Origin of the sequence: Hymenobacter cavernae, from assembly GCF_014641455.1 — a bacterium.
GTDB classification, from domain to species: domain Bacteria; phylum Bacteroidota; class Bacteroidia; order Cytophagales; family Hymenobacteraceae; genus Hymenobacter; species Hymenobacter cavernae.
Genome location: NZ_BMHT01000003.1, coordinates 697,768 through 753,011, shown reverse-complemented (window position 1 = coordinate 753,011; position 55,244 = coordinate 697,768). Strand labels below are relative to the sequence as shown.

Genomic DNA, 55,244 nt, shown 5'->3' with positions numbered 1-55,244 from the left:
TCCTTTTTGTCTTTTCCAATCACTCAAAGAACGTCTGCTCATCCCAATCAGATGAACGTGGGGGCTAGTACACTAGCCCATTTACTTGCGGGTAACCAACTACTCCACCCTGGCGCAAGTCGGTGAATAAACCACCGAGTGGCGTATTTTCGTTCCCGCTACTCCCTCCTTTTTTGCTTCCGTTTGAAGCCTTGGTTCGTTTTGGGAGTGCAAAGGTACAAAACTTAGTTAGAAAAACAACCAAGCAGTAAAACTTTTTTTTCTCCTTCGTTTTCTCCCCCCCCCCTTCCACTCGAAGCGGGCTGCAAAGATACTACCGGCTTTTGCCTCGTGTCAAGTACACAGAAAACTTTTTTTGAGAGTCTGTCTTCCTTTTTAAATAACAAACCATCTGTTTGCTTTGGGGGTGCAAAGGTAGATATTGAGAGTAGAAAGCAAAGCAAAAGAGGGTAATTATTTTAAATTAGGTAAGCTTTTAGGATTAGCATTCACTTGTTAGCAGGTGAAATGACTTGGCCGTTACGGAAGGTTTTCTTCTCGGTAACTGTTTTTCCGTCAGGCTCAAAGTATGTCCAAATGCCAGTTTCCTTATTGTTACGGTAAGCGCCAGTTACTTCAGTAGTACCATCTTCACGAAGTTGTCGATAAGGACCGAGCTTACTGCCTTTCACGTAAGTAGTCTCTGCCTTGAGCTTTCCAGAAGCAAAGAAAACCTGACCTAGACCAGCAAGCCGACCATTTTCATAGGTGTTACGGGTCTGTATTGTACCGTTAGGGTAATAGGTAAGCTTCTCCCCGGTAAGCTTGCCAGCCGTGTATGTCTCCTGACTTTGTACCTGCTTGCTGTTTGGGAAGAAGGTGCGCCAAATACCGGAAGGGAGATTGTTCTTGAATTGCTGCTCCTCACGTATACCTCCTTCGGCAAAGTAGGAGATGACTTTTCGGTCACGAGCTTGATTGGTGTAATCAGTTTCGCGTTCAATTTTACCTGATTCATAGAAATCCTGCGCTTGTCCGGTAAGTACGCCATTGCGGTAGGTCATTTTACTACGGAGCGCGCCACTTTCATAATATGCTTTAGCCGGGCCATCTAGGTTGCTAGTGCCGCCAGCCAGAGATGTAGCACGCTTAGTAAGATCATCAGCCAAAGGATTAGTAATGGTTCGGGCCATTAAGGGAGCAGCTACATAGGTGCCTTCGGTACGGAGCTTGCCAGATGGATAGTAGCTACGGTAGCTGCCTCGACCTATCTTATCAGCCAAGATTTCGGTTTCGATCTGTCCGCTGTCATAATAGGTTTTGTAGGTACCAGTTAGCAAGCCATTCCGGTAAGTTGCTTCGCTTTGTAACTGACCATTGGGATAAAACGTCTTAACAGGCCCATTAGCTTGGCCATTTTGATATGTTATTTCCACTTTAGGTTTCCCTGACGGATATAGCTCACGCACGGCACCTGCTGGTTGGCCCTTAGTAAGGGTGGTTTCCAGCTTTATCTCACCGCTGGGATGGTAGGTACGTAAGGTGCCAGTAGGTTGGTCATCATTGTAGGTGCCTTCCTGGGCTACTTTTCCATTGTCATAGTACGTTTTGAAAGGGCCTTGCCGTATGCCTTGCCGATATGTGACTTCCAGACGCCTTTGGCCGTTGGGGTGAAATTCAGCGTAAACACTGTCGCGCTTACCTGCTGAGTAGCGGGTTTGCGCCTCTAATTTGCCGGAACGATAGAAACGCTTGTACGGTCCTTCCATGACGGTATCGGCGCCTATTACAGCCGAGTAGACTTCGCGGATGCTGGTGTTGGTAGAATCGCGATAGGTGACTAAGCGCCGCAACTTCTGCGCCTGTGTGGTGTAGGTGCAGGAAATGAGCGCAAACAGCAGGAAAAGTCGTTTCATGGAAGTCAGAACGCAGAAAAGAGCGGCAAAGTACAGCGGAGATTTAGCAGGCTATGTGGCAGATAGTAGATCGGTTTACTCAGAGCTGTGTGGTGCTCCGTTCGACTTGCAATGTCCAATGCACTAATGTAACAGAAGTCAAAGCTAGCAAGCTGATGAGCATAAATGCGTAATGGGTGCCACTAACTAATGCTTTTGAAACGGCATGATTGACATCCGTATAGCCAGCACGACGTACTAATAATGCAAAAACTGCTCCTACTAATGCCAATCCTGTATTAGACCTAGGGTACGCACCTAGCTAAGTAGGCCGCTTGCCAGGCCCCGCTCGTGGGGAGGAGCCAGGGTAATAACAATGGTGTTATTAGGAGTGCGGAAAAACGTAAGACCTAGGTTAAGCACCATCAGTCGTGCCACAATGCCTCAGCTACTCTCGTTGGGGCTGAGGGTAATAAGTGAGGCGGAACCTAGCACGAGCAGCACAGCCCCGGCCAGCATTACGGGACGGGCGCCGTAACGGTCGGAAAGGCGGCCGGCAGTGGTACTTAGTAGAGCCGTCGTGAGTGGCCCTACGGATAAAATCAGGCCTACCTGAGCCGGTGAGTAGTGCATGGCCCCTGTCAGGTAAAATGTGAGTACAATACTGGTGGCAATCAGGACCGCATACACGAGCAAGCCCGCCAGTAGGTTAACACTGAGTGGCTTGTGGCGTAGTACCGAAGGGTTGAGAAAAGGATGAGCAATGCGCTTCTCGTAAACCATAAAGCAAGCTACCCCGATGACCGTGGCTGCTAACAGGCTTAATACCTACATATTAACTAAACAATCCGTTTCAATCCAGCTTAAACCTAGGGCATAGCACGTTATCCAACCAGCCATTAGGCCCATACCTAGGATATCGAGTGGTACGCGTTGGGGCGGCTCCTCTAAGCGGATGAAGCGTTGCATGAGCCAGTAAGCCAACACCCCTAACGCTACATTCACTAGAAACAAAGCTGCTTTGTTCTCCACTTGTACCTAGGTACGATACACAAAAAAGCCCCGCTGCTTGTACAACGAGGCTTTTTTCAGGAGCAAGTCGCTCTTGTTTTATGCAAACATGCTCACGGCGTCTTTACTAGGTAGCGCCGTTTTGCCGGTCAGGAACTGATCGACTTTGCGGGCGGCTTCTCGGCCTTCGGAAATAGCCCACACGACTAACGATTGACCACGGCGCATGTCACCGGCGGTGAATACCTTTTGCACATTGGTCTGGAAAGAACCTTCGCGGGCCTTCACGTTGCCGCGCTCATCCAATTCTACCCCTAGCTGTTCCAGCAGGCCTTGGCGTTGCGGATGCAGGAAGCCCATGGCGAGGAACACGCGCTGACAAGGGATTTCCCGCTCCGAGCCTTCCACTTCGGTGAACTTGCTGGGCCGGCCCATGAGGTCAGTTTCCCACGATACATCAGCCACGCGGAGCGCTTTCAGATTGCCATTTTCGTCGCCGACAAACTCCTTGGTATTAACACCCCAGAAACGCTCACAGCCTTCTTCGTGCGAGCTGGTCGTTTTGAGGACCATCGGGAACGTGGGCCACGGCATGTGCTGCGTGCGCTCTTTCGGCGGCTGGAACATCACTTCAAACTGGCGGACGCTAGCGGCTTTCTGCCGGTTGGAAGTGCCTACACAGTCGGAGCCCGTGTCGCCGCCGCCGATAACTACCACATCCTGGCCCGTAGCTAGGATCGGTTCCTGCGAAAACTCCCGCTCACCGACGCGCTTGTTCTGCTGCTTCAGGAAATCCATGGCGAAGTGGATGCCTTTGAGCTCGCGGCCCGGAATTTTGAGGTCGCGCGGGATGGTGGAGCCGCCGGCCAGCACTACCGCGTCGAAGTCACGGAGCAACGTGGCGGCGGGCACGTCTTTGCCAATTTCCACACCGCAGCGGAAGACGATGCCATCTTCCTCCATAATCTGAATCCGGCGCTCGACCACCCATTTCTCTAGTTTGAAATCAGGAATACCGTAGCGCAGCAAGCCGCCGGGCACGTCATCACGCTCGAAAACGGTGACACTGTGGCCGGCTTTGTTCAGCTGCGCCGCCGCAGCCAGGCCAGCCGGACCGGAACCAATAACAGCCACCGTTTTGCCGGAGCGCAGCAGGGGAGGAGCCGCCTTCACGTAGCCTTTCGTGAAGGCAATTTCGATGATGTGCTTCTCGATTTCCTCGATGGCTACGGGTGGGCGGTTGATACCTAGCACGCACGATGCTTCGCAGGGCGCCGGGCAGATGCGGCCCGTGAACTCGGGGAAGTTGTTGGTGGAAGAGAGAATGTTGTACGCTTCTTCCCACTGCTCCTTATAAACGGCGTCGTTGAACTCCGGAATGATGTTGCCCAGTGGGCAGCCCGAATGGCAGAACGGAATGCCGCAGTTCATGCAGCGCGCGGCCTGATGGTTTAGCTCCGGCGCAGAGTAGGTGCCGACGAACTCATGATAATTGTTCACGCGCTCGACAACTGGCAACTTGATCGGTAGCTCCCGGTCAAACTCTTTGAATCCTGTTACTTTCCCCATGACTTAGCGAGCGGCTTGATACTGTGCTTGTTGAACAACCTTTTTATACTCTGATGGAAATACTTTCACAAACTTGCCGGCCACGGCCGCCCAGTTGTTGAGCAGCTCGTCGGCCAAGCGGCTCTGGGTGAGGCGGCGGTGCTTGTGCAGTAGTTTCTGAATCTGCGTTTCGTCCTCCGAATCCAAGCCTTCCAGCTCCACCATTTCCGGGTTGCAGTTGTCGGGGAACGTGCCGTCGGGGTCGTACACCCAGGCAATGCCGCCGCTCATGCCAGCGGCGAAGTTGCGGCCGGTCTTACCTAGGATGAGGGCGCGACCACCGGTCATGTACTCGCAGCCGTGGTCGCCTACGCCTTCCACTACCGCTACTGCGCCCGAGTTGCGCACGGCGAATCGCTCACCAGCTTGGCCGCGCACGTACAACTCGCCGGAGGTAGCGCCGTACAGGGCCACGTTGCCAATGATAATGTTCTCTTCGGGTGCAAACTGGCTTTCGGAGGCCGGGTAAATAGCTAGCTCCGCGCCCGATAAGCCTTTGCCAACGTAGTCATTGGCTTCGCCTTCCAACTCAAAAGACAAGCCTTTCGCCGCGAAGGCCCCGAAGCTCTGACCCGCCGAGCCTTTGAACTTGAAGTTGATCGTATTGTCGGGCAAACCGGCGCCGTGGTAGAGCTTCGATACTTCGTTGGAGAGCAGCGTGCCGATGGTGCGGTCCGTGTTCTTCACCTGGAAGGAGGCAAACACCGGCGTTTTTTCCTCCAGGGCCGGGCCGGCTTTCGCCAGCAACTCCCAGTCGAGTACGGTGTCGATGCCATGATCCTGCTTTTCGCTGTTGTACAGCGTTGCGCCCGACGGATTGGAAACCGGCGCTAAAAGGCCAGACAGATCAAGCTGGCTGGCTTTCCAATGGTCGATGCCGTCCCGCACTTTGAGGAACTGCGTACGGCCTACCATTTCATTTACGGTGCGGAAACCTAGGTCAGCCATGATTTCGCGCAACTCTTCGGCCAGGAAGCGGAACAGATTCACGATGTGCTCGGGCTGACCGCTGAACAGCTTGCGCAGCTCCGGGTCTTGTGTTGCCACGCCCACCGGGCAGGTGTTCAGGTGGCACTTGCGCATCATGATGCAGCCGCCGGCAACCAGGGCTGCGGTGGCCACGCCCCATTCTTCAGCGCCGAGCAGCGCCGCAATAGCTAGGTCGCGGCCAGTTTTGAGTTGGCCGTCGGTTTGCAGCACCACGCGGCTGCGGAGCTTGTTGCGTACCAACGTCTGGTGTGCTTCGGCCAAACCTAGCTCCCATGGCAAGCCTGCGTGCTTGATCGAGCTGATGGGCGAAGCACCGGTGCCGCCGTCGTAGCCGGCAATCAGAATCACGTCGGCGTGGGCTTTGGCAACGCCAGCCGCAATCGTGCCTACGCCTGCCTTCGACACCAGCTTCACGTTGATGCGGGCGGCCCGGTTGGCATTCTTTAGGTCGAAGATAAGTTGCGCCAAGTCTTCGATGGAATAGATATCGTGGTGCGGCGGCGGCGAAATCAAACCGACGCCCGGCGTCGAGTGGCGCACTTTCGCAATCCACTCATCGACCTTGTGACCAGGGAGCTGACCACCTTCACCCGGCTTAGCGCCCTGTGCCATTTTGATTTGCAGCTCGTCGGCGTTCGTCAGGTAGTGCGCCGTAACCCCAAAGCGGGCCGATGCAATCTGTTTAATAGCCGAGCGCATTGAGTCGCCATTCGCCATCTTCTCGTAGCGTAGCGGGTCCTCACCACCTTCACCGGTGTTACTCTTGCCGCCAATGCGGTTCATGGCAATAGCTAGGGTGCTATGTGCCTCGTGCGAAATCGAGCCGAACGACATGGCACCCGTCGCAAAGCGCTTCATGATGCTTTCTGCGGGCTCTACTTCGTCCAGGGAAATACGCTCGCGGTGATGGGCAAAATCCAGCAGGCCACGAATGGTGAACATCTTGCTGCCCTGCTCATTAACCAAGGCCGCGTAGTTCTTGTACACTTCGTAGTTGCCAGTGCGGGTTGCATTCTGCAGCAGGTGCACCGTCTGCGGGTTGAACAAGTGAGCCTCGCCGCGCCGTTTCCACTGGTAGATGCCACCCTCGGGGAGCAGATGCTGCTCCGAGTCGCCATCACCGAAGCCGTTGTTGTGCTTGTAGAGCGTTTCGCGGGCAATGCTATCCAGGTCTAGGCCGCCGATGCGGGTAACTGCGCCGGTGAAGTAGCGGTCAACGACATCCTGCTGAATACCTAGGATCTCAAAGATTTGCGAGCCATGATACGACTGAAGCGTGGAGATTCCCATTTTTGAGAAAATCTTCAGCAAGCCGTCGCACACCGCTTTGATGTAGTTCTTATACAGCTGCTTAACTTCCAGAGAAGTCTCCAGCTTGCCGTCGGTCTTCATCGTGTACAAGCTAGCCAAAGCTAGGTACGGGTTGATGGCCGTCGCGCCAAACGCCAGCAAGCAGGCAAAGTGATGCACTTCCCACACGTCGCCGGCTTCTACCACCAAGCCCACCGAACCCCGGTAGCCTTTCTTGATGAGGTGGTGGTGCACCGCCGAAACCGCCAGCAGCGACGGAATAGGGGCGTGGCCCGAGTCGAGGGCCCGGTCGGAGAGGATAAGTACCTCAAAACCATCTTCCACGGCATCTTCCGCGTAGCGGCACAGACGGTCCAAACCGCTCTTCAAGGAACCCGGCTTGCCATCGGCCTTGAAGTAGGTTTGCAGCGTCTTGGCGTTGAACATGCCCGTGTCGATACTGCGAAGCTTTTCCAGCTCGTGGTTCGTCAGGATGGGCTGGCGCAGCGCTACGCAGTGGCAGTGCATCTTGTCCTCATCCAGGATGTTGCCGTTGTTGCCGATAAACGTAGCCAAGCTCATTACCAGTCGCTCCCGAATTGGGTCGATGGGCGGGTTGGTTACCTGCGCAAAGAATTGCTTGAAATAACTGGATAAGTGCTGCGGCCGATCGGAAAGCACCGCCAGCGGCACGTCGGTGCCCATCGACCCAATGGGCTCCTTGCCATCTAAAGCCATTGGCTTGATGATGGTTTCGAGGTCCTCGCGGGTGTACCCGAATACTTTATGGTAACGGAATACCGAGTCGCTAGCTAGGTCGGTGAAAGCCAGGCGCGGCTCCGGCAGCTCTTCCAGGCGAATCTTGTAGTTTTCCAGCCACTGCCCATAAGGCTGACGCGTAGCTAGCTCCGTTTTAATCTCTTTATCGGTGATGATCTTCCCGGCGGCGGTGTCAACCAGGAACATCTTGCCCGGCTGCAAACGACCTTTCTCCACCACGGTACTTTCGTCAATCGTGAGCACGCCGGCTTCAGAAGCCACCAGCACGCGGCCGTCATTGGTCACTACGTAACGCAAAGGGCGCAAGCCGTTGCGGTCCAGCATCGAGCCGATGATTTTGCCATCCGTGAAAGTAAGCGCGGCCGGACCGTCCCACGGCTCCATGAAGGTGGCGTGGAACTCGTAGAAAGCCTTTTTCAGCGGGTCCATCTGCTCGTTGCCGTCCCAGGCTTCGGGCACCAGCATCATCATTACGTGGGGCAGCGAACGGCCCGAGTGCAGCAGCACCTCAATGATGTTGTCCAGGCAAGCCGAATCCGACTGGTTGTTGTCGATAACTGGCAGCAGCATGTCCAGCTCCTCCTTCGAGAAGTAGGGGGAAGCGTACGAGCGCAAACCAGCGTAGAACCAGTTCAGGTTGCCCGTCAGCGTGTTAATCTCGCCATTGTGGGCTAGCATCCGGAAAGGCTGGGCCAGCTTCCACGACGGGAATGTATTGGTGGAGAAGCGCGAGTGAATCATGCCGAAGGCCGACGTCACGCGCTCATCCGACAGATCGGGGAAGTAGTTGCGAACCTGAAAAGTCGTTAGCTGGCCTTTATAGACGATAACGCGGCAGGAAAGCGACGTAAAGTAGAAGCTATCAGCTACTTGCTTATCAGAAGTTGCATTCAGTGTTTTCGTGATGAAGCGCCGCAAAACGTACAGCTTGCGCTCGAAATCCTCGGGCGTGCGGATGTGGCTGGGGCGGGAGATGAACACCTGCTCCATATCGGGCTCAGCGGCCAGCGCCGTTTCGCCGATACCAGTTGGGTTCACGGGCACTTTGCGGTAGCCTAGCACCGGCAAACCTAGCTTTTCGGCCGCCTGGCTGATAATAGCCCGGCACTCCGCTTTGGCAGCTATCTTCTTCGGCATGAACACCATCCCGACGCCGTAGCAACCAGGTTCGGGCAGACGGATGTTCAGGGCAAGGCATTCTTCCAGGAAGAATTCGTGCGGCACCTGCAACAGAATGCCCGCTCCATCACCGGAATCAGAGTCGCAGCCACAGGCACCACGGTGCTCCATATTTTCCAAAATCGTGAGGGCATCACTGATAATCTGGTGGGAGCGGTGCCCATTGATTGTGGTGATAAATCCGGTTCCGCAGGAGTCATGTTCAAATTCTGAACGATACAAACCTGGGGCTTCAGCGCTGGATGGCTTCATCGGTATTGGTTATGTCGTGGCGAGTAGAAAGACGCAATCAGCTGAATCCGTAAAGTGTAATAGTGCTTACAAGGCTACGAATCAAATTTTGTAAAAATAAGCTGATTTACTTAAAAGTATAGCAAAAAAGCCCACGATTTTAAAAAAATCGTGGGCTTTTCGGGAAGAATACTGAATTATTAGAGTTTTTCGAGCACAATACTGCTTGCGCCGCCGCCGCCGTTGCAAATGCCGGTCACGCCGATGCGGCCGCCTTCCTGGCGCAACACGTTCACCAATGTCGTGACAATGCGAGCCCCGGACGCCCCCAGTGGGTGCCCTAGCGACACCGCGCCGCCGTACACGTTAACCTTGGTGCCTTCCAGATTCAGCAGCTTGTTATTAGCCAATGATACCACCGAAAAGGCTTCGTTGATTTCGTAGAAATCCACGTCTTTGGCTTCCACGCCAGCGTGCTTCAACGCCTTCGGAATAGCGAGCGAAGGCGAAGTGGTGAACCACTCCGGTGCCTGCTCGGCGTCGGCGAAACCTAGGATCTTCGCCAGCGGAGTCACACCTAGCTCTTCCGCCTTTTCCTTGCTCATGAGCAGCACGGCGGCCGCGCCGTCGTTGAGGGTAGACGCGTTAGCCGCCGTCACAGTGCCGTTTTCTTTCAGGAATGCGGGCTTCAGGCCCGGTACTTTGGCAAAATCTACCTTGAGGTATTCTTCGTCGTCTTCGACCACGATGGTTTTGCCGCGGCTCTCAATCGTGACGGGCACAATTTCGTCTTTCTTCTTGCCAGCCTGTGCAGCCTGGGCGCTGCGGCGGTACGATTCGATGGCAAATTCGTCCTGCTGCTCACGGGTGATGCCCAGTTCCTTGGCGGTGTTCTCCGCCGCGTTGCCCATCGCGTAGTCGTGGTAAGGGTCCCACAGGCCGTCGCGCACCAACCCGTCAATCATTTGACCATGACCGTACTTAGCGCCAAAACGTGCTTTATCGAGGTAGTACGGCACGTTGGACATGCTTTCCATGCCGCCAGCTAAAATCACGTCGGCTTGGCCGAGCATAATGGCTTGCGCGGCAAACATGATGGCTTTGGTGCCAGAAGCGCATACCTTATTAACAGTAGTGCACTCTACAGTATCGGGCAGGCCGGCCTTGCGCGCCGCCTGCCGGGCCGGAGCCTGACCTAGGTTGGCGGAAATCACATTCCCCATAATCACCTGCTGCACTTCGCTGGGCGCTACGCCGGCTTTTTCCAGAGCGCCTTTCAGGGCAATGCCACCTAGCTCGGTAGCCGACAGGGATGCCAAAGCACCGCCAAAACTGCCAATCGGCGTTCGGACGGCCGCCACGATGTAAACTTCTTTGACTTGCATAAAAAGGGTGGTTTGTACTGAACTAATGGGTGGAAAACAGGGCGCTAATTTAGCGATGTAGCAGGCAAGAATGTGAGGTGTGGAATCAGCCCAAACTGCCTTTCAGCTTAGTCTGTTGGCTTAAGCTGGTAATTGATTAAGCAGTAACTCCTTATTGTTTGTTCCAACCTAGGTTCAACCAACTAGCGAGTAGCAGCTTAACAACCTAGATTTGGTGCTACCAAGCAGGCTGACCAGGAGCAGGCTTGCTGGCTGCTTTGTGTGGAATCTGTTGCAGATACTGCTGCTCGGCGGCGCTAAGCGCTTCCAGCAGCTGCCGCGCCTGTCCGGAGCTAAGGTTCATCTGCTGGAGCCGGGCACGTTGGGTTTGGAGCTGCGCTTCGTCCAGCGTAGCCGCGTCGGTGCCCGCCCGGTGGCGCCCGGTGGTAGCGCCTTCTGCGTTGGCGTCTAGGCCGCGGGTGCTGCCTGGTTCGCTGCCGCTGGCCACGTTGCGCCGGGTGCCGGCACCCGGCTGAAAACCGCCCTGCGTAGCGGAACCAGCATCGGGGCTGCGCTGGTTAGGGTCTCGCTGCCCGTTCTGATCCGACCTAGCTTCGGGTGCATTGCGCGGGTCGTCGGGCTGCGTGAGGTCGTTTAGCTGTCCTTGCCGCTGATTTCCTGCTTGGGCTCCAGCCTGCGGCGTATGATCCGAAGCATTGTCAGGCGACTGTCGCTCCGATTTGGCCTGGCTTGCTGGCGGCGGAATACGTGGGGTTTTACCGCCGCTAGCTAGGTAGTTGCTGAGTACTTCGTAGTTGTAGCGAGCCGTACGATTTCCCGGATCAGTAAGTAGCGCCTGACGCAGTAAGCCAATCGCCTGCGCGTATTCGCCTTGCCGGGCTCGTAGCACGGCTAGCTGTTGCTGAGCCGCGCCACGCACCGCCGGAGTCCGGCTCTTGAGCAAGCGACCATAATACGTACGGGCCTGCGCCGTACGCCCAGCGCGCGCACTAGCATGAGCTAGGTTCAGCAGCAAGGGCTCCTGCTGGCCACCAAACTCTTCTACTGCTTGTTTATAAAGCGTAGCGGCCGTCGCAAAATCGCCACGCGCATAGTGAGCCGCCGCTTGTTGAGTCGCCGCGTTCCGGTCTCGGATCTGGGTCAGGCCACCCCAGCTACCCAGTAGCACCAGCAGAATAGCAAGTCCCGTTCTCAAGGCCGGATTACTTTAACGGTCAATAAGATATCCAGCACCAGCAACGCCAACGCCAGTGCCAGCGGGTAGCGGTAGCGGTTATCAGCCACCGACACGGTGCGCACTTGCTCTGCCTGACCCTCAACGCGGTTCAGAGCATTTACCAACAGCGGAAACTCGTTGCGCCGGTCAGTGAGTTCAAAGTACTGCCCACCCGTTTGCGCAGCCAGGCGGCGCAGGGAAGTAGGTACCAGCCGACTTACGACTTCGCGCCCGCGGCTGTCGTGCAGATAACGACCGTTGGCGCGCGGGAGCCGTGTGCCTTCCAGCGTACCTACGCCCATCGCAAAAAGCCGCGTGCCCGAGCGCGTGAGCACCCGAACAGTCGGCTCTAAATTCTCGCCAAAATCTTCCCCATCGCTCACCACCACGAATACGGCGGCTCGCGGCGGCATGCCAGCAGCTTGCGGCATTGCGTGCAAGCGCGTGAGAGCTAGCTCCAGCGGCGCCACCAGATTGGTGCTGCCCGTCGGAAGGAGGCTGGTTTGCAGTGTGCTGATGAACAGCTGCAAAGCGTTTTGGTCGTAGGTAAGCGGGCACTGCACGTAAGCTTCGGAGCTAAATACGATAAGCCCAATACGGTCGGCTTGAAAACGGTTGATAAGCAGACTCAGCTCGGCCTGCGCCTTCTGTAGCCGGGTGGGCGCTACATCCGGCGCATCCATAGAGCGGGATAAATCGACGAGCAGCCACACATCTTTGCCGGCTGTGCGAATGGGTTGCTGCGTTACGCCGTAGGCCGGACCTAGCAGGGCTATTGTTAGTAGCCCAAAAGCTAGGCCCCGCAACACCAGCTTCCAGCCAAGTCGCCAGCCGCGCTGACCGAGGGGCGCAGCTAGCCTCCAGGTTCGCACTACATAGCCCGCATACAACAGCCCAAAAATGATAATACCTGTTAGCTCAGGCCAAGAAAACGGATATGCCCAATTCAAAAGAGTAAGTTGGTTCGTTGAGTAGCCAGAGAGTTGAGCCGCCGAGTTAAGAAGATTTTTTTGCTTACGTAACTACTCAGTTAATCAGCCACTCCGCTGCCGGAACACAAAGATGTTGAAAGATAATTTTTATGACAGGGTTTGTTTTTCCATTCTAGTTGTATATTTGCGCACTCTTCGGCCGGAAGAGGCCGTCTTAGGAGAGATGGGTGAGTGGCTGAAACCAGTAGTTTGCTAAACTGCCGTAGCTCTAAAGGCTACCGGGGGTTCGAATCCCCCTCTCTCCGCTTTTTATTTTGATGTTGAGGTTTAAGTATCAAATGCTAGGCTAACTTTGCACAGCTTTCGATAATCTAAACTCTGCATTTCTTTTTCGGGGTGTAGCGTAGCCCGGTATCGCGTCTGCTTTGGGAGCAGAAGGTCGTAGGTTCGAATCCTGCCACCCCGACTTAAGTACATCTCTAATCGCCGGGTTAGAGTTCAAAAAGGCCCGTAAGGGCCTTTTTTGTTTAGTATCGGTAGTATTCGTTAAGTTTGCATATGCATCCTACTCGCCTCGTTAGCTCAGTTGGATAGAGCATCCGCCTTCTAAGCGGACGGTCAGGAGTTCGAATCTCTTACGGGGTACCAAACACAAAGAAGCCCGCCACGCCTTGCGCTTGGTGGGCTTCTTTGTGTTTGGTACCTAGGGCGCATAGCACATAGAAACTGGGAAGCTCCTAGCTAGCTATCGTTTTCGAGTACGAAAAAAGCGGCCACGCCCCTAAAGTGCTCAGAGGATTAAGGGAAAACAATCCTAGCAATTCATTCAGGAACAGCGTGTGAATAATATACTCAGAAGCTCAACTGCAATTTATTAGGTTAATGCAAACGTTTGTGGAAGCTAGGTGAAGTGTAACCAATAAGATAATGTATCCCGCAAATTATTATAAGATAGAAGGTTAGAATGCTTTTATATGATTTGTAGTACTGTCGATACAAACGATTTCGCAAACCTTTGCATATATTGTCCACGACTCTTTGAGGATATCCCGGGTTTCTAGTATAGGTTCTTACAGCTCTTATAGCTGATCAGTAAAGTTTTACCTAGCTAATAGTTTGACAATAGAGAATGGAGAAGTCTACGTACGATGCTATTGTTATCGGGTCGGGTATCTCAGGCGGATTAGCTGCCAAAGAACTCACCGAGAAGGGGTTGAAAACGCTCATGCTGGAGCGGGGCAGGAACGTAGAGCATATTAAAGGCTACGTAAATGCCAACAAACATCCGTGGGAAATACCGCATCGGGGCAGCAAGACCCAGCAGATGATCGAGGATCATCCGGTGCTCAAGCGCGACTACACGCTGAACGAGAGCAACCTCGACTTTTGGGTGAATGAGAAAGAAAGTCCTTACGTCGAAATAAAGCCCTTCGACTGGTTTAGAGGCTATCAAGTGGGCGGACGGTCGTTGATTTGGGGGCGGCAATCATACCGGTGGAGCGACTACGACTTTGAAGCTAATGCCAAGGACGGCGTTGCGGTCGATTGGCCGATTCGCTATCAGGACCTAGCTCCCTGGTACAGCTACGTGGAGAAATTTGCCGGTATTAGTGGCTCGCGTGATGGGTTGCCGCAGCTGCCCGACGGCGAGTACATGCCGCCGATGGAGATGAACTGCGTGGAAAAGGAGGTCGCTGCCCGCATCAAAGCCAATTATAAGAACCGGCATATGATTATTGGCCGCACGGCCAATATTACGGTGCCGCACCACAATAGGGTGAACTGCCAGTACCGGAATAAATGCTGGTTAGGCTGTCCATTTGGTTCATATTTTAGCACGCAATCGGCTTCGTTGCCAGCTGCGGTAGCTACTGGGAATTTAACGCTACGGCCGTTTTCCATTGTTACTAAAATACTCTACGACAAGGATACAAAGCGCGCCAAGGGCGTGGAAGTGCTCGACGCGGAAACCAACAAAACCTACGAATACTACGCCAAAGTTATCTTCCTGAATGCCTCTACCTTAAACTCAGCCTGGGTGCTGATGAACTCGGCGACGGACGTGTGGCCCGAGGGGCTAGGAAGCAGCAGCGGCGAGCTGGGGCATAACCTGATGGACCATCACTTTCGGGCTGGTGCACATGGTGACGTAGAAGGTTATGAAGACAAATACGTGTACGGGCGCCGCGCCAATGGTATTTACGTGCCCCGCTTCCGCAACCTGTTTGGCGACAAGCGAGACTACATCCGTGGCTTTGGCTATCAGGGCAGTGCGGGCCGTTCGGGGTGGAGCCGTGATATACCGGAGATGAGTATCGGTGCAGATTTCAAAGATGCGCTAACGGAGCCGGGTGCCTGGACGATGGGCCTAGGCGCCTTTGGCGAAACGCTGCCCTACCACGACAACCGCGCTTATCTTGATAAAACTAAAAAGGATAAGTGGGGACTGCCAGTGCTAGCTATTGATGCTAGCATTCGCGACAATGAGCAGAAGATGCGCATCGATATGATGCAGGACGCGCAGGATATGTTGGAGAAAGCCGGTCTGAAGAACGTGAAGACCTACAACAACGGCTACAACATGGGCGGCGGCATCCACGAGATGGGTACGGCGCGCATGGGCAAAGACCCCAAAACGTCGGTGCTTAACAAGCACAATCAGGTGTGGGACGCGCCCAACGTGTACGTGACCGACGGCGCCTGCATGACCTCCGCCGCGTGTCAGAACCCGTCGCTGACCTATATGGCTCTGACCGCCAGGGCTGTAGACCACGCCGTGGGTGAAATGAAAAAGCAGAACATCTAAGCGCTACGTTATGAACCGCAGAGACGCTATTGCCCGGGTTGCCCTTCTGATGGGGGGCACTGTTGTCGGCGCCGAGTACTTTTTGAGCGGCTGTTCTTCGCCGACTCAGGAGAAAGAAGGCAAGCAAGCCAGTGCCCCAACCGCACCCAAGGAACTGGTGAACCAGGACCAGATTCGCTTGCTGGATGAAGTTGGCGAAACCATTCTGCCGGCTACCCAAACGCCAGGAGCCAAAGAAGCGAAGGTGGGCAGCTTTATGGCCATGATGGTGCGCGATTGTTACACGCCGGAAGAGCAAGAAGTATTCACGGCCGGTATCAAGCAGCTCGATAAGGATTGTAAAAAGCAGCACGGCAAAGATTTCCTGGCCTGTACGCCGCAGCAGCGCACCGCTTTTCTGACGGCACTAGATAAGGAGCAGAAAGACTTCACGGAGCATCGCCGGGCAGATGATCCTAGCCAGTACTTCCGGATGATGAAGCAACTGACACTGCTTGGCTACTTCACCTCGGAAGTAGGCGCCACCAAAGCCCTGCGGTACGTGCCCGTGCCGGGCCGCTACGACGGCTGCGTGCCCTACAAGAAAGGCGATAAAGCCTGGGCAACTACCTAGGTTTAAGCTAGCTAAATCCTTTTTGCATTTACCTTATTCACGCTGCCAAGCGTAACCTGCCATGTCCCCAACTATTCGCGTGAAACTATCCATCATGATGTTCCTGGAGTTTTTCATCTGGGGCGCCTGGTTTGTAACTCTGGGAACGTACCTGCTGCAAAACCTGAAAACGACAGGAACGCAGGTTGGCGTAGCGGTGCTCACGCAGTCCATCGGGGCGATTGTCGCGCCGTTTATCATCGGTTTGATTGCCGATCGGTTTTTCTCAGCGCAGAAGATCCTAGGTGTCCTGCACCTAGCGGGAGCTTTCCTGCTGTGGCGTGCTTCTACGGCAGCTGACTTCAGCGCTTTTTACCCTAGCATCCTGACGTACATGATCTTGTACATGCCGACGCTGGCGCTGGTGAATTCCATTTCCTTCCGGCAGATGAAAAATCCGCAAAAGGAATTTGCCATGATTCGGGTGCTAGGAACCCTAGGTTGGATTATCGCGGGCGTCACGATCGGCTGGCTGAACTGGGAGCAGAGCGGAAACCTAGGTCTTACCTTTGAAATGGCCGCTGCTGCGTCGGCGCTGCTGGGCGCCTTCAGCTTCACGCTGCCTGCCACGCCGCCCGTCAAAAAAGAAGGCCGGAGCACGGTGGGCGAAATGGTGGGCCTTGATGCCATTCGGCTGCTGAAAAACCGTTCGTACCTGATCTTTTTTCTGGCGTCCATTGCCATCTGCGTGCCGCTGTCCTTCTATTATGGCTTCACCAATCCGTTTCTGAACGAAGTGGGCATGAAGTCGGCGGCGGGCATTCAGAGCCTGGGGCAAGTATCGGAAGTGCTGTTTATGCTCCTCATTCCGGTGTTCTTCGCTCGACTAGGTGTGAAGAACATGCTAGCTATCGGGATGCTGGCTTGGGTGATTCGCTACGTTTTCTTTGCTTACGGCAACGCTGACACCAATTATTGGATGCTGATTGCGGGCATTGTGCTGCACGGCATCTGTTACGATTTCTTCTTCGTAACGGGCCAGATTTACACCGACAACCTAGCTGGGGAACAGTCGAAAAGCGCGGCGCAGGGATTCATCACGTTGGCTACGTACGGGGTGGGAATGCTGATCGGCTCGCTTATTTCCGGTCAGATCGTGGACGCGCATAAGCTAGGCAACGAGTTGCATTCCTGGCAGGCCATCTGGCTGATTCCGGCTGCTATTGCGGGCGGCGTTCTGGTGGCTTTCGTGCTCTTGTTCAAAGACCGAAATAGCGCGCCGCAGCCCGACGAAATGCTGTATCAGGAAACAACTGCCCGCCTTGAAGTTTAACATGAAGCAGTTGCTAGTCAGCTGATTCCTAAACGACATACCCGTTACATGAAAGTAAGATTAGGCATGATAGGCGGCGGACAAGGCGCCTTCATCGGTGGCGTGCACCGCATGGCCGCTGCTCTGGATGGCCTGTACGAGCTGGTGGCAGGCGCCTTCAGCAGCGATGCCGAGAAGTCGAAAGCCACCGGCGTACTGCTAGGGTTAGCGCCTGAGCGCGTCTACAACTCATACATAGAATTAATAGAGCAGGAAAAACAGCGGCCCGCACACGAGCGGGTGCAGGTAATCAGCATCGTGACGCCCAACCACTTGCACTTTGAACCGGCCAAGCTAGCTCTGGAAAATGGCTTCCACGTCATTCTCGACAAGCCAATGACATTCTCCCTGGCAGAGGCAAAACAGCTTCAGCAGGTGGCCGCAAGCAGCGGTGGCTTGTTTTGTCTGACGCATACCTACACGGGCTATCCGATGGTAAAGGAAGCTAAGCAGTTAGTGGCGGCGGGTACCCTAGGTACCATCCGCAAAGTGTACGTAGAATATCCGCAAGGCTGGTTGAGCAGCTTCGAAGAAGGCACTGATAACAAGCAAGCCGCTTGGCGTACCGACCCCGCACGCAGCGGCGTGGCCGGCGCGATGGGCGACATTGGTACGCACGCCTTCAACCTGCTGGAATATGTCAGCGGCTTGCAGGTAATTAAGCTTTGCGCCGACATCAACATCGTAGTGCCCGGCCGCCAGCTCGACGACGATGGGGCCGTGCTGCTCAAGCTGTCCAACGGTGCCAGCGCTGTGCTGATGGCCTCGCAGATTGCTGCCGGCGAAGAAAATAACGTTCGCATTCGGGTGTACGGGGAGAAAGGCGGCCTCGAATGGCAGCAAGCCGACGCTAACACCTTGCTGGTTAAATGGCTCAATAAGCCCACCGAAATCCGTCGGACGGGCGCGGGCTATGTGAGTTCCTTTGCCCAGCACAACACCCGCACGCCCGCTGGCCACCCGGAGGGCTACCTGGAAGCTTTTGCCAATCTGTACCGAAATTTTGCCCTGACCTTACAGGCCCGATTGACGGGCCAAACCGCGCCAGCCGAAGCCGCTGATTATCCGAGCATCGAAGAAGGCGTGCGCGGCATGGCCTTCATCGAGAGCGTTATTGCCTCGGGCAAGTCGGAGCAGAAATGGACGGACTTTACCAATTAAATCAAGATGAGAACCATCAAAGGCCCTGCTATTTTCCTGGCTCAATTTATCGGTGATGAGACTCCTTTCAATAGCCTGGAATCGATTTGTGCCTGGGCGAAAAACCTAGGGTACAAGGGCATCCAGCTGCCCACCACCGATAGCCGCTTCATCGATCTTCAGCAAGCCGCCGAGAGCAAAACGTACGCCGATGAGCTGAAAGGCAAAGTGCAGGCTGCTGGTCTGGAAATAACTGAGCTTTCCACGCATTTGCAGGGGCAGCTCGTGGCGGTGAATCCGGTGTACGATCAACTGTTTGATGGCTTTGCGCTCGAAGCGTACCGCAACAACCCCAAGGCCCGACAGGAGTGGGCGGTGCAGCAGCTCAAGTATGCGGCCAAAGCCTCCCAAAACCTAGGTCTGACGGCACATGCCACGTTCAGCGGCGCGCTGCTCTGGCCGATGGTGTACCCGTGGCCGCAACGCCCCGCCGGCTTGGTCGATACCGCTTTCACCGAGCTAGGTCAGCGCTGGCTGCCCATCCTGAACACGTTTGAGGAGTGCGGCGTGGACGTGTGCTACGAGATCCACCCCGGCGAGGACCTGCACGACGGCATCACCTATGAAATGTTCTTGGACAAAGTAAACCAGCATCCGCGCGCCTGCCTGCTCTACGATCCTTCGCACTTTGTCCTGCAATGCCTTGATTACCTAGAGTATATCGATATCTATCACGAGCGTATCAGAATGTTTCACGTCAAGGATGCGGAGTTCAACCCGACTGGTAGACAAGGGGTGTATGGCGGCTACCAAAACTGGATTGATCGGGCGGGCCGGTTTCGTTCGCTCGGCGATGGGCAGGTAGATTTTAAGGCTATTTTCAGCAAGCTGGCTGCCTACGACTTTCCCGGCTGGGCTGTCCTGGAATGGGAGTGCGCCCTCAAGCACCCCGAAGATGGCGCCAGTGAAGGCGCCCAGTTTATCAAAGACCACATCATTCGGGTCACGGATAAAGCCTTCGACGATTTCGCGGCTGCCCAAACGGACAGCGCCTTCAATAAAACCCTACTTGGTATTTAAGAAGATGATATTCAAGCAGAAAGCAATCCTGTTCCTAGGTTTATGCGCCACGGCAGTTGCCTGTACTTCAGAGTCGCAGAAGCAGGCGGAGCGGGCCGCCCTCAACGAGAGAAGCAGTGATAGTACCTCTGCCGCCAATCTCACCGCCGTGGCCCACCAGCCGCAGATTGATACCAGCGCCAACGACATCGGGACCGACAAATCGGGCGGCTTACTAGCAAAAGGGGTGAAGCTGATAAACGCCTCCGACTGCACGAGCTGCCATAAAGAAAAGGAGCTACTGGTCGGACCCGCCTATAAGGATGTAGCTAAACGCTATACCTCAACCGACGCCAACATAACCGCCTTAGCTACGAAAATAATTAAGGGCGGCCAGGGCAACTGGGGCCAAGTGCCCATGACGCCGCACCCTGATTTATCGGTGGAGGATGCAAAAGAAATGGTGAAATATATTCTGACAGTTAAATAGAATAATAAACGATTAACGTTTTAAAGAATAAAAGCCTGATTCTTAATTGCAGAAACCGACATGGCAAGTAAACCAACCCGCAGAGCTGCTATAAAAAACATTGTTGCGGGGGCCGCAGGGCTAGGTGCGGTTGGGGCAACGAGTTCATTTACGTTGGAAGGTATGCAGCACAATAAAGCTGACCTGAAAGGGAATATTAATCATTCGGTATGCCGCTGGTGCTACAATGATTTGTCCGTAGATCAATTGTGCGCAGCGGCAAAAAATATTGGTATTAAAGGAATCGATTTAGTTGGGCTAAAGGACTGGCCAACGTTGAAAAAGTATGGCTTAGATTCGCCCATGTGCAACGGGGCGGAGATAAACCTCACGGATGGCTTTAATGATCCGCAATTTCATGCTACGCTGCTGAAGAATTATTCTGAAATGATACCGCTCGTAGCGAAAGCAGGTTACAAAAACCTAATCTGTTTCAGCGGCAGCCGCAGAGGCATGAGCGACGAAACAGGATGGGATAATTGTGTGAAAGGGCTTAAGCCTTTGCTGGCGCTGGCGGAAAAACATAAAGTAGTTTTGGTAATGGAGCTGCTCAACAGCAAGATAAATCACAAAGATTACCAGTGCGACCGAACATCCTGGGGTGCGGAGCTAGCTAAAAGGCTAGGTAGTGAGCATTTTAAATTGCTTTATGATATTTACCATATGCAGATTGATGAAGGTGATATTATTCGAAATATCAACGAATACCACCCCTATATAGCGCATTATCACACGGGCGGCGTACCCGGCCGCCACGAAATTGATGATACGCAGGAAATATATTATCCGGCCGTGATGCGCGCTATAAAAGCCACGGGATTTAAGGGATACGTTGCGCAGGAGTTTGTTCCTGCGCAAACAGATAAAATTGCTTCCCTGAAAAATGCTGTTCAGATCTGTGATATATAATTAAAAATTAAACTAGGTATAATAGCACCCTAACGCATGAAGCATTTCGTACTTACGCTTTTATTAGGTGCTAGCTTTTACAAAGCTGAGGCCCAGCAAACTGCAAAGCCGGAAGATACCGAAATCTGGCAGCCGGTGCCGAAGCGTGTGACGCCCGGCAAAACCACCAGTGAGGCGCCTGCTGATGCTGTTAGGCTATTCGACGGCAAAAACCTAGGTCAGTGGGTGTCTACGGACAACCGCAACGCTCCGGCAAACTGGACGGTTGCCGATGGGGTGCTGACGGTGAAAAAAGATGCTGGTAACATCGAAACCAGGCAGACTTTCACCAATTACCAGTTGCATATTGAGTGGCGCATTCCGACTGCTATCAGTGGCACGGGGCAGGCGCGAGGTAATAGCGGGCTTTTTCTGGCTTCTACCGGCAAAGGAGACGCGGGCTACGAACTGCAAATTCTGGATGCGTACGACAACAAAACGTACGTGAACGGCATGGCGGGCAGCATTTATAAGCAGCTGATTCCGTTGGCTAATCCGGCGCGCAAGCCCGGCGAGTGGCAGACCTACGATGTAGCCTGGACGGCGCCTACGTTCAACGCGGATCGCTCCTTGGCTAGTCCGGCGCGGGTAACGGTTTTCTTCAACGGCGTGCTGGTGCAGAACAACGTCGCGCTGTTAGGCCAAACGCTCTACATTGGCAAACCTAGCTATCAGGCGCACGGCGCAACCCCCATCAAGCTACAGGCCCACGGCGATAAAAGCGAGCCGATCAGCTTTCGTAATATCTGGATAAGGCCTTTATAATCTGCGGCCTAGCTTCTTATCCGGCAACGATTTAGCGTCTTCACTCTAACTATTCTCTCCCCACATGACGACTTCCAGAAGATCTTTTTTGCGCTCCGCTACCTTGCTTTCCGCTGGCCTGGCTGTTTCGCCTGCTTTGTTGGCTGCTCCTAAGCAATACATTGGCTTGCAGCTTTATACAGTGCGCGAGGCAATGGAAAAGGACCCATCCGGAACGCTCGCCAGATTGGCTAAAATAGGGTACACCTCCGTAGAAGGCGCCACGTACACAGGCACGGAAAAGTTCTATGGCATGACGCCGCAAGCCTTTGCCGCAGTGCTCAAGCAAAACGGGCTGATTATGCCTAGCAGCCATTACCGGCTGGGGGAGGAGCAAACGGGCGGCGCCCCCGTGCAAGGCACCATCCTGCACGACTGGGACCGCGCCGTGGATGATGCCGCCGCAGCGGGCGTTAAGTACATGGTATGCGCATACTTGTCGGAAGCCGAGCGCGGAACCAGCATAGACCGCTACAAAGCTATTGCTGAGCAACTTAACAAAGCGGGAGATCGGTGCAAAAAGGCTGGCATTCAACTGTGCTACCACAACCACGACTTCGAGTTTGCGAACCTAGGTGGGCAGCTGCCCTACGACACGCTCCTCACCGCCACCGACAAAAACCTGGTGAAGATGGAGCTGGATATCTATTGGGTTTCGAAGGCGGGGAAGGACCCATTGGCGCTATTCAAACAGCACCCGGGCCGCTTCCCCTTGTGGCACGTGAAAGATATGGATACTACGTCCCAGAAATTCTTTACGGAAGTAGGCAGCGGCAGCATCGATTTCAAAAAGATATTCGCTCACGCCAGCGAAGCTGGCTTGCAGTATTTCTTTGTGGAGCAGGACAAAACGCCCGGCTCTCCCTTTGATAGCGTCACGAAGAGTATTTCTTATATTAAGAAAACGTTGCTGTAAATTCTAGCTTCCAAAAAGCTAGGTATATGGCTTGCTGAATACATAATTGACGCATAAACGTTTATAGTAGAGCTAGCTTTCAGGGCTAGGCCAATTCCTGCCCCACAACATGAGAAAAACGACCATTTTGGCACTTGGTGCCGCCCTGCTATTTACGTCTAGTTCCTTTGACGCACCCGAAAAGCCGAAAGGCTGGGAGCCATTGCTCGACAAAAAACTGAGCAAGTGGCGCACCTTCGAGAGCTACCGGCACAAGCTAGGCTACAAAGGAAAACAGCCCACCGACGCCCAGGGGAAGCCCATTCCGCCTATCGGCTACGATAAGAATGAGGCCAACGTCTTTTCGGTCGTGATGGAGGGGAACGAGCCGGTGCTGCGCATTAGCGGGGAGATTTACGGCTGCGTGTTCACCAAGCAGGATTTCGCCAACTACGACCTAAAGCTGAAGGTGAAATGGGGCCAAAAGAAGTGGGTGCCGCGCCTGGATGAGCCCCGCGACAGTGGCATCCTCTACAACAGCCAGGGCGAGTGCGGCGTGGATTATTGGCACAGCTGGATGCTGAGCCAGGAGTTTCAGGTATCAGAACACGAAAAGGGCAATGCAATGGGCGATTTCTGGTGCATCGCCAACTCGACGGCGGATATACACGCGGCCTACAACCCGACCAAAGACACGCTGAAGTATAATCCGGCCGCTCCGGCCGTAACGATGGGGCGGGGTGGCCCCGGCTTCTGCCAGGCTGCCGCCAACTACGAATCGCCCGCTGGGCAGTGGACGGAGCTGGAACTGATAAACGTGAATGGCAAGAGCGTGCACATCGTGAATGGACATGTGGTGCTTGCCGTGAATAATTCGGGCGCCGTGATAAATGGGCAGCGCCAGCCCCTAACGCACGGGAAAATACAGCTGCAAAGCGAAGCTGCTGAATTATTTTATAAAGGCATTATGATAAAGCCAATTGATGCTATGCCGGCTGAGTATGAAAAATATTTCAAGTAGGAGTATGATAATTGAATAGTGAAGCTGTTTAGCAAGTAAAAAAGAACGTCATGCTGAGCTTGTCGAAGCATGACGTTCTTTTTTACTTTTTTATTGGGAATCTATTTTATTTACCCGCGTCGGTGCTATTGCTGATAAAAGCAATCTTCTTTCCGTCGGGTGACCAGGATGGTGTATTCATAGTACCTTGTCCGCCATACACGTACGCAATTACTTTGGGCTTGCCGCCCGAAATTGGCATCAAGCGTAAATACACGTGCTTGTAAAAAGGATGCTCGTCGGCTGGTACTTCTTCTTTCAAAAATGACACCAAGGCAATCCACTTGCCGTCTGGTGAAATATGCGGAAACCAGTCCTGGAACTCGCCATCCGTTACGGGTTCCTGTTGGCTACCATCAGCTTTCATGCGCCAGATTCGCATGGTGCCCGTGCGACTGGAGTTGAAGTAAACATATTGACCATCAGGCGTGTACTCGGGGCCATCGTCTAGCCCTTTGCTGTTGGTAAGGTTAACTTCGAGGCCGCCAGCCGCTGGCACCCGATGAATATCAAAATCGCCATTACGCTGGCCGGTAAACAACAGGTTTTTCCCGTCCGGCGACCAACTGTGCAAGTAGGAAGGACCAATAGGCGTGATCTGTGTCGGGTTTCCGCCGGTAGCTGGCACCGTGTACACGATGGAGCCACCTAGCTTCTCGACGCCGCTGCTCAGGCCCAGCATAGTGCCATCGAAGGACAGGACGTGGTCGTTATTGTTGTTTCTTACCTCACCCGTTGGCAGCACGGCGGGCTTGCGCGAGGCTAGGTCGAAAGTGTACATTAGGCCTTCGCTGTTGTAAATGAGCGTTTTACCGTCGCGGGTCCAGTTGGGTGCCTGCAACGATTTCGATGAGGTATAAATAACTTCCCGGTTGCCGGTTGCTACATCGAGCAGCTCCAAATTACTACCTAGGTATTCGCGATACTGCACCAGTCCCTCGTGTGCGGGCACAGAAATCTGAACATCGCGAAACGAGCCCGTTGCAGGAGCCTTGGCATTGCCGGCGCGCACGAAAAGCCCCACGTACACCTCGGCACCCAGGTCGATATCTGCTACCTGCTCCGTTGCGAAGGGCTGCCCAAACTGTGCTACGCGGATGGTGTACGTTTGACCTTTTCTTTCGAGTTGAATAATATCTGCGTGCGTAGTTTTTACGCGTTTTTCTTCGATGCTTCCGCCTGCTGTTTTTCTGAATTGCAGAGAAGTTAAGCTGCCATCCTGCACCGCCGCCGCTACTAACGGTGAATTATCATCCAGACTTTTGCGTGCCATCCAGCCAATTTCCTGGCCTGAGTCAATGCCGGTTTTTCCAGCAAAATCAGCGCGAGCGTACAAAATAAAATCGCCTTTTAGTTTCTTATATACACAGTGAAAAGCACTAGGAGCGCCGCTGGTAGATAGTATATATTGATCCGTGGCTGCTTTGTAAGTGGCCGTAGCCGTTTTTGCGCTAGTTCCAATAACTCGGTTGCCCTCGAAAATACCTAGGTTTTGCTGTGCATGCGCAGCCTGAAAAAGCAGGGTAAAAAGAATCGGTAGAACTGCGCCCCACGCATTGTTTTTCATTCTCATATAGGCTCTTGTTTTGGTGTGTACGCCTCGGGAAGCTAAGGAAAGTATTCTTAAGCAGAAGTGCGGGTGGAAGTCCTGCCGGCTTTTACAGTTCAGATGCTTTCGTCAGCAAATAGCTTTATAATCAGAGTGCTTTCTTAGCTTGACGGTAAGATAATTGCGTGGAAAGCTAGTCTGTTCTGCCATAAGCAAGTTGCTGCGCGTGCGAGCGGCGTTTGGTATTAGACGAATGCCCACCAAATTCGGCCAAAAAGTTGCACTTGCGCTCCTGGTGTTAGGTATGCAGCTGCGAGGTAGTCAGCTCTTCTGCGCAAAAGAATAGTTTTGTGGTTTTTACTGCCTGATCCTGCCCGAATCAGTCGCTTTATAGAACGCCAGCGTTACCGTTTGCGCTGTCTCTTACCTCTTATGTTTCTTAGTACTTTATGATTTCTGTTCTGCCTTCGCCCCCCGATTTTTGGGCCGCGCAAGTAGCCGCGGAACGCATTCTTCGTGAGCAGGCAGAGGCTGCGTTAGCTGCCGCGGAAACTCGTACGGCCGCGTTGGAACAACAGCTGGCGGTAGCTCAACAGCACGCGCACCGCCACCAGCGCCAGTTGGAAGCCTTGGTGCAGAACCTGCGCGCGGGCTTGCTGCTGGTGGATCCAGAGGGCCACATCCAGTTCGTGAATAGCTATTTCCGGGAGCTGTTTGGCCTGGCAACCGAAGACACCATTGCGGAAGTATATCCGCCCCCGCCAAACACGATTTCTATCAAAGATGCTTTTCAGCGCCCGGCGGAGTTTAGCACCCGCGCGCAGGTGCTACAGGCGGCCGGACAAACCGTGCTGAATGAAGAGTTTGTGCTGGCGAACGGCCGCGTAGTGGAGCTGGATTACTTGGTGCTGGACCAAGGGCAAGCCGGACGCCTGATTTGCTACCGCGACGTAACCGAGCGCCACGGGCGCGAAAACCAGCTGCGGATGCTGTCCTACATGCAGGAGCAGAACCCAAACCCCATTCTGCGCCTGGCGCCGGACGGGGCGGTGGTTTACGCCAACCCGGCTGCCGCGCCGCTCGTGCAGATTTTAGCCGCTGATGTCCCGACCGCGCTGCGCCAGCAACTGCTGACGCTCGTGCAGACGGCCCTCGGAACCGCCGCGCCGCACCAGCAGGAGCTTGCCGTGGCCGAGCAGCACTATCTGGTTACAGTGGTAGCCGTGCCCACGGAAACTTACGCAACGTTGTATCTGACCGACATCACAGCCCGGCAGCAAGTTGAGCAGCAACTGGCGGAGCAGCGTGTCTTTTACGAGACTATACTGGCAGAAGTCCCCATTGCCGTATCGGTAATGGATGCTGACTTTCGGTATCGGTTCGTTAACCCTGCCGTAGAGCCTGATCCTGTTTTGCGCGAGTGGCTGCTCGGCAAGACGAGTGAAGAGTCGTGCCGCTACCGCCAAGTTTCGCAGGCTACGATGGAGCTGCGACAGCGGGCCTTTGAAAAGGCAATGGCGCAAAAGCGGGAAGTAACCTGGGAGGAAATGCTTATCAACAATTCCAAGCCCCGTCATATGCTGCGCCGCCTGCGCCCCATCGTCGAGCCGGATGGCACCATCCGCTTGCTGGTCAGCTCCGGCCTAGATATCACCGCCCGCAAGCAGGCCGAAGAAAAAGTGGCGCAGCAGCAGGAGTTCTACGAATCCATCCTGAACCTGCTGCCAGTAGATATTGCGGTCTTCGATGCCGGGCATCGCTACTTATTTGTGAATCCGGCTTCCATCTCCGATCCGGTAACGCGCCGCCAGGTCATTGGGATGACGAATGCCGAGTATTGTGCATTTCGTAGCCGGCCTGCAGAAATTACGCAGCAGCGCGAACAGATCTTTGCGCAGGCAGTAAGTACCCGTACCGATGTTGCGTGGGAGGAAACGTTGTGGGAGCGGTATGGGCAGCAACGAACGCTGCGCTGCCTGCGGCCAGTTTTTCACCCTGATGGCTCGTTGCGCTGGGTAGTAGGATCGGGGCTCGATATTACTGCCCGCTACGCCGCTGAAGAACGGCAGCGGCAAAGCGAAGCCCTAATTCGTGAGCAGCAGGCTCTTATCCGCCTGATCGTAGATACGCTGCCCAGCGTGGTGTACGTGATGGAGCCGGATGAAAGCATCGTTTTTACTAACAAAGCCTTCGAAAACCTAGCTTCTCGCAGCGAACATATACAGCCATACGACCAGCAGAGCGCGGAGGTGCGAGAGCAGATCCACTTGCTGCGGACATGGCGTGAGCAAGTGATGACCACTCAAAATCCCCTGGCCACGGAGATGCCCTTCACGTTGCTGACGGGTGAAGTCCGGCATCAGCAGGTGCATATGCGTCCGTTGCAGCGTACTGAGAACGATGGTGCTGTGCTCGTTGTGTGCACCGACATTACCGATTTGAAGCAGGCGCAGCAAGCCGCGGAAGAAAATGCCCACGCCAAGGAAACGTTCTTGGCTCGCATGAGCCATGAAATCCGGACACCGCTAAATGGTATCCTAGGTATGGCTAATCTGTTGCGCAAAACGCCGCTTACGGTGCTTCAGCAGGAGTATCTGCACACCATGCAGCGGGCCGGACAGCATCTGCTGGCGCTAGTGAATGATGTGCTGGACATGGCCAAGATTACGGCCAATCACCTCCAACTCGACCAGACACCCTTCGACTTGACCGTTACGCTCGAAGGTGCCCGGCAAACGGTAGCTGCTTTAGCGGAAGAGAAAGGGCTGGCCCTGGTTATGGCTCCGTTGCCCCTGCCTGGTACACAAGTGGTAGGTGACGCCTATCGGCTGCACCAGGTGTTATTAAACCTGCTCAGCAATGCCATCAAGTTTACAGAGCACGGCAGCGTTCAGCTTGGTGCGGATGTGGTGGAGGATACCCCCGACGTCCTGACGCTGCGCTTCTGGGTGCGCGATACGGGCATTGGCATTGTGCCGGAGCAACAGACGCACATCTTCGAAGCCTTCACTCAGGCGAGTGCCGAAACAAGCCAGCAATTTGGCGGCACCGGCCTAGGTCTGGCCATCAGCGAACAGTTGGTGCACCACATGGGCGGTACGTTGCGGCTATGTAGCGAGCCAGGGCAGGGCACCACGTTTTCCTTCACGCTTACCTTACCTAAGGTTGTGCAGACGGGAATAGCGCCGGAACCCGCGCCCGCAATGACGTACGAAGCACTGCGTGGTCTGCGCGTGCTGTTGGCCGAGGATAACATGGTGAACCAGTGGCTGGCAACGGTGATGCTGGAGCATTGGGGCGTGCAGGTGGAGGCCGTGAGCAATGGCCTGGACGCCTTGGCACAACTCAAAGCAAATCCTTACGATGTCGCCATCCTAGATATTCAGATGCCGGGCCTGAGTGGGGTGGGTGTCACGACGGCCTTACGCCAATATCCGGACCCTGCCCGTGCCGCCGTTCCCATTCTGGCCCTCACGGCTAATGCGTTTGAAACTCAGAGCGAAGGGTATCTGGCGGCTGGTATGAACGCGTGCCTGACCAAACCCTTTGAAGAAGCTGACTTGTGCCAAGTGCTGCTACAACTAAGTCATGAAGCAACTAGGTTTTAAAGGACAGATAATCAGGCAGAAGATTTATTCCATCTGCAAACAACCATTTTAGAAGAAGACCGTCTATTTCAAGCAGTCTATGGCTGCTGCTCTAGCTAAGGCCTTTCTAAAACCGTTCTACGCACATGAAAAAAATAATACTGATTTTAGGGAGTCTGGCTTTGATGAGCACGGCTGCTCAGGCGCAGTGGGTTGCGCAGCCGATTGGGTTTGAGGACCCGGAGTATACAGTAGTTAGCGGCCTGAAAGTCATTGACAATAATGTAGCCTGGGCCGCTACGAGTAACATTGATGATACTGATGGAAGCTTGCTTCCTGGATATGAGTACGCGCGCACGACAGACGGCGGTGCCACATGGACCACTACTGAGATTAGCGCGCTGACCATTGATGAATATTCTCTGGGAATTTTCGGGGTCGATGCGAATACGGCGTATGTTACGGTTAAGGACTTTACGTCAGGAAGCAGCCGCATCATAAAGACAACTGACGGCGGCACCACTTGGGCAACCTCATTCACGTTCTCTTCGCAGGCCAGTATTCCTGTTATTGTTGGTTTTTTCAATACCAACGAGGGCGTCTGCATTGGGTATCCTACGACGATTAACGGACCGTTCGAGATTTATACTACGTCCAACGCCGGTGTCAGCTGGACGCGCGCGACTAATGTGCCGGCGTCACTCACACCTAGCTCGTCCTCAATAGAGTATGTGGCTTCTGTTAAGCCAGTTGTGGCTGGGAACAGCATATGGTTTGTGACCGGCAAAAACCGCATCTACTATTCATCTGATAAGGGAAAAACATGGAATGTCAGCGCTCCTACTTCAACCAACCCGTTGCAGGGGCTGGCTTTTCAGGATGCTAATAATGGTTTGGTTATCGGTCTGAATGCGCAGAACACCAGCCACACGCTCTTACGCACGACCGATGGCGGCGCTACGTGGAACAATGTTTCGTATACCGGCCCGCTGCACGGCTATGATATCAGCCGCGTGCCAGGTAACGGCAACTATATATCGGTCGGCGTAAATATCGGTAGCAACACCAGCAACAATAAGGACGCTGGCTCTTCTTACAGCCAGGATAATGGTCAGACCTGGATTCCGTTGGAATCGACCAGAAACCACATCATAGTGGATGCAGCCAGTCCTACGGCCATTTGGACGGGCGCTTTTGGCCCCGGCGTATACAAGCTAAACACCACCGTGCTCAGCACCCGCCAGGACGCGGTCCTGCAACGCAGTCTGCACGTATTTCCCAACCCGAGCGCCGATGGGCAATTTACGGTGCAGCTAGGTTCCGGCCTGCGTAGCGCAGCGCAGGTGAGCGTGCTGGATGCCCTGGGTCGCAGCGTATACTCGCAGACCGTGCCGGCTGCCGCCAATCCTAACCTGGCCATCAACCTGGCCCAACAAGCGGCGGGCATTTATACCTTGCGAGTAAGCTCGGCCAGTGGCGTAGCGCAGCAGAAATTGCTACTGAAGTAAGAAAAACGATTTGTTTTCAGTAAAAATGCCTTCCGCTGAGGAAGGCTTTTTTATGCGCGGTTTAGTTCGTTTGCAACCCTTTAGCGAGTATAACGAAGAGGTAAATGATAGTAAACTAGCTACTTGACTTGTTATAAAATATTGCATTATTCAATAAACGTAATGAAACAGTTGCTGAAAGGTTTATATTTAATCGCAACTTAGTCAACACAGCTCCATCATCCATACCACTAAAACCCCATGAAAAAACCATTACTCCTCATTGCTGGCCTGGTTCTGACCAGCTTCGCCGCTCAGGCGCAGTGGGTGCTGCAACCCTTCACCTTCTCGGATCCTTTCCAGGTAGCCTACAACCTGGATGCGGTAGACGCCAACGTCGTTTGGGCGGCGGGCAACGACCTGATCGAAGGAACCGCCAACCAGTATGCGCGCACCGCGAATGGCGGAACTTCCTGGACGACGGGTACCATCGCGAACCTGACCAGCGCCGAAACCATCACCGGCATTGCGGGCGTAAATGCCACGACGGCTCTGGTGTGCGTCACAACCGGCACCACCGGCCGGATTCTGAAGACGGTGAACGGCGGCACCACCTGGACGGTCCAGTCGACGGCCGGCCAGTTTGCCGGACCTAGCAGCTTCCCCAACTTTATCAGCTTCTTCTCGGCCACCGAAGGCATCTGCGTCGGTGATCCGCCCACGGGTACGGCCTTCGAGATTTATACCACCGCCGATGCCGGCACTACCTGGACGCGCGTGCCCGTGGCCAACGTGCCCGCCGCGCAGGCTGGCGAAACGGGCATTGTGAAGAACTTCGCCGTTCTGGGCAATAGCTGCTGGTTCTCGACCACCAACGGTCGGGTTTACTACTCTTCCAACAAAGGCCAAACCTGGGCAGTGGGCAACAGCGGCCTGAATACTAGCGGCGACCTAGCTTTCACGGATGCCTCGAATGGCATTATGGTTACCGGCGATCTTGGCGGCAGCGCGCACACCATCGCGCGTACCACGAACGGCGGCGCTACCTGGACCCGCGTCACGTTCACGGGTACTGTGCACGGGGAGGTAAGCGGCGTGCCCGGCACGAATGAGATTCTATCAGTGGGCCTGCTCGACGACTTTGGCTCTTCCTACAGCCGCAACGGCGGCCTGACCTGGACCACCCTCGAAACCACCCGCGACCATGCCTCGCTAGATGTGGTGAGCCCCACCGTGGCGTGGTCTGGCGCCCTGGATATCGACAACGTAGCAGGCATTGGGGTCTACAAACTCAACTCGACTGTGCTGGGCAACAGCAAGGACGTAGCCCTGCAGAATGGGCTGAGCGTGTATCCGAACCCGAGCGCCGATGGGCAATTCACTGTGCAGCTCGCCTCGGGCCTGAGCGCCGAAGCCAAGGTGGAAGTGTTCGATGCCCTAGGTCGGAACGTGTACGCGCAAAGCGTGAAAGCGGCGGCCAAACCGGTCTTCTCGCTAGACCTAGCTCGGCAGTCGGCCGGCGTCTACACCTTGCAGGTGAAGACCAACGGCGGCGTGGCGCAGCAGAAATTGGTTGTGCAATAGCCATTCTACTGTTCAGCTGACAAGAAGCCTTCCTTGCTTGCAGGGAAGGCTTCTTTTTGCTCCTGTCCGGTGCCGATTTTTCGGGCAAGAAACGGCCCTGAAACCCGCAAATTCTGGCAAAAATCGAATAAAATGGGTATCTTTGTATACTAACCTTTGCGCTGAATTTACAGGCAACACATGAGCGAAACGAAAGAAGTAAAAGCCCCCGACGCGTACTCCGCTGATAGTATTCAGGTACTGGAAGGGCTGGAAGCCGTACGGAAGCGTCCGGCCATGTACATTGGCGATATTGGCATCAAAGGACTGCACCACTTGGTGTGGGAAGTAGTCGACAACTCCATCGACGAAGCCCTGGCCGGCCACTGCGACCTGATTCAGGTTACCATCAACGAAAACAACTCCGTTACCGTCCGCGACAATGGCCGCGGTATTCCCGTTGACTTTCACCACAAAGAAGGCCGTTCGGCCCTGGAAGTGGTGATGACCGTGCTGCACGCCGGCGGTAAGTTCGATAAAGACTCTTACAAAGTTTCCGGTGGTCTGCACGGCGTAGGCGTAAGCTGCGTAAATGCGCTGAGCAAAGACCTGAAAGTAACGGTGCGCCGCAACGGCCACATGTACGAGCAGGAATACAAAATCGGGCATCCGCAGTATCCCGTTAAAGAAATCGGTGACACCGACGAGCACGGCACCCAGGTCGACTTTCTGCCCGACGACAGCATCTTTACCGAGAGCGTTTATAAGTACGAAACGATTGCCACGCGTCTGCGCGAGCTAGCGTACCTGAACAAAGGCATTCGCATCACGCTCACCGACCGCCGCGAGAAAGACGCCGACGACAAGTTCCTGTACGAAGAGTTCTATTCGGAAGGCGGCTTGAGCGAATTTGTGAACTACCTCGACAGCGGCCGCGCCGTGCTGATGCCCAAGCCCATTCACGTCATCACGGAGAAGGGCGGCACGCCGGTGGAAGTAGCGTTGCAGTACAATGACTCCTATCAGGAGCACATCTACAGCTACGTCAACAACATCAACACCATCGAAGGCGGCACGCACGTAGCTGGCTTCCGTTCGGCCCTTACCCGCACCCTGAAGGCCTACGCCGACAAGTCGGGGATGCTGGAGAAGGCGAAAGTGGAAATTCAGGGCGACGACTTCCGCGAAGGCCTCACCGCCGTTATTTCGGTGAAGGTGCAGGAGCCGCAGTTTGAAGGCCAAACCAAGACCAAGCTAGGTAACTCCGACGTGAGTGGTGCCGTGAACCAGGCCGTGGGCGAAATCCTAAACCAGTATCTGGAGGAAAACCCCAAAGAAGCCCGCATCATCGTAGAAAAGGTCATTCTGGCTGCTCGTGCCCGTATTGCAGCCCGCAAGGCCCGTGAGATGGTGCAGCGCAAAACAGTGCTAGGTTCCAACAGCCTACCCGGTAAGCTAGCTGACTGCTCCGAATCCGACCCTAAAATCTGCGAGCTGTACCTGGTGGAAGGAGACTCAGCAGGTGGCACAGCTAAGCAGGGCCGCAACCGGGCGTTCCAGGCCATTCTGCCGCTGCGGGGTAAAATCCTGAACGTGGAAAAGGCGCAGGAGCACCGCATCTACGAGAACGAGGAAATCAAGAACATGATTACCGCGCTCGGGGTGTCGTTCGGCACGCCGGCTAACGCGGAAACCGGTGCCGAAGCCGACCCCAAAGGCCTGAACACCGACAAGCTGCGCTACCACAAAGTCATCATCATGACCGATGCTGACATCGACGGTTCGCACATTCGCACGCTGATCCTGACGTTCTTCTTCCGCTACATGCGTGAGCTGGTAGACCGGGGTTATATCTACATTGCCCTGCCGCCGCTCTACCTCGTGAAGCGTGGCAAGGAAGAACGCTACTGCTGGACCGAGCAGGAGCGCCAGGAAGCCCAGGAAGAAATGGGCCGCGGCAAACCGGAAACTGTGAACGTGCAGCGCTACAAAGGCCTAGGTGAGATGAACGCCGAGCAGCTCTGGACCACCACCATGCAGCCCGACACCCGCTCGCTAAAACAGGTAACGGTAGAATCGGCGGCCGAAGCCGACCACCTGTTCTCTATGCTCATGGGCGACGAAGTAGCCCCGCGGCGGGACTTCATCGAACGAAACGCCAAGTACGCCAAGCTAGACGTGTAATGGCTGTTGAATAAAGAAAAGCCCGCTACGTAGCGGGCTTTTTTATTCCTAAAATCTTTTGAAAATGCGACAAAATATTTCTTCCGGTGCTCCCTGGGAGCCTATCGTCGGCTACTCGCGGGCCGTGCGCGTGGGCAACGTGGTGGAAGTAGCCGGCACAACGGCCCAGGACGGTGACATCATCACGGGTGCTGACGCTTACACCCAAACGAAACGCATTCTGGAAAAAATAGGCGCGGCGTTGCAGGAAGCAGGAGCTAGCTTCGAGCATGTCATTCGCACGCGCATTTACGTTACGGATATAACGCAGTGGGAAGCCGTGGGGCGGGCGCACGGGGAAGTGTTCGGCGCAATTCGGCCCGCTTCCACGCTGGTCGAGGTTAAGGCACTGATTGACCCTAGGTTACTGGTAGAAATTGAGGCTACGGCTGTTATTTCTTAATTAAGAATTATACCGCTAAGCTGCTTAACTACGTATATTATCTTTCCTTTGCTCGACTATGAAACTCTTTAAATCTGCCGACCTCATCCGCAAAAGCAAGTACATCAGCCGCGACCTGAGCTGGATGCGCTTCAACTACCGCGTGCTCGATCAAGCTAAAGACCAGGCGCGTACGCTGTTTGACCGGTTGCGGTTTCTGGGCATTACTTCTTCTAACCTGGACGAGTTTTTTATGATCCGGGTGGGTTCCTTATATAATTACCTAGACTACGGTAAGGAGCGCGTCGACTATTCGGGGCTGCGCGAACTGCCCTTCCGGCGCAAGTTGCTGGACTTTGCGCACCGGTTTATTAACGACCAGTCGCTCACGTACCTAAATGAGCTGAAGCCGCTGTTCGAGAAGAACGGCTTCAATATTCTGCGCATGGACGAGCTGACGGAAGTGGAGCTGAAGAAGGCCGATGGCTACTTCAAGAACACCGTCTTTCCGCTGCTCACGCCGATGGTGTTCGACTCCTACCACGGTTTCCCGCTGATGATGAACCAGATGCTCATCTTCGGAGTGGTGACGCACACGCAAGCCGAACCCGAAATTGGGAAAGGGCAGGAGCGCCTCACCTTCGTGCAAATTCCGCAGAACCTGTCGCGCTTCTTCGAGCTGACGCGCAAGGACAAGGTGATTTTTGTGCCAATTGAGGAAATCGTGCGGGCCAACCTGCCGAAGCTGTTCCGCAACGTGGAAATAGAATCGGCCAACCTGTTTCGCATCACCCGCAACGGCGACTTCACGCTGGAAGAATCGGACGACATCGACGTGGATTTCATCAAAGAAATTCAGGTTGGGCTGAAAACCCGGAAGAAAGGGCGCGTCGTGCGGCTGGAAGTCGAGAAAGACGCCTCGCCGGTGCTGATGGATGTGCTGAAGGAACGCTGGCGCATTGATAATGGCAACGTGTTCGTTATCAACTCGATGATGGATATGAAAGGGCTGCTGCAAATTGTGCGGCACCCAAACTTCCGGGGCAAAGCATCTCGGATGCCTTCCCCGGTGATGCCGCTGAGTTTGCCGGAAGGTGCCGAGGAAAACCTGTTTGATTACCTCAAGCACCACGACGTGATGCTGCACCATCCTTACAACAGCATTGAGCCTTTAGTGCGCTTGCTGGAGCAGGCGGCCGAGGACCCACACGTGCTAGGTATCAAGCAGACCATCTACCGCCTCGCCGACGACTCGCGCGTGACGGCGGCTTTGCTTAAGGCCGCTGAGAACGGCAAGCACGTATCGGTGCTGTTTGAGGTGAAAGCTAGGTTCGACGAAGAGCGCAATATTCGTGAAGGGGCTAGGTTGGAAAAAGCCGGCTGCTTCGTCATCTATGGCGTGAGTAAGTACAAGACGCACACCAAGATGCTCCAGATTATCCGCAAGGAAGGGGAGAAGGTGACGCGCTACGTGCATATCGGTACGGGCAACTACAACGAGCAGACTTCGCGCCTCTACACCGACGTGAGTCTGCTCACGACTAATGATGTGTACGGCCATGATGTGTCGGAATTCTTTAACGTCATCACCGGTCACTCGCAGCCCGACGACTACGAATACCTCATCACGGCACCCAAAGACATGCGCCAGCAGCTCATCCACCTGATTCGGGAGGAGATGAAGAACGCGAAGAAGGGTTTGCCAAGCGGTATTGTGATGAAAATGAACTCCTTGGAAGACAAGGAGACGATTGATGAACTGTACCGAGCCAGCAAAGCCGGCGTACCGATCCGCTTCATTGTGCGCGGCATTTGCTGCCTGCGGCCGGGGCGACCAGGGCTGAGCGAGAACATTGAGGTGCGCAGCATTGTGGGCGACTACCTGGAGCATGCCCGCTTGTTCTACTTCCACCAGGCCGGAAACCCGAAGGTGTATGCTGGCTCGGCCGATATAATGGTGCGCTCGTTTGACCGGCGCATTGAGGCGCTATTCCTGATTGTAAATCCGCAGCTCAAGCGCGAAGCCATCAGCATTCTGATGCTCAACCTTCAGGACAACCAGAACTCTTATCTGATGCGTGAAGATGGGGCTTATGTACGGGTGCGCCCCGGCGTAGACGAGCCCATCGTGAACGTGCACCGCGACTTCTACCGCCGCGATGAAGAGCGCATGGCGGCAGCAACCCCTGAAGGATTGCTGCACTTGCTGTTGCAGCAGGCCATTCGCAACCAGCAAGCAGAAGCGCTAAGTGCCGCGCAATTGGCTGAGCACGAAGCTGCCACTGCCGCTGAAATTGCCTGCGAAGATGCCATTCCTGAGGAAGCGGAATACGCGCACTCCGTTGCCATCGGGGAAGGTGAGATAGACGAAGCCGTGCTGCCGGAAGCCTAGGTATAGGTAGTAAAAGGAAACTCCCTTACTAATTAAGACTATAGGTTAAAGCACCAACGATCAAGAGCCTGATTTTGCACAGAAATCAGGCTCTTGATCGTTGGTGCTTTAGTGCCTTTTACGGAGTAGATGAGGGTAAAAAACCAAGCTGGCTTGCCCTAACCCTGTGCTTTCGTGCTCGGCTTTGATCGAGCGGGCCAATGGGCTGAAATCGTTCTGCCAGCGACTTGGGGAAGGGGCCACGGAAACGCCAAGACCAAATTGAAGTAGTAGCGCAGGCAAAGCGTTACTTCCCAAGCTAAACTGGGCCCAAACATCTTGGCGCATCACGTTTGGTAGAGCATAGGATACGTCCTGGCGACTGAGCAGCTTGTCCTCCCTAGAGTACACTTCTTCTCCCACATCATAGCCTGAGTAAGTAGTGCTGCCGATGCGGTAAGCCACCCCGAAGTGGCACGTAGCGTAACTTCTCGTAGCATCATATTGCCAGCCTACCTGCAAAAACTTCTGTCGGGTGTGCGCATGAATTAGGGCTACTTCTTTTCTGTAAGAAGGAAAAGTGCTCAGGAAACCATTGTCAATTTCCGTTTTAGTGTCAAAGCTATGGGCCATGCCGGTACCAGCTGTAACGCTCACAACATTGCGCGAACCTAGGGGTAAATAAGCGCCGGCACTTATCTGCCCTTGGCGCTGCATCGTTTGTCCGGATCGGTTTTCAGCATTTGGGCTGTGCCAACTGCTGGAGCCAGCTGCTGTTACCAGTACGTATTTTACTGGTGAGTAAGCCGCACCGAGTCCCATAAAGCCATTTGCATCAACTCCCGCCTTCACCTCAGCTTGGTGAGCTGCCCGGATAGCCGGCAGCTGCGGGATAGATGGCCGGTAGACGGAGCAGGCAGAGAGGATAAGAGCAATAGGCCCAGAAGCAAGAAAGTATAGTAATCGGTAGTAGTTCACGCTATGCATTTGTGTTGGCTTAGAAGATGAGTTGAAACTACACGTCAGTGTTGATCTAGGCTAACTACAAACCCATGGTTTTAGACTTTGTATTCTGTTTTATAGCTATGATAATGTTTATTAAGTGCCTGTAGTACAGGGTGTAATGAAGACGATAATCTGACTTTCCAACAACAACTAAAAGCCCCTGCCATCAACTGATGGCAGGGGCTTTTAGTGGCTCAATAAGATGTGTGAAACAGCTTATTCTATTTCGCTGGCTCGCGCCTGCACCTGCGTAACCGGCTTGCGGCCGGAGTGGTCACTGGCGGGGCGAATTTCCTCGAAATGGTCCTCGAACAGCGCTTGCAGCATTCCGTCTTTCAATCCAATATCGGGCACCTGGATGGTCTTGATATTAGCCCACTCCATAGCCGACAAATAGATCTGACCGGCGGGCACGATGACGTCGGCGCGGTCGGGGTTGAGCATCGCTACGTTCACGCGCTCATCCATGCTCATTTTATTAAGCTGTTGCAGCACCGTGGCAATGCGGCGGCGCGTAACGGGCTTGTCCATAGACGGCTGTGCGATGCTATAGAGCTTGTTGATGTTGCCGCCCGTGCCGATGGCCTGGGTAACGTGGTAGCGGCGGGCATTTTCGGTCACCCACTCTTCCATACGCTGCCACGTTTCGTCCAGCGTGTCGCCGGGCTGCGTGCCTTCCTCTTGCTGCATCCGCCGGATCGAGCCCACTTCAAACGACTGCGATGCCACTTTGCGGCGGTCGTGGTAGACGTTGAACTCCGTGCTGCCGCCGCCCACATCAATGTGCAGGTAGTGCTTATTATCTTCGAGCAGGTACTCGATAACGCGGTTGATGTAAGAAGCTTCTGCCTGACCATCAATTACTTGGATAGTCAAACCTAGCTCGTGTTGCACCCGCTCCACGATGGCCGGAGCATTCGTAGACATGCGCATGGCCGAGGTAGCGCAGATGAGATGGTGCCCAACTTCGTGCACTTCCATGAGCAGCTTCAGCGCGTGCAGAAATTTGACGAACTTTTCGGCTTTGGCCGGCGAAATTTCGCCCGTAGCAAACACATCTTCCCCAAGTCGCATGGGGTAGCGCACGTACTCTACGCGCTTGAGGCGGTACCGGTCGCCATAGTGAAGCACCGCCGAAATCTGGCATCGTACCGCGTTCGAGCCAATGTCGATGGCCGCAAGTTTCAGTAAAGGATATTCCATTGTCTGAACCGCAGAGGGCAAGGAGTTTTAGATTTTCAGGATTCAGACCTCACCGCGATGATCCAATTCAGCCTGTTGACCTAGCTTCAAAGCTAGGTTTTGTGATAGAAGTTTGGTTAGCTCTTGCATGTTATGAGCCGGGTAGATTCCAAACTAGTCCCGTCAAAGTTAAGTAGTGTAGCGGTTTCTAAGCAGAAAGCTACTTGGTAATTGTGTGGAGAAGCTAGATTTGCTTGTGCTAATTGGCTGATTTTCTTTGCCAATACGAACACGTCAGGGCCGACAAAAAAATAGTCGGTGCTGATTGGTAACTTGGAAATTATCGGGCTTATTGATCGATTCGGAAGCCAACGCCGAACTGGAGCAGCCCGTTTTCCGGCGACTTCTGGTAGGATATCGACAAGGCCAGCGACTCCGTGACCGGCGCGATGTAGAAACCTAGCCCCGACGCCCGGTGCCAACCGTCCGGCGAGTTGCCTTTGTAATACACGCGGCCCTGGTCGTAGAAGCCGAAGATGCCGTAGTAGAAGGGCAGAATGGAGTTCTGCGAGCGACCTAGGGCTAGGCGCAGCTCCGAGTTGAAGTAGGCGCTGGCATCGCCGGTGAAGCGGTTGCGGTAGTAGCCGCGCAAACCATTTACCAAGCCAATGCTGGTAAACTTGTAGAAAGGAATTTCGTCGTCCTGCCCATAGTTTTTAGCGCCGCCGGCCTTCAGCACCAGCGTGACGGGCAGGCCAATACGAGCCGTGCCGTAGTACTCGGCAAAGCCTTGCGTGAGGCCAAAGTTGCCCTTCGTACCATTAAGCTGGCGGTAGCTATCGTGTTGCACGAGTACGCGCACCCCGCGTCGCGCGAAAGTCTGCCGGTCGCGCAGATCTAGGTCAAGTAGCGCATTCAGGCCAATCAGCCGCTGAAAATTGGTGTTCGGGCGCCGATCTTCGGGCAGCGGATTTGTATTGCCGCCACCCAGCAGGCTGTTATAAGCAAAGTCGGAAGTATACTGCTCGTAGGTGGGGCCGAAACGAAAAACGCTCTTGTTAAAGAAAACCCGCTCCGCGAAGGCGCTGACATTGTAGCCGCTGTAGCGGGCTTTATAGAAGTTATTGTCGTACAGGCCCTCGTCCTTCTTGGTATCGTTGCCCAGGCCAAAGAAATTGTAGAAGCGGAAGTAGTCGCCGTACTCCGCCCGCGCGCCAATGTCAAACAGGCCAATTGCATGGCGATGACGCATGTTCACGGCAATCTGCCGGTTACCATTAGTGGTGCCTTGCAGGTCGATGCCGTAGAGGTTTTTGTAGCCGGGCTTGCGGAAACCCTGGCGCACAATATCAACCCCGATACCTAGGCCAAACCCATCGCTGGAGTTGTAGATGGCCGTGGCCCTAGGTTTATACCCGTCATACTCAAAGGCTTCGCGGTCGTAGAGGTTGACGTTGAGCTTGTTAGAAGTTCGGTTGTCGCTGTCTTTGTCCAGGTGCAGCTCCGTGTCGGGCACGTCGTACACCTTAGTTTTGGTGCGCAGCCCCGCCACCTCCGATTCATCCATAATGCGGTCTTTGCCATCACCGCCGATGATGCGCACCAAAATGCTGTGTTTAGCCTTGCCCGTTACAGTAAACACGTCTTTGCCATCGAGGCCGTAGAGGCTTACTTCGTCGGTTTCTTTGGGGTGGAAAGTGCGGTCGAAAAGCGCGTCGCCGTGGGGCTGGTCCGAGTCCTTTGCCTGATCGAACATGCGCACGCGCACGTCGCCGTTTTCCAGCCGATCCACGAAGAACACCTCGGCCTTGTTGGAGCCAACCACATCTACGCGCTTGGCCAGCAACAGATAATACTCATCCAGCGCCGCCGGCAGCTCCTGAATGCGCGCCTTCAGCTTGCGGTTCAGCTCCTGCCCCGAAAGCGGCTGAATTTCCTTGGGCAGCTGCGCCGTCGCCTGATCAATGGCCGCTGGCGTGATCTTCTGCTGCATGTACTTGCCAATCTCCTGCCACTGCTCCCGCGTGAGCGACTGCAACAGGAACCGGTCGAGGTGGCGGGCGGGCCAGTTGAGGCTTTCCATGTCGTGGAACTCAGCCTGAAAATCCTCAATGCTCGGCACGGCCCACTCGCGGTTGGCCAGGTACGTCAGCACGCCGTTCCAAAGCGTGAAGCTCTGGTCCCGGTCGCGGGGAATGGGACGGTAGATGGTTTTGTTACCTTCTTTATAACCAGCCCATTTCCAGTTGTCTTCGTGCTTGCCGAAGTCAGCCACCAGCATGTCGAAGGCTCGCGCTTTACCTAGGGCATAGGCATCGATGCGGGCGTCGTTATCCTTGTATAGCTGCCGGAAAAAGCTGTAGGAGCGGCGCACTTCATCGGCCCCACCAAAGCCGGGCAGGTTTGGCTTGGGGTCTACCGGCCGATCTTCGAGCGTGCCGAGCAGCCCTTTATACTCCTGGCGATACGGACCTAGTTGATTGTTATCGGGCAGGATGAACAACCTAGGTCGGGCGTGCAGAATGTCGGTTTGATCGAGCAGTGAGCCGGTGACCAGCGCTGAGTAGGGGTGAGCAGTGGGCGTGATGTCGCGCAGCACGTTGGCGGCAATGGAGTTGCGCAGTTCCGGCGGCAGAATGCGCGTAACATCCTTATCCACCGAGCGGAAGACGTACTCGGAACTGTCGGCGGCAATCAGCTTAACGGAAGTGGTTTGCCGCCCGCCACCTTTGCCAAAGATGCGCAGACCGCCTTTTTCTTTGCTCAGATCCAGAGGCGGTACTTGCACGGGCTGCGTCCAGGAAGTGCGGTACAGCGGACCAATCCAGAAGCGCCGGCCCTTGCCGGCCGCATATTGTGGACCAGGTGCCACCGTCACGGTCGCCTGGAAAGGCGCGTCCGGCTTCACTTCCGCCACGCCTTTCGGCGCCGTTGGGCACTCAGGAATAAAGAGGTTCACCGGCACGTTCGGCAACCTAGGTTCAGTGCAAGCCGATTGAAACAAGGTGGCGGAGTACGCTTCCTGCGTAGCCGCCGCGGCTTTCTTGTCTTTGTCGAAAGTATAGAAGAGGGCTTTTACGGTACCGTCCGCGTAGTATTCGAGCTTGGAAAAACCTTCCGCCGACTCGTTGAACTGCGAGCGGGCATTCGGCCCAACGTGCTCGTGCTCAGCAAAGCTGCCGGCTACCAAGTGGTAGTTGTCCTCGGCGCGCGTGAGCTGAAGGCTGTAGTCGTGGGCGGCAGCGTACACCACGCCGGGATTGTCGCGCAGTGTGTTGCTCATCTCCTTGCGAAAGGCGGCATAGGCCGGATTCGCCATGTCGCGGGGCGTGCCTACGTTCTGGCGATACGCGGCGTAGAAGGTCCCGAACACCGGCAGCGGCACGCCGTTCCCGAACGGAAACAAGTGCCGACCCAGCGGCATCCGCCCACCATACACCCCATTGCTGACCACCGGCTGGTGCCCAACTAGCAGCACATTTTTGCCCTTGGTATCATCCAGCACGTCCTGCAACTGCTCCCGGAACTCCTCGCGGGTCAGTGTTTTGCACTCCGTATCCGGCGCTTCGGGCTTGTCGTAAGGGTGAGTCCACCACGGCGTGTTGATGGCTACCAGCCGCACGGTAGGCGCTATGTCTATCACCTCCGGTCCCGGACAACCACCCGTCGGCGCGAAAGCATTTTGGTTGGGAAGCTGCTTTTCAATGTATTTCTCCAGCCGCTGTACCCGCTTCAAACCCTCGGGGCCGGAATTTGCCCAATCCTTATCACCCGGCACGAAGTAGATTTTGCCATTGGGCAAGCCTTTTACCAAACCGATCAGGGCATCGGCGCGGGCCAGCAGATCGGTGCGGGTAGAGTCTTTCTTGGAACCTAGGCCTGCATTGCCCACGATGTCGCCGAGGTGCACCACCGTAAAAGGCCCCGACTGCTGCTCCAATTGCCGCCGCAAAGCCTGCAAGCGAGCCGGAGGAAGCTCGGCCGTAGATGTATTTCCCAGCAGGTAAACGGTGTGTGCAGGAGCCTGAGCTAAGGACTGTAAGGTGCTGGCCAGCAGCAAGCTAGCCGCCAGAAGGAGAGAAGAGGTTTTTCGCATAAATGGTAAGCCGAGCGTACGCCAGAGCTGATCCTACGCAAAAAACAAGGTTGAGGTAACGTTTGATTAAAATTTGATTAAACCGGTATTATTCCAAAAAACAACCAACCTAAGCATCCGCCAGCAGCCCAGCGGCTACTTTGGGCACGCCCGTAGTGGCGGGCTCTACAATAAAGTGCAGGTTATGTCGGCTCGAAACGGGCGGTTGATGCGGGTCAATAATGTAGATCGGGCAATTGCTCGGCGCATAATTCACCAAGCCCGCTGCCGGATACACCTGCAAGGAAGTGCCTACCACCATGAAAATATCGGCCGTAGCGGCTTCTTCAATGGCGCGCTCCATCAATGGAACTTCCTCACCAAACCAGACGATGTTTGGCCGGAGCTGATGGCCTTTTTCGCAGAGGTCACCTAGGTCAATCCGGTCGCCTGTCATGGGGTAGACCAGCTCTTTGTAGCGAGTGCTGCGCGACTCGAACAGCTGCCCGTGCAGGTGAATAACGTGCTTGCTGCCAGCGCGTTCGTGCAGGTTGTCCACGTTTTGCGTCACGATTACCACGTCGTAGTCCCGCTCCAGCGCCACCAAAGCTAGGTGTCCGGCATTGGGTTGCGCGGCGCGAGCGGCAGCCCTGCGCTGGTTATAGAAATCCAGCACCAGCGCCGGATTGCGGGCAAATGCTTCCGGCGTCGCCACATCTTCTACCCGGTGGCCTTCCCACAGGCCGTCGGAGCCGCGAAAGGTAGCCAGACCGCTTTCGGCCGAGATGCCTGCCCCGGTGAGAACCACGATTTTCTTGCGTTGCCCGGAAGTTGCCATTTAGAAAAAGCGCTTGAATTGAAGTTAAAACCGCCGCAGCTCCGTGGCTGCAAACGTCCATTCGGGCGTACGCACTTCCGGCTGAGTAGGGTTCACGGCATACCGGCACCTAGGCCTGTGCGCGGATGATTCAAGAGCACATGTACCTGTTGCGCTGGCATATAGCTCTGCGACAGCAGCATGTACTTTTGCCCCGTTACAGAATGCTCGGCTACATCCAGCACGAGTACAGCATGCCCCAGCGAACCACCCCGAATAAATACATCATCGGGCTGCACTTGCGCCAACGGCACCGCCCGTAACTCACGACTCAGCGAGAGAGTACCCGCGTAGTCGAAGATTTGATCAAGATAACGACGAAAGACGGTGTGCGTTGGCAGCTCTACCGCTTTTGCAGTGGAGAAAACGTCTTCGCCCTGCACCTGAAAGCCTTTGCCGCTGTACCAATCCGAAAACCAGATGTCGTGGCCACTGGTAAGGTGAAACTGAACTTGGTTAGGATTCTGAGTGAATTGATACTCAGCCCGCAAGCGAATCACAGCATCAGCGCACTGTTGCAAATCGCGCGTGCCAACGTCAATATTTATTACGGCAGCATGAATGTTTTGTGGATCTTTTAAGCGACCATTATAAAGGTGTACGGGCGTGCCAGTAGGTAGTAAAGGCAAGTAGCGCAGCCACACGCCGACAGCCGGGAGGCGGTGCGAAGCGAGCCGCCAATGTCTGAGAGGGAGCATAAGGATGACTTAACCACGGATATAACCTAGGAGGGTTTTCTGATAGTTGAGCAGATGGAAAGCCGGTAGCCAGTGTAGAAGCAAAAACAGCGAATAGCCGCAAATAGAATAGAGTAAGCTGGATAGTGCCTGGAGCATAAAGAGTTAGCTGAATGGAGCTTAACATTAAATAAAATAAATATAAACCATGCGTAAAAAAACCGGCTCCGTTTCAATCGAAACGGAGCCGGTTCGTTGCTTAGTACTACCTAGGCTTACTACTTAGCCTTAGCCGTCGGCTTCTTCGTCGTAGCAGCTTTAGCCGGTGCTTTCTTCGCAGGAGCTTTCTTCGCCGTTGTGGTACTGGCTGCTTTTTTCTTCGGCGTGTCGGCGGCTTCTTCGGCAGGTGCCGGAGCAGCGGCTTTCTTGGCAAAGCGGCCTCCCTTGGCGGGCTTGTCGGGCGTTTGCTCGGCCAGCTCCAGGCAGCGTTCCAGCGTTAGCTCCTTCGGGTCTTCGCCCTTCGGAATCTTCACGTTCTTCTTGCCAACCACGATGTACGGGCCAAAGCGACCGTTTAGTACCTGTACTTCAGCGTTTTCCGGAAACTCTTTGATCAGGCGCTCGGCATCAGCCTTGCGCTTGGCTTCGATCAGGGCAATGGCTTCCGGTGCGGTGATGGTATGTGGGTCCTGCTCCTTAGTAAGCGAGTAGAACTTGCTGTCGTGGCGGATGTAAGGACCGAAGCGACCTAGAGCCGCGGTCATGTCCTTGTCCTCGAACTGACCAACCACGCGCGGCAGCTTGAACAGATCCAGCGCTTCTTCAATCGTGATGTTCTCGATAAACTGGCCTTTGCGTAGGCTGGCATACACGGCTTTTTCCTCACTGCCTTCCTTCGGCTCAATCTGCACGTAAGGACCGAAGCGACCTAGGCGGGCCGTTATCTTCTGACCCGTTTCTGGGTGCGTACCAATCTCCCGGGTCGAACCTAGGGTGCTGCGCTCAATGTCCTGACCGCGCTCCACGGTTTCGTGGAAGGTGCCGTAGAAGTTGGACAGCATCTGGCCCCATTGCTCCTGGCCGTTTGCAATCTGGTCGAACTCGCCTTCTACCTTCGCCGTGAATTTGTAGTCGATGATAATGGGGAAGTGCTCCACCAGAAAGTCATTGACTACCATCGCCGTATCCGTCGGGAATAGCTTGGCTTTGTCGGCCCCGAAGGTTTCGGTTTTGGCTTCCGTTTTTACTTCGTTGCCTTCCAGCGTGAGCACATGGAACTTGCGCTCCTTGCCTTCCCGCGTATCTTTCTCCACGTAGCCACGCTTCTGGATGGTCGAGATAGTAGGCGCATACGTCGACGGACGGCCAATACCCATTTCCTCCAACTTTTTCACCAAGGATGCTTCCGTGTAGCGAGCCGGCGGCTGTGCGTAGCGCTCCGTGGCGCGCAGAAGCTGTAAGGGCAACTCTTGCCCGGTTGTCAGGGGAGGCAAGCCACGCGAGAAAGAGGAGTCAGCGTCAACATCGTCGTCGTCTTTCGACTCGCTATACGCTTTCAGAAAACCTTCAAACGTAATGACTTCGCCGGTAGCCGTAAGCGTTACGCCCGGTTGCGTGCTGATTCCGATTGTGGCTACCGTGCGCTCAATCGTGGCATCGGCCATCTGCGAGCCCATTGCCCGCTTGCGGATGAGGTCATACAGGCGCTGTTCGGCCGAATCAGAACCGGCCTTTGCCAGTGAGAAGTCGGTTGGGCGAATTGCTTCGTGGGCTTCTTGCGCCGAGGCCGACTTGGTTTTAAACTGTCGGGTGTGGGCGTACTCCGGGCCGTAGGCCCGCTCAATTTCGGCCTTAGCCGCCGCCAGCGCATCCTGCGACAGGTTCACCGAGTCGGTACGCATGTAGCTGATCTTACCGGCTTCGTACAGCTTCTGGGCCACGCTCATCGTCTGGGCTACCGAGAAACCTAGCTTGCGCGAGGCTTCCTGTTGCAACGTAGAGGTAGTGAAAGGCGGCGCGGGGGAGCGTTTGCCCGGCTTTTTTTCCAGGCTTTCAATCTGATAAGTAGCTCCTACGCAGCGCGCTAAGAACTCTTGCGCTTCTTCCTGGGTCTTGAAGCGCGTTGGCAGTTCCGCCTCCAACACGGCGCCGCGCCCAGCATCGAAGCGAGCCGTAACGCGGTAGGCCGATGAGGTTTTGAAGTGGCTGATTTCCCGCTCGCGCTCCACTACCAGGCGCACCGCTACCGATTGCACGCGGCCCGCAGAAAGGCCGGTTTTTACCTTTTTCCAGAGCACCGGCGACAGCTCAAAGCCAACCAGACGGTCGAGCACACGGCGGGCCTGCTGGGCGTTTACCAGATTCAGGTTAATCTCACGGGGCGAGTCGATGGCATTGAGAATGGCGTTCTTGGTGATTTCGCGGAACACAATACGCCGCGTCTTGGCGTCGTTCAGGTTCAGCGTTTCGGCCAGGTGCCAGCTGATGGCTTCTCCTTCGCGGTCATCGTCACTGGCTAGCCAAACCATCTCGGCTTCCTTTGCTAGTTTTTTCAGTTGAGCAATAACTTCACGCTTATCAGGAGACACCACATAGGTTGGCTTGAACCCATTGGCAATATCAATGGCATTATTATCCTTCGGCAAGTCGCGGACGTGTCCGAAGCTGGATTTGACGATGAAGTCCTTGCCCAAATAACCTTCGATGGTCTTGGCTTTGGCAGGCGACTCCACGATGACTAAATTTTTAACCATATAAGGGTACTAGTGCAGGAGGGATGCTAAGTGAGTAGAGAACGGCAGATGAAAAGCAAAAGTTGAACTTTGCCGCAAAGATGCTGGAATAATCCAGTGTAACCGTACTGCCAACAAGCAAAAATCCGGCCGGTCACATTCATAAGGAATAGCGGATGTGATTTCAGCTTAACACACCAGCGGCGTTGAGAGGTTCACTGACCTAGCTTTTGCGATAGTACAGCTAGGTAAAATCCAGCGATAACAACCTGATTAGAGTGGGAAGAGAGAAGGGTTATTACTACCTTTGTCAGTCTGACTGTTGGCTCACCCATTTTGCCAAGATTAAGTTAGCCTTTCTCCTTATCCAGGCGCTGCAACCGCTCCATTTATATGGCTTCAGGTAAGAATACCAAGAATACTTCTGCTGTCGACACTCCTTTAGTAACCCCGGAGACTACGCCGGAGCTTGCGCCAGCACCCAACGGTAATGGGCAGCCTGCTACTACAGAACGCACTTCAAACAACCTTACCCGGCGGCGCGGAAGCGGGCGTGTTGCGGTAGGCTCGCAGGCTCCCGACTACGTAAACGAGCAGCTGAATCGGGTGCTCTACGCGCTGGATGCGTTCAAAAAAGGGGACGTTTCGGTGCGCCTGACCAAGCAGGACGACGACATCTTTGCTGAAATTGCCGAAGCCTACAATTCCATGGTGGAAATGATCGGTGGGGTAGGTGGCGAGGTGTCGCGCATCTCGAAGGTAGCCGGCGTAGAAGGTAACCTGAAAGCGCGTGCCTCGGCTGAAAACGCTGCGGGTTTCTGGCGCGATATGATCAACAATATCAACGGCTTAGTCGACAGCATCGCCGTACCGGTATTGGAAGTAGGCAAGGTACTGAAGAACATCTCGAAGGGGAATCTGGATGAAACCTTCCAGATTCCGGTTTCGGGCGACTTCAAGGTGATGGCCGAAACCATCAACAAGACCATCGACAACCTGAACCTGTTTGCCGGCGAGGTAACGCGTGTGGCCCAGGAAGTAGGCACCGAAGGAAAGCTAGGTGGGCAGGCTTCCGTGCCGAACGTAGGCGGCGTGTGGAAGCAGCTAACGGACAACGTAAACACCATGGCCTCGAACCTGACGAGTCAGGTACGCGACATTGCCAACGTAGCTACCGCCGTAGCGAAAGGCGATTTGAGTCAGAAGATTACCGTCGATGTAAAAGGCGAGCTGCTGCAATTGAAGCAGAACCTGAACCAGATGGTGGACTCGCTGAACCTGTTCGCCGGTGAAGTAACCCGCGTGGCTCAAGAGGTAGGCACGGAAGGAAAGCTAGGTGGGCAGGCGCTGGTGCCGAATGTCAGCGGCGTCTGGAAAGACCTCACCGACAACGTTAATAATATGGCCTCGAACCTGACGAGTCAGGTGCGCGACATTGCCAATGTAGCGACTGCCGTGGCGAAAGGCGACCTCACTCAGAAAATCACGGTTGATGTAAAGGGCGAGCTGTTGCAACTGAAGCAGAACCTGAACCAGATGGTGGACTCGCTGAACCTGTTCGCCGGTGAAGTAACCCGCGTGGCTCAAGAGGTAGGCACGGAAGGAAAGCTAGGTGGGCAGGCACTGGTACCGAATGTCAGCGGCGTCTGGAAAGACCTCACTGATAATGTGAACTACATGGCCTCGAATTTAACAAGCCAAGTTCGAGACATTGCTAACGTAGCGACTGCCGTGGCTAAGGGCGACCTCACGCAAAAGGTGACAGTAGACCTGAAAGGGGAACTGCTACAGCTCAAGCAGAACCTGAACCAGATGGTGGACTCGCTGAACCTGTTTGCGGGCGAGGTAACGCGGGTAGCGCAGGAGGTAGGCACCGAAGGAAAGCTAGGTGGACAGGCACTGGTGCCGAACGTGGCGGGCGTCTGGAAAGAATTGACGGACAACGTAAACTACATGGCCTCGAACCTCACCAGTCAGGTACGTGACATTGCCAACGTAGCTACCGCCGTAGCCCGCGGCGACCTGAGTCAGAAGATGACGGTGAACGTAAAAGGCGAGATTCTGGAGCTGAAGAACATTCTGAACCAGATGGTCGATTCGCTCAACATCTTCAGTGACGAGGTGACGCGTGTGTCGCGCGAAGTAGGTACGGAAGGAAAGCTAGGTGGTCAGGCCAACGTGCCACGCGTTGCCGGCGTTTGGAAAGAGTTGACGGACAACGTGAACACGATGTCGGCCAGCCTTACCCTGCAAGTGCGTGACATTGCCAACGTGGCAACTGCCGTTGCTAAAGGTGACCTGAGCCAGAAGATGGCGGTGGATGTGAAGGGCGAGATTCTCGACCTGAAGAACATCCTGAACCAGATGGTAGACTCACTCAACATCTTCGCCGGCGAGGTAACGCGGGTAGCGCGTGAGGTAGGTACCGAGGGTATCCTAGGTGGCCAAGCCAACGTGCCGAGCGTGAGTGGTACCTGGAAGGACCTGACCGACAACGTAAATAACATGGCCTCGAACCTGACTAGTCAGGTTCGGGATATTGCCAACGTGGCTACCGCCGTAGCCCGCGGCGACCTGAGCCAGAAGGTGACGGTGAACGTGCGCGGTGAGCTGTTGCAACTCAAAGAAAATCTGAACCAGATGGTGGACTCGCTGAATACGTTCGGCGACGAGGTAACCCGCGTAGCCCGCGAGGTAGGTACGGAAGGAAAGCTAGGTGGACAAGCCGTAGTACCGAATGTGCGCGGTACCTGGAAAGACCTGACGGACAACGTAAATACGATGGCCGCCAGCTTGACGAGCCAGGTGCGCGACATTGCCAACGTAACCACTGCCGTTGCCAAAGGCGACCTGAGCCAGAAGGTTTCGGTAGACGTGAAAGGCGAGCTGCTCGACCTCAAGGACAACATCAACGGCATGGTGGACTCGCTGAACATCTTTGCCGGCGAGGTAACGCGTGTATCGTTGGAAGTAGGTACCGAAGGTCGCCTGGGTGGACAGGCTGTCGTGCCAAATGTAGGCGGCATCTGGAAAGCCTTGACGGACAACGTAAACACGATGGCCGCTAACCTCACCACGCAGGTACGCGGCATTGTGAAGATCGTAACCGCTGTATCGCAGGGCGACCTGACCCAAAAGCTGCAACTGGAAGCAAAAGGCGAAGTAGCCGAGCTGGCTGACACCATCAACCGCATGGTGGACGATCTGAACCGCCTCGCTGTGGAAGTAAGCCGCGTTGCCAAAGTGGCCGGTGTGGAAGGTAAGCTGACGGAACGTGCTTCGGTAGGCGGCGTGAGTGGCTCCTGGAAAGAGCTGGTAGATACCCTCAACGAGCTGCTCGAGTCCATTGCCTCTCCTGTGCTCGAAGTAAGCCGCGTAGTGCGCGCCATCTCGGAAGGCGACCTGACGCAGCGCGTAGAGGTACCCACCGCCGGCGACATTGAAGCCATGTCGAGCGCACTGAACCTAGCTGTTGAAAACCTAAACGAGCTGCTCGGCGAAATCAACGACTCGTCGCAGGTAGTAGGTGCTTCTTCGGAGGAAATGGTGGGTAAAGGTCAGGAAATGAGCCGCGTAACAGTTGACGTGGCCCTGGCGATGCAGCAGATGGCCGAAGGTGCTCAGAACCAGGCCCTCAAGACCGATCAGGCCTTCAAGCTGATTGAAGAAATCATGCAGGCCACCAAAGAAACGGCTGGCAAAGCGGATATTGTAAACAAGTCGGCTATCCTAGGTGAGCAAACTTCGCAGCTAGGTCTGAAAACAGTAGCGGAAGTGGTGAAGAACATGGAGGAAATCTCCAGCGCCGCCGCTCAGACTTCCAAGACGATTGAAGTATTGAGCACCCGCTCGCAGGAAATCAGCAAGTCGCTGGGGGTAATCACAGACATTGCTTCTCAGACTAACTTGCTGGCCTTGAATGCTGCCATTGAGGCTGCCCGTGCTGGCGAAGCCGGTCGTGGTTTTGCCGTGGTAGCGGAAGAGATTCGTAAGCTTGCTGAAGGCTCCCGCAAATCGGCTAATGAAATTGCGACCTTGGTGGAAGATGTTCGCAAAGACACCACGTCGGCCGCTACGGCTATCTCGACCATGGAAGGCCGCGTATTGAAAGGGAAGAACGCTACGTTCGAAGCTAGCTCGGCCTTTAAGAACATTGCCACAAGCAGCGGCGAAACCCTGCGCACCTCCCGCGACATTCTTACGGCTACGGAGGTGCAGAAAACCAGTATCAGCGACGTAGTGAAATATGTGGAGGAAGTGGTTGCCATTGCCGAGCAGACGGCTTCCGGCACGCAGCAGGTAGCTAGCACAGCCAAGCAGCTTTCGACCTCTATGCAGGAGCTTACCGTATCCAGCCAGCGCCTCACCGATATTGCTGATGACTTGCAGGTTGGCCTCTCGGCCTTCCAATTGATGGAATACGAGGAGCCGGAGCCCGAACCGCAACCTAGGATGAGCCTGCGTCATCTGATCAACCGCCGAAGCAACTTGGCAGCACCGGCTGCGCCGACTGAGCGCCCCGTGCAGCGCATTGCTACAAGCAAGCAAGCTGGTGTGCCAGTGGCTACCAAAACAGCTCCCAAGAAGGCTACCCCTGCACCTAATGGTGAGGCACACAAAGGAGCGACGGTTAATGGTAAGCCAGTAAGGAAGGCACCAGTGCGCCGAGGTACTCCTGCAGAATCGAAGCCTGACGAGCCACAGTCAGCAAATGAGCAGGCTACGCCGCGCACCCGGAACAAGGCAAAGAGCAAATAACTATTTCGTGTTTCAACTCAGAATAAAATGATGGCTGCTGAACAGAGCAGCCGCCATTTTATTCCTTCAGCTGCCTTGAGTATGCCGGAATCAGAAGCAACCAACGATAAAAAGTATAATAAGCAAGAACCCATCATTCAGCTGATTGTCTTTCGGCTAGGTGAGGAAGAGTACGGCATTCGAATCGAGCAGGTAAAAGAGGTCACCATTACGCCGGAAGTAGCGCGTATGCCTAAAACCCCACCTTTTGTGAAGGGCATTGCAAACTTACGGGGTGACATCATTGCCATCATTGATCTGGAAGAGCGCTTTAATTTGCGTGCCAGCAGCGAGCCACTATCAGGCGTAAGCTACACGCTGGCTATTGAAGCAAAAGATTACACCATTGGCATTGTTGTGCGGGAGGTGCCGCAGCCGTTGTCCATCCCGATTTCCATCATCGAAAAGGCCCCGGAATTCATCCAGGATATCAACATTAACGACAAGTACATCGAGGGCATCGCCAAGGTAGAAGGTCGTATCATTGTGGTGCTGGATATGCTTAAGCTGCTCACACCTTCCGAAATTATGCAGCTGCAACCCAAATCAGAATCTTCGCCTGCTATAGTGCGTACAAAGGACTAGCTCAGCTTTTGTCTCTCCCTCAATTTCAGCTTTACTAAGCTACTTTTATGAAAAACCGCATTCTCATCGTGGATGATTCTTTTTACATGCGCACGATGCTTAAGAACATGCTTACGGATGCCGGCTACGAGGTCGTAGGCGAGGCTGCTAATGGTCAGCAAGCGTTAGAAATGGCTTCACAAACCAATCCTGACCTAATCACGCTCGACGTTATTCTGCCGGATAATACCGGCCTCGATGTGCTGAAAGGTATCCGGCAGGAGCAGCCCGATGTGAAAGTGGTGATGTGCAGTGCTGTCGGTCAAGAAGTGATTGTTAATGAAGCACTGGAAAGTGGGGCTACGGCTTACATCGTAAAGCCTTTTTCGGAGGAGAAGGTGCTCGAAATCGTGGGAGGTGCTCTGCAAGCCTCCGGTTCTACGGAAGCCTAAATCCTGATTTCGGCGCCCTGAACAGTAGACCTAGCTATCCACGCCCGACTAGCTGCTCTTGAGTTTTCTTACCTCGTGCATACACCTCTTAAGCCCCTTACTGTACTGCTTGCCAACCTACCTATTCAGGTACGGCTGGTGCTATCCCGACTGTTGCGAGCACAACCTGATGTGCAGCTGCTAGGGATAGGTGCCGAGCCCAGTGAGCTGCCGACGTTAGTGCGTCGTTTGCAGCCTGATCTGATTGTGGTGGCGGAAAATCACCTATCGGTGCTGGAGCAGCTAGCCCGTCAATGTAAGGTGCCGGTGTTGCTTTATGCCGGAACGGCGTTACTGCGCGGGGTACTACAGGAAACGGCCCGCTGGGGCGTATACAACTATATCAGTCCACTACCAGCAGCAGAGAGTACGACACTTGCAGCGTGGCAGCAAGATGTACTTGGTAAGATCCGAATACTGAGGCCTAAGCTGATACCAACGGCTACGTTGCCTCCCCTAAGCCCGACGAAAAAGACGAAATTGCCCCAAGGCATTATCGTGATAGGAGCTTCAACTGGTGGCGCTCGGGCCGTCGAATACCTAGTTAGTGGGCTGAAGGCCACGGTGAACTGGGCTGTTGTAGTAGCCTTGCATTTACCAGCACACTTTACGGACTCTTTCGTGAGGCGCCTGCGCCGGGCTTCATTGTTACCCGTAGAAGCTGCGGCCGCAGGTACTATGCTGGAGCCCGGCAAGATTACAGTAGTTTCTGGTGCGTATAATATGATCGTGGAGGCCGGTCTTGCTGGTACTAGGCCGTTCTGGAAGCTGGATCTAACAACCGAGGTTAGCCCTAGCTTCGATGAGCCTTCTATTGATCTACTTATGCGTTCGGCCGCCCAAATAGCTGGCAGTCAGGTACTAGGCGTAGTGATGACTGGTTTGGGACACGATGGAACGCTAGGAACGAAAGCCATCCGACAGCATGGAGGAGTAGTTGTAGCGCAGGATGAAGCCTCCTCAGAAGTATTCAGTATGCCTAAATCGGTGATTCAGGCGGGCTTGGCCAACGAAGTGCTAGCGTTGGACGACTTGGCTGCTTATATAAATGAGCGTACGGGGAAGAGGGATGCTGAGGGCCGCCTACGTACCCCATTATCCGCTTATACTGCATCCCGATGAAATCACGCGAGCAGGAATATCGGGAGATTTTTATGGCGGAGGCGCTCGAATATTACGACGCCATGAGCCGCCACATCAGTGAGTTAGAGAAAACGCCTACAGATGAGCCTGCTCTGAATGAGCTTTTTCGGCTTATGCACAATCTTAAGTCGAACGCCCGGGCAATGGGCTACACACAGATTGGCGAACTAGCGCACCACATGGAGACTATCTTTGGCCTGATTCGCAGCAAGGAAAAGTCTTTTACCGGCTCTGTCGTGCCCGTACTATTTGGCGGAATTGACACTATCGGCAACATGATCCGAGCCATAGGCGATGGGCAGGAAACCGACTCGGTAGCTGATGTAGATGAACTACTGGCCAACCTAGACCGGCTGGTTCGCGGGGAAGAACCTGTTCTTATTGATGCTGGCGCAGCTGCCGAAGACGACGCCAACCGCAAGCTAGAACTGTCGGACCTAGTATATATTCAAATCAAGAAGCTAGATCACCTGCTTAACCTAGTAGGGGAGTTGATTATTGACCGCGACCGTATTCTGACACTCAGCCAAGAAATCGGTAACTCCGCCCTGCAAGCTACAGCGGCGCACCTTTTTCGCATCTCCGACGAGCTGCAATACAGCGTAATGGACGCGCGTTTAGTAAACGTAGGTTCATTGTTCAACAAGTTCCCGCGAGTGGTGCGCGATGTAGCCACAGCCGAGCGTAAGGAAGTGGAGTTGACATTAGTCGGTGAAGATATCCAGATTGACCGTAACATCCTGCAAATTATTACCGATTCGCTGTTGCACCTAGTGCGCAACGCTATAGGGCATGGTTTGGAGCAACCGCAGGAGCGTGTGAATCTAGGTAAGCCGGC

Annotated in this window: 36 protein-coding genes and 3 tRNA genes (1 of these 39 running past the window's edge); 24 read left to right on the top strand and 15 right to left on the bottom strand. The window is 54.6% G+C overall.

What is annotated here, in order from left to right:
• Nucleotides 1–488 precede the first annotated feature (488 nt).
• The 8 genes from IEX74_RS11415 to IEX74_RS11380 form a co-directional block, all read right to left on the bottom strand.
• On the bottom strand, nt 489–1,895 hold the full coding sequence (locus IEX74_RS11415; protein ID WP_188814093.1) for a toxin-antitoxin system YwqK family antitoxin: 1,407 nt from the start codon (nt 1,893–1,895) through the stop codon (nt 489–491).
• A gap of 423 nt (nt 1,896–2,318) precedes the next feature.
• A complete protein-coding gene (locus IEX74_RS11410) occupies nt 2,319–2,657 on the bottom strand; it encodes an MFS transporter (protein ID WP_188814092.1) in 339 nt (112 codons plus the stop codon).
• Nucleotides 2,658–2,702: 45 nt separating this feature from the next.
• Entirely contained in the window at nt 2,703–2,843 is a 141-nt protein-coding gene (locus tag IEX74_RS11405) for a hypothetical protein (protein ID WP_188814091.1), read from the bottom strand.
• A gap of 141 nt (nt 2,844–2,984) precedes the next feature.
• The gene (locus tag IEX74_RS11400) at nt 2,985–4,454 is read right to left on the bottom strand and encodes a glutamate synthase subunit beta (RefSeq protein WP_188814090.1); all 1,470 of its coding nucleotides are present in this window, start codon (nt 4,452–4,454) and stop codon (nt 2,985–2,987) included.
• Between the two features lie 3 nt (nt 4,455–4,457).
• Nucleotides 4,458–8,984, bottom strand: a complete 4,527-nt coding sequence (gene gltB / locus IEX74_RS11395) for a glutamate synthase large subunit (RefSeq protein ID WP_188814089.1) — start codon at nt 8,982–8,984, stop codon at nt 4,458–4,460.
• 179 nt (nt 8,985–9,163) lie between these two features.
• Nucleotides 9,164–10,348, bottom strand: coding sequence for an acetyl-CoA C-acyltransferase (locus IEX74_RS11390; protein WP_188814088.1), 1,185 nt, complete (start codon nt 10,346–10,348; stop codon nt 9,164–9,166).
• Nucleotides 10,349–10,565: 217 nt separating this feature from the next.
• On the bottom strand, nt 10,566–11,543 hold the full coding sequence (locus IEX74_RS11385; protein WP_188814087.1) for a tetratricopeptide repeat protein: 978 nt from the start codon (nt 11,541–11,543) through the stop codon (nt 10,566–10,568).
• Nucleotides 11,540–12,514, bottom strand: a complete 975-nt coding sequence (locus IEX74_RS11380; RefSeq protein ID WP_188814086.1) for a vWA domain-containing protein — start codon at nt 12,512–12,514, stop codon at nt 11,540–11,542. Before IEX74_RS11380 ends, IEX74_RS11385 begins: the two co-directional genes overlap by 4 nt.
• 199 nt (nt 12,515–12,713) lie before the next feature.
• On the opposite strand from IEX74_RS11380, the gene IEX74_RS11375 reads away from it, so the two are divergent.
• The 13 genes from IEX74_RS11375 (at nt 12,714) to IEX74_RS11315 (ending at nt 23,662) form a co-directional block, all read left to right on the top strand.
• Nucleotides 12,714–12,801, top strand: a tRNA-Ser gene (locus tag IEX74_RS11375).
• 87 nt (nt 12,802–12,888) lie between these two features.
• Nucleotides 12,889–12,962: transfer RNA gene (locus IEX74_RS11370), tRNA-Pro, on the top strand.
• 105 nt (nt 12,963–13,067) lie between these two features.
• Nucleotides 13,068–13,144: transfer RNA gene (locus tag IEX74_RS11365), tRNA-Arg, on the top strand.
• Between the two features lie 481 nt (nt 13,145–13,625).
• On the top strand, nt 13,626–15,302 hold the full coding sequence (locus IEX74_RS11360; protein ID WP_188814085.1) for a GMC oxidoreductase: 1,677 nt from the start codon (nt 13,626–13,628) through the stop codon (nt 15,300–15,302).
• Between the two features lie 10 nt (nt 15,303–15,312).
• The gene (locus IEX74_RS11355) at nt 15,313–15,915 is read left to right on the top strand and encodes a gluconate 2-dehydrogenase subunit 3 family protein (RefSeq protein ID WP_188814084.1); all 603 of its coding nucleotides are present in this window, start codon (nt 15,313–15,315) and stop codon (nt 15,913–15,915) included.
• 61 nt (nt 15,916–15,976) lie between these two features.
• Nucleotides 15,977–17,227 (top strand): nucleoside permease, encoded by a 1,251-nt coding sequence (locus IEX74_RS11350; RefSeq protein WP_188814083.1) that lies wholly within the window; start codon nt 15,977–15,979, stop codon nt 17,225–17,227.
• Nucleotides 17,228–17,275: 48 nt separating this feature from the next.
• A complete protein-coding gene (locus IEX74_RS11345; RefSeq protein ID WP_229755225.1) occupies nt 17,276–18,427 on the top strand; it encodes a Gfo/Idh/MocA family protein in 1,152 nt (383 codons plus the stop codon).
• A gap of 6 nt (nt 18,428–18,433) precedes the next feature.
• Nucleotides 18,434–19,486, top strand: a complete 1,053-nt coding sequence (locus IEX74_RS11340; protein WP_188814082.1) for a sugar phosphate isomerase/epimerase family protein — start codon at nt 18,434–18,436, stop codon at nt 19,484–19,486.
• A 4-nt stretch (nt 19,487–19,490) separates the two neighbouring features.
• A complete protein-coding gene (locus tag IEX74_RS11335) occupies nt 19,491–19,955 on the top strand; it encodes a c-type cytochrome (RefSeq protein WP_188814081.1) in 465 nt (154 codons plus the stop codon).
• 60 nt (nt 19,956–20,015) lie between these two features.
• Nucleotides 20,016–20,903 carry a hydroxypyruvate isomerase family protein gene (locus IEX74_RS11330; protein ID WP_188814080.1) on the top strand — a complete coding sequence of 296 codons (888 nt, stop codon included), beginning with the start codon at nt 20,016–20,018 and terminating at the stop codon, nt 20,901–20,903.
• 36 nt (nt 20,904–20,939) lie between these two features.
• Nucleotides 20,940–21,707 (top strand): 3-keto-disaccharide hydrolase, encoded by a 768-nt coding sequence (locus IEX74_RS11325; protein ID WP_188814079.1) that lies wholly within the window; start codon nt 20,940–20,942, stop codon nt 21,705–21,707.
• Between the two features lie 64 nt (nt 21,708–21,771).
• Entirely contained in the window at nt 21,772–22,662 is an 891-nt protein-coding gene (locus tag IEX74_RS11320; protein WP_188814078.1) for a sugar phosphate isomerase/epimerase family protein, read from the top strand.
• A gap of 109 nt (nt 22,663–22,771) precedes the next feature.
• A complete protein-coding gene (locus IEX74_RS11315) occupies nt 22,772–23,662 on the top strand; it encodes a 3-keto-disaccharide hydrolase (RefSeq protein ID WP_188814077.1) in 891 nt (296 codons plus the stop codon).
• Nucleotides 23,663–23,768: 106 nt separating this feature from the next.
• On the opposite strand, the gene IEX74_RS11310 is transcribed toward IEX74_RS11315, so the two are convergent.
• The gene (locus IEX74_RS11310) at nt 23,769–24,974 is read right to left on the bottom strand and encodes a TolB family protein (RefSeq protein ID WP_229755224.1); all 1,206 of its coding nucleotides are present in this window, start codon (nt 24,972–24,974) and stop codon (nt 23,769–23,771) included.
• A 725-nt stretch (nt 24,975–25,699) separates the two neighbouring features.
• Between IEX74_RS11310 and IEX74_RS11305 the strand changes: the two genes are divergently transcribed.
• The 6 genes from IEX74_RS11305 (at nt 25,700) to ppk1 (ending at nt 36,884) form a co-directional block, all read left to right on the top strand.
• Nucleotides 25,700–28,858: a PAS domain-containing hybrid sensor histidine kinase/response regulator gene (locus IEX74_RS11305; protein WP_188814076.1), complete on the top strand. Its 3,159-nt coding sequence runs from the start codon at nt 25,700–25,702 to the stop codon at nt 28,856–28,858.
• A gap of 125 nt (nt 28,859–28,983) precedes the next feature.
• Nucleotides 28,984–30,345: a T9SS type A sorting domain-containing protein gene (locus IEX74_RS11300; protein WP_188814075.1), complete on the top strand. Its 1,362-nt coding sequence runs from the start codon at nt 28,984–28,986 to the stop codon at nt 30,343–30,345.
• 240 nt (nt 30,346–30,585) lie between these two features.
• A complete protein-coding gene (locus tag IEX74_RS11295; RefSeq protein WP_188814074.1) occupies nt 30,586–31,908 on the top strand; it encodes a T9SS type A sorting domain-containing protein in 1,323 nt (440 codons plus the stop codon).
• Nucleotides 31,909–32,088: 180 nt separating this feature from the next.
• Nucleotides 32,089–34,071 carry a DNA topoisomerase (ATP-hydrolyzing) subunit B gene (gyrB, locus tag IEX74_RS11290; RefSeq protein ID WP_188814073.1) on the top strand — a complete coding sequence of 661 codons (1,983 nt, stop codon included), beginning with the start codon at nt 32,089–32,091 and terminating at the stop codon, nt 34,069–34,071.
• 64 nt (nt 34,072–34,135) lie between these two features.
• Nucleotides 34,136–34,513 (top strand): RidA family protein, encoded by a 378-nt coding sequence (locus IEX74_RS11285; protein WP_188814072.1) that lies wholly within the window; start codon nt 34,136–34,138, stop codon nt 34,511–34,513.
• 58 nt (nt 34,514–34,571) lie between these two features.
• The gene (gene ppk1, locus IEX74_RS11280) at nt 34,572–36,884 is read left to right on the top strand and encodes a polyphosphate kinase 1 (RefSeq protein ID WP_188814071.1); all 2,313 of its coding nucleotides are present in this window, start codon (nt 34,572–34,574) and stop codon (nt 36,882–36,884) included.
• 108 nt (nt 36,885–36,992) lie between these two features.
• Here the strand turns inward: ppk1 and IEX74_RS11275 are convergent, their stop codons facing one another.
• From IEX74_RS11275 to topA, 6 genes are all read right to left on the bottom strand, one after another.
• Nucleotides 36,993–37,841, bottom strand: coding sequence for a hypothetical protein (locus IEX74_RS11275; RefSeq protein WP_188814070.1), 849 nt, complete (start codon nt 37,839–37,841; stop codon nt 36,993–36,995).
• Nucleotides 37,842–38,084: 243 nt separating this feature from the next.
• Nucleotides 38,085–39,071, bottom strand: coding sequence for a Ppx/GppA phosphatase family protein (locus IEX74_RS11270; RefSeq protein ID WP_188814069.1), 987 nt, complete (start codon nt 39,069–39,071; stop codon nt 38,085–38,087).
• Between the two features lie 328 nt (nt 39,072–39,399).
• The gene (locus IEX74_RS11265; RefSeq protein ID WP_188814068.1) at nt 39,400–43,146 is read right to left on the bottom strand and encodes a hypothetical protein; all 3,747 of its coding nucleotides are present in this window, start codon (nt 43,144–43,146) and stop codon (nt 39,400–39,402) included.
• A gap of 109 nt (nt 43,147–43,255) precedes the next feature.
• Nucleotides 43,256–43,963, bottom strand: coding sequence for an SIR2 family NAD-dependent protein deacylase (locus tag IEX74_RS11260; protein ID WP_188814067.1), 708 nt, complete (start codon nt 43,961–43,963; stop codon nt 43,256–43,258).
• A 92-nt stretch (nt 43,964–44,055) separates the two neighbouring features.
• Nucleotides 44,056–44,700, bottom strand: coding sequence for a DUF4846 domain-containing protein (locus tag IEX74_RS11255; RefSeq protein ID WP_188814066.1), 645 nt, complete (start codon nt 44,698–44,700; stop codon nt 44,056–44,058).
• Nucleotides 44,701–44,957: 257 nt separating this feature from the next.
• A complete protein-coding gene (gene topA, locus IEX74_RS11250; RefSeq protein ID WP_188814065.1) occupies nt 44,958–47,432 on the bottom strand; it encodes a type I DNA topoisomerase in 2,475 nt (824 codons plus the stop codon).
• A 372-nt stretch (nt 47,433–47,804) separates the two neighbouring features.
• Between topA and IEX74_RS11245 the strand changes: the two genes are divergently transcribed.
• The 5 genes from IEX74_RS11245 to IEX74_RS11225 form a co-directional block, all read left to right on the top strand.
• Entirely contained in the window at nt 47,805–52,169 is a 4,365-nt protein-coding gene (locus IEX74_RS11245; protein ID WP_229755222.1) for a HAMP domain-containing protein, read from the top strand.
• 27 nt (nt 52,170–52,196) lie between these two features.
• Nucleotides 52,197–52,793 (top strand): chemotaxis protein CheW, encoded by a 597-nt coding sequence (locus IEX74_RS11240; protein WP_229755216.1) that lies wholly within the window; start codon nt 52,197–52,199, stop codon nt 52,791–52,793.
• A 47-nt stretch (nt 52,794–52,840) separates the two neighbouring features.
• Nucleotides 52,841–53,224: a response regulator gene (locus IEX74_RS11235; RefSeq protein WP_188814064.1), complete on the top strand. Its 384-nt coding sequence runs from the start codon at nt 52,841–52,843 to the stop codon at nt 53,222–53,224.
• A gap of 75 nt (nt 53,225–53,299) precedes the next feature.
• Complete coding sequence (locus tag IEX74_RS11230) at nt 53,300–54,385, top strand: CheB methylesterase domain-containing protein (protein WP_188814063.1); 1,086 nt, start codon at nt 53,300–53,302, stop codon at nt 54,383–54,385.
• Nucleotides 54,382–55,244, top strand: partial view of a chemotaxis protein CheA gene (locus IEX74_RS11225; RefSeq protein WP_188814062.1) — the 5' portion only. Its footprint extends 781 nt past the window's final position; the window shows 863 of its 1,644 coding nt (coding positions 1–863); it begins with the start codon at nt 54,382–54,384; its stop codon lies beyond the right edge, outside the window. The genes IEX74_RS11230 and IEX74_RS11225 overlap by 4 nt, the downstream gene beginning before the upstream one ends.

What these genes read in the sequence shown, in the direction of transcription:
- IEX74_RS11415 (WP_188814093.1), bottom strand. Translation starts at nt 1,895, where the DNA reads ATGAAACGACTTTTCCTGCTGTTTGCGCTCATTTCCTGCACCTACACC.
- IEX74_RS11410 (WP_188814092.1), bottom strand. Translation starts at nt 2,657, where the DNA reads ATGGTTTACGAGAAGCGCATTGCTCATCCTTTTCTCAACCCTTCGGTA.
- IEX74_RS11405 (WP_188814091.1), bottom strand. Translation starts at nt 2,843, where the DNA reads ATGCAACGCTTCATCCGCTTAGAGGAGCCGCCCCAACGCGTACCACTC.
- IEX74_RS11400 (WP_188814090.1), bottom strand. Translation starts at nt 4,454, where the DNA reads ATGGGGAAAGTAACAGGATTCAAAGAGTTTGACCGGGAGCTACCGATC.
- gltB (WP_188814089.1), bottom strand. Translation starts at nt 8,984, where the DNA reads ATGAAGCCATCCAGCGCTGAAGCCCCAGGTTTGTATCGTTCAGAATTT.
- IEX74_RS11390 (WP_188814088.1), bottom strand. Translation starts at nt 10,348, where the DNA reads ATGCAAGTCAAAGAAGTTTACATCGTGGCGGCCGTCCGAACGCCGATT.
- IEX74_RS11360 (WP_188814085.1), top strand. Translation starts at nt 13,626, where the DNA reads ATGGAGAAGTCTACGTACGATGCTATTGTTATCGGGTCGGGTATCTCA.
- IEX74_RS11355 (WP_188814084.1), top strand. Translation starts at nt 15,313, where the DNA reads ATGAACCGCAGAGACGCTATTGCCCGGGTTGCCCTTCTGATGGGGGGC.
- IEX74_RS11350 (WP_188814083.1), top strand. Translation starts at nt 15,977, where the DNA reads ATGTCCCCAACTATTCGCGTGAAACTATCCATCATGATGTTCCTGGAG.
- IEX74_RS11345 (WP_229755225.1), top strand. Translation starts at nt 17,276, where the DNA reads ATGAAAGTAAGATTAGGCATGATAGGCGGCGGACAAGGCGCCTTCATC.
- IEX74_RS11340 (WP_188814082.1), top strand. Translation starts at nt 18,434, where the DNA reads ATGAGAACCATCAAAGGCCCTGCTATTTTCCTGGCTCAATTTATCGGT.
- IEX74_RS11335 (WP_188814081.1), top strand. Translation starts at nt 19,491, where the DNA reads ATGATATTCAAGCAGAAAGCAATCCTGTTCCTAGGTTTATGCGCCACG.
- IEX74_RS11330 (WP_188814080.1), top strand. Translation starts at nt 20,016, where the DNA reads ATGGCAAGTAAACCAACCCGCAGAGCTGCTATAAAAAACATTGTTGCG.
- IEX74_RS11325 (WP_188814079.1), top strand. Translation starts at nt 20,940, where the DNA reads ATGAAGCATTTCGTACTTACGCTTTTATTAGGTGCTAGCTTTTACAAA.
- IEX74_RS11320 (WP_188814078.1), top strand. Translation starts at nt 21,772, where the DNA reads ATGACGACTTCCAGAAGATCTTTTTTGCGCTCCGCTACCTTGCTTTCC.
- IEX74_RS11315 (WP_188814077.1), top strand. Translation starts at nt 22,772, where the DNA reads ATGAGAAAAACGACCATTTTGGCACTTGGTGCCGCCCTGCTATTTACG.
- IEX74_RS11310 (WP_229755224.1), bottom strand. Translation starts at nt 24,974, where the DNA reads ATGGCACGCAAAAGTCTGGATGATAATTCACCGTTAGTAGCGGCGGCG.
- IEX74_RS11305 (WP_188814076.1), top strand. Translation starts at nt 25,700, where the DNA reads ATGATTTCTGTTCTGCCTTCGCCCCCCGATTTTTGGGCCGCGCAAGTA.
- IEX74_RS11300 (WP_188814075.1), top strand. Translation starts at nt 28,984, where the DNA reads ATGAAAAAAATAATACTGATTTTAGGGAGTCTGGCTTTGATGAGCACG.
- IEX74_RS11295 (WP_188814074.1), top strand. Translation starts at nt 30,586, where the DNA reads ATGAAAAAACCATTACTCCTCATTGCTGGCCTGGTTCTGACCAGCTTC.
- gyrB (WP_188814073.1), top strand. Translation starts at nt 32,089, where the DNA reads ATGAGCGAAACGAAAGAAGTAAAAGCCCCCGACGCGTACTCCGCTGAT.
- IEX74_RS11285 (WP_188814072.1), top strand. Translation starts at nt 34,136, where the DNA reads ATGCGACAAAATATTTCTTCCGGTGCTCCCTGGGAGCCTATCGTCGGC.
- ppk1 (WP_188814071.1), top strand. Translation starts at nt 34,572, where the DNA reads ATGAAACTCTTTAAATCTGCCGACCTCATCCGCAAAAGCAAGTACATC.
- IEX74_RS11270 (WP_188814069.1), bottom strand. Translation starts at nt 39,071, where the DNA reads ATGGAATATCCTTTACTGAAACTTGCGGCCATCGACATTGGCTCGAAC.
- IEX74_RS11265 (WP_188814068.1), bottom strand. Translation starts at nt 43,146, where the DNA reads ATGCGAAAAACCTCTTCTCTCCTTCTGGCGGCTAGCTTGCTGCTGGCC.
- IEX74_RS11260 (WP_188814067.1), bottom strand. Translation starts at nt 43,963, where the DNA reads ATGGCAACTTCCGGGCAACGCAAGAAAATCGTGGTTCTCACCGGGGCA.
- IEX74_RS11255 (WP_188814066.1), bottom strand. Translation starts at nt 44,700, where the DNA reads ATGCTCCCTCTCAGACATTGGCGGCTCGCTTCGCACCGCCTCCCGGCT.
- topA (WP_188814065.1), bottom strand. Translation starts at nt 47,432, where the DNA reads ATGGTTAAAAATTTAGTCATCGTGGAGTCGCCTGCCAAAGCCAAGACC.
- IEX74_RS11245 (WP_229755222.1), top strand. Translation starts at nt 47,805, where the DNA reads ATGGCTTCAGGTAAGAATACCAAGAATACTTCTGCTGTCGACACTCCT.
- IEX74_RS11240 (WP_229755216.1), top strand. Translation starts at nt 52,197, where the DNA reads ATGATGGCTGCTGAACAGAGCAGCCGCCATTTTATTCCTTCAGCTGCC.
- IEX74_RS11235 (WP_188814064.1), top strand. Translation starts at nt 52,841, where the DNA reads ATGAAAAACCGCATTCTCATCGTGGATGATTCTTTTTACATGCGCACG.